The sequence below is a fragment of the Rhodanobacter sp. OR87 genome (assembly GCF_000473345.1).
Classification (GTDB): Bacteria; Pseudomonadota; Gammaproteobacteria; order Xanthomonadales; family Rhodanobacteraceae; genus Rhodanobacter; species Rhodanobacter denitrificans.
The window spans coordinates 57,672-112,904 of the sequence record NZ_AXBJ01000003.1 but is presented as its reverse complement, the minus strand read 5'-3'; the positions used below and the strand labels follow the sequence as shown (position 1 = coordinate 112,904).

Sequence of the window (55,233 nt, the reverse complement as noted above, 5' to 3'; positions counted from 1 at the left end):
CGCGACCTGCGCAACCAGATCTTCCGGATGATGCAGCAAGGCAAGAGCGACGAGCAGATCAAGCAGTACCTGGTCGCGCGCTATTCCGACTTCGTGCTGTACGACCCGCCGCTGAGCGCGCGCACCTGGCTGCTCTGGTTCGGCCCGCTGCTGATCCTGCTCGGCGGGGCCGGCGTGGTACTGGTGGCGATCCGCCGGCGCAACCGCCCCGGCAGCAGTACTGAAGCACCGGCCGACAAGGGGCCGATCGACAACGGGGACGACTGGTGAAGACCGCTTTTCTGATTGCCGCCACCGCGATGGTCGCGGTGGCGCTGGCCGTGCTGTTGCTGCCCCTGCTGCGCCAGGGGCGCCGCGACGGCCGCCCGCGCGGCGTGTTCGCCGTGGCCCTGCTGATCGCGCTGGTGCTGCCGCTGGGCACCGGCGCGCTGTACCTGCTGGTGGGCACGCCGGCCGCGTTGAACGGGGTGACCGCCGCGACCACCGCGCCGATCAGCATGCAGCAGGCGCTGACCGAACTGCGCACGCACCTGAAGCAGCAGCCGGACGACCTGCAGGGCTGGATGCTGCTGGCGCAGACCAGCAGCGCGCTGCGCCAGCCAGCCGAGGCGCGCGATGCGTTCGACCAGGTGCTGCGGCTGGCCCCGAACGACGCCGAGGCGATGGTCGGCTGGGCCGAGAACGATTCGATGATGCGCAGCGACCACCTGATCGAAGGCCGTGCGCTGGAACTGCTGAAGCGTGCCGTGCAGCTGCACCCGGACAGCCAGCGCGGCCTGTGGCTGCTCGGCATCAGCGACTTCCAGCGCGGCGCCTACCGCGAGGCCGCCGCCACCTGGCGCCTGCTGCAGCCACAACTGGCACCGGGTTCGAACGTGGCCAAGGCGGTCGCCGAGCAGATCGCCGTGGCCGATGCCCGCGCCGGCGGCGCCCCCGCCGACGCGTCGAGCGCCGCCGCCGCTGCCGCGCCGCAGGGTGCCGCACTGCAGGTCCAGGTGACGCTGGCGCCCGCGCTGAAGGACAAGCTGGCACCGGGCGACGCCTTGTTCGTCTACGCCCGCGCACCGGACGGCCCGCCGATGCCGCTTGCCGTGGCCCGGCTCGACCCTGCCCAGCTGCCCACCACCGTCACCCTCTCCGACGCGATGGCGATGGCGCCGGCCTACCGGCTGTCCTCGGTCCAGCGCGTCTTCGTCGGCGCGCGGATCAGCCACAGCGGCCAGCCGGTCGCCCAGCCCGGCGACCTGGAAGGCGACGCCGGCGTGGTTGCGGTGGACAGCAAGACGCCGGTCAGGATCAGCATCGACAAGGTGCACTGACGATGGGCGACGCACGCCGCTATTTCGCCCTGCCCTCGCCGTTCCCGATGAAGCGCGGCGGCCAATTGCACGGCGCGCACGTGGCCTACGAGACCTGGGGCACGCTGAACGCGGCGCGCGACAATGCCGTACTGGTGCTGACCGGGCTCTCGCCCAGCGCACACATGACCTCCTGCGAGGAGGACCCCTCGCCGGGTTGGTGGCAGGAGATGGCCGGCCCCGGCAAGGCCATCGACACCACGCGCTGGTTCGTGATCTGCGTGAACTCGCTGGGCAGCGACAAGGGCTCGACCTGTCCCGCCTCGATCGATCCGGCCACCGGCGAAGCGTACCGGCTGAGCTTCCCCGAGCTGGCGCTGGAAGACGTCGCCAGCGCGGCGCATGCCGTGGTCGGCAGTCTGGGCATCACCCGTCTGGCCTGCCTGATCGGCTGCTCGATGGGCGGCATGAGCGCGCTGGCCTACATGCTGCTGCACCCCGGCAGCGTGCGCACGCACATCAGCGTGGATACCGCACCGCAGGCGCAGCCGTTCGCCATCGCGATCCGCTCGCTGCAGCGCGAGGCGATCCGCCTCGACCGGCACTGGAACGAGGGCGTCTACGACGACGACAACTACCCCGACATCGGCATGAGCATCGCGCGCAAGCTCGGCGTGATCACCTACCGTTCCGCCATGGAATGGAACGGCCGCTTCGCGCGAATTCGGCTCGACCCCGAGCAGCGCGAAGACGAGCCGTTCGGCCGCGAGTTCCAGGTGGAGTCCTACCTCGAAGGCCACGCCCGCCGCTTCGTGCGCCACTTCGATCCGAACAGCTACCTGTACCTGTCGCGCGCCAGCGACTGGTTTGACATCGCCGAGTACGGCCACGGCAGCGTGCTGGAAGGTCTCAAGCGCATCCACATCGAGCAGGCGATGGTGATCGGCGTCAGCACCGACATCCTGTTTCCGCTGCAGCAGCAGGAGCAGATCGCCGAAGGCCTCGAAGCGGCCGGCGCCCGGGTGGAATTCGTGGCGCTGGATTCGCCGCAAGGTCACGACGCGTTCCTGGTCGACATCGACAACTACAGCCGCGCCATCGGCGGCTTCCTGAACCGGCTGCCGGCTTCCTGATTCCAGCGCTGCTAAGATCCATCCCGTCACGCACCATCCCGAGATCATCATGCTTACCCTGGATTTCCCCGGCAGCCGCACCCTGATCGACGCGATCGACGCCGCCGTGGTCAAGCCGACCACCCACGAGCTCACCGACAGCCTGCGCCACAGCCTGTGCAAGCTGATCCGCGACAACGCCGTCACCCTGCCCGAGTGCGTGTTCGAGGCCAACCCCGACCATTACGCCCGCCGCGAGCTGTACCGCAGCGAGGAACACGGCTACTGCGTGGTGGCGATGACCTGGGGGCCAGGCCAGGGCACGCCGATCCACGACCACGACGGCATGTGGTGCGTCGAGGGCGTGTGGAACGGCGCACTGGAAATCGTGCAATACGAGCTGCTGGAGCACGACGCGCAGCGCTACTGCTTCCAGCCGGTCGGCTCGATCCAGGCCGGCGCCGGCTCGGCCGGCAGCCTGATCCCGCCGCACGAATACCACAGCATCCGCAACCCCAGCGACAGCGGGGTCACCGTCAGCCTGCACGTCTATTCCGGCCCGATGACCCGCTGCTCGGTGTTCCAGCCGCTGCCGGAAGACCGCTGGTACGGCCGCGACGTGCGCCAGCTGGGTCTCGACCGCGTGCACTGAACCCGGCATAATCGCCTGCTCGCACATGCCGGTGTGGCGGAATGGTAGACGCGGCGGACTCAAAAATAGGCGCTTGTAGCTATGGTTAGTTTGGGTTCATCGTCCGCCAAGCCGCATCAGGCAAGGGGTTGAACGAAGTATCGGCTCTTGATCGAAAAGTACACTTTTCGCATCAGGAACCAAACAGGAGCCAGGGCGATGCAGACTGGTTCCAAGCGAGTAGTAGAAGGTAGTGCTGTAAGATTGCGTCACGCCCGAGTGGTGGAATTGGTAGACGCAGAGGACTCAGACCAAATTTGAGCCCTCTTGGAGAAATCCTTGAGGTGAAGCCCGTCAAACTCGGTGAAGGCCCTGGACGCAAGTCCGAGCTAATGCCGAGCCAAGCCCAGGCCGAAAGGTGTGGGAAGGTGTAGAGAGCAGACGGCGGGCACCTACGGCAAAGCGGTCACACGCAGTGCTATGGTGAAGGCGTGCTCCAGACCACGAACGCCCTGCCCCGTGCAGGACGGCGGCGAAAGCCGAAGTGGGAAGAAAATCCTCCGCCGCAAGGCTTGTCGGTTCGAGTCCGACCTCGGGCACCAATTCAAAAGCCGTCCCTGTTAGACAGGGGCGGCTTTTTCTTCTGTGAAGATATGGCTTCTGCACTGGTCGCACCGCTTCGAAATGGGATTCCATTTGCACCTCTCGACTTCATCTATGGACCACCGCGCTCCTTAGCTTCCGAGGTCCTCTCCCCCGTCATTGCCCTGCTGTCCATCATCTGGCCACCACGCAGGAGGCCACGCCTTCCATGACGGGACCGTGAGGCAGCGCTCCAAGATCTCATCTACAGGACTGCGGCGGGACAATTCCTCGCGCACGACACGCACCCAAACAGCCGCCCGCTCGCCCAAGGGCTCGCGAAGATCCGGCGCCCGCTTCTCCAGTCGATCCAGGAAAGCCTGCAACCGGCTGACGCGGGCATCCGCATCCATCATCAGGAAAGCCTGCTTCAACTGCTCGGCCTTGGCCTCCCTCTGGCATTGTTTGCGTGCCTCTAATGCCGCTGCCTTCTCTGCTTCGATTTCCCTCGCCTTCCGGTCCCGGCGCAGTTGCGGCTGCAGGCATGCCAGCTGGAAAGCCGTACGTACGATCTCGTCGACCTGGCCCTGCAGCTTTTCGCTGGATCCCTTCCACTCCCTGCGTGCCTGGTACTCTGTACCGGAGATACTAAAGATGAAATTCCCCGAGGGCCGCATTTCGTATTCGCTCGCCCAGGACGTCTCCTTCTTCCGTGCAGCAAACTCCTTCGGGGAAAGCCGGATGCGCCTATAGCCCTCGGAAAACCTGATGGTGAGCACCTCTCCCTTGAAGTGCATCTCGACAACAGGAGTTGTAGCGGGTTGGCCAGCGTGTGCGTCAGCCTCGCCCTCACGCCGCACGATCTTCATGGCTCCGGCAGCCAGCCCGCCCAGCACTGTGGCATGGAACCGCAGGATCCAGTCCATGGGTTCCAGAGACGCAGTGATATCAAGGCACCCCTTTCGAACCAGGCTGTATCGTCCGTGCTGCTCCCCTGGAAGCCAGTCGCCAGGATCGTCGGACCGCCATGCGCCGGACCGCCCCTGCTTCCACTTCTCGATCAACCCGGGAAGCCGGTCGCAATATCGCTGCGTGGCCTTCACCAACGGATGTGTCTGCTCGAGGTCCGTGGCAAACGCAAGCGGTGGCAGGTCCCGAGCGAACGGAGCCTGCTCCTGCAGTGCCGCACTGCGACGTTCTTCCGCTGCCTGCTGCCGCGCAATCTCTTCCGGATCGTGGGTCGCGAGCTGCACCGCCACATCCAGTTCCGGGGCCGGCAGAGGAAGCCTCGGTGGATGCTGTCCTGCCTTGAGCTTGGCCCAGTAGCCGCGTGGAGGGACCGGGATGGCGTGCCGGCGACAGGCCTTTGCCAAGCCGACATCCGATATCCCGAGCTCGGCCGCCAGCCGGGTCATCGGCACCGACCACACCTTCTGGTACAGGTCACTACGCTTCATGACTCCCCCAGATACCCGCCCCAGCCGTACATATCTTGATCGCGTGATCCGTCAGGTAATTGGAATCACTATCCAGTGCGCGAAGGAAGCCGCCAAGGGTAATATCGAGAGCTTGGCCGCGCCGGCGTGGCGTCAACATCATCCCCACGCGCTTACCGGAGATGGTACAAACCCGCCTCCGTATCGAGTAGCGATCGACGATACGTTCACTCCCACTGCCCCGTTGCAGGGCCATAAGCTACAGGGATTCGGCGTGCAGATGAACGAATCAACGCTGTTCTTCAGATTCCCAAAGAACGCGAATGCAAGAAATCATGCGCCGGTGAGGACGGGAAGATCGCCGCGCACGTCGCGCAGCGTCGTGACGATATCGTCCAATACGGAGCGAGCGTACGCTTACTATTTATCTATGGAGTGGATGCGGAACGGAGGAAAGAGCGCCATGAAGTTTTCACGACTCAACCGCTATCGAACCGGCGGCACCAGCAGTCATATGCGACTCAGCCTGCCTGTGCCACGTACTCCCGATGGTCGCATCTATCGCTTCTCACCGAATGAAACTGCACATCCCCGCCATTTTGTGCTCGGCCAAGTCGTTGCCGACATACCTTTGACGGATGCGCTGCGTGCAAGGATGAAGCTGGAGCCGCGAATGAAGCAGACGGTGTGCCCTTACAGCGGCACCGTTGCCGACGACGACGCCTTCAGGCATCCCGACGACGTCAAAGCCGCCGTGGAACTGGTCAAGCACGAAGCGGCCCAGGACGTCCAGGATGCTCTCGCCGAAATGCTCAAGGACGTCTTCGGCGGGAGATCAAGCAGAGGCCCGATCCGGATCACCGCAAGCGTCAAACAGAGCACCCCTCAGCCGAAGCCGCGCTTTACTCGCCAGGACCTCATGCGCGAACTGGTTTGTGACCATTGCGGCCGCGACTATGGCGTCTTCGCGATAGGTCTTTTCTGCCCGGACTGCGGCGCCCCGAATTTGAGACTTCATTTCCTGCGCGAAGTCGAACTGGTCGACGGTCAGGTATCGCTCGCCGAAAGCATCGGCACCGAAAACGAGGAGCTCGCCTATCGCCTCTTGGGCAATGCCCATGAAGACGTCCTCACCGCATTCGAGGCGACGCTGAAAACCGTCTATCTCCATGGAAAGGCGAAGGTCGATACTACCGGTCCGGCCCCGAAAGTCGGCAACGATTTCCAGAACGTCGACAAGACACTAAAGCGGTTCTGGGAGCTCGGAATCGACCCGTTCAAAGATCTCACGGAGCCCGAGCTCGCCGCATTGAAGCTCAACATCCAGAAGCGCCATATCATCGGTCACAACCTGGGTGTCGTGGACGACAAGTTCGCGATGCACGCGAGTGACGCCAAGGTCGGTGAGACCGTGCAGCTCGTTGGCGAGGACATCAGGCAATTTGCCGCGATCAGCCAGAAAGTCACCGACAGGCTCGACAGCTGGCTGGGCGGCTCGCCATCGCCGACGATCGATCAGTCGCCGTTGCTCCTCACTATCAAGGAGCCGACCATGAATCCGGATGATCCGAAGAACCTCATGGCACTCGATCTCCAGATCTCATTGCTCGCACGCAAGATCGGCGTCTGGGTCGCTGAGAACTGTTCCGACGGTCAGCACGACTTCGTCGATGTCGAAAAGCTTCAATCCGCCTTCAGCGAAAACACCGAAGGAGAGCTCAAGGAAGCGATCGCCGAACTTGAGATGGACGGCTTCGTAGAAACAAGCCGCATGCTCGGTGGCGGCTTGCCGCATTTCCACCCAACACTTGACCTCTACTTGACGTTCGATGGGCCAGCGTTCGATCGCGATCCGCTCGCAGATGTGGCTCGGGTCGGCGAGTTGGCGTTGTCAGGTCCGGAGAGTGTGAGCGCCGAGACGATCCTTGAGCAAACCGGCTGGGAAGTGCGCCGATTCAATCCGGCGTTCGAACGTGTGGCTTCTGAGGTTCCGGACGGTCGTGTCAGCCGTGAGTTCGGAACGCTATTCACGGTACCTTACTTTCATCTGCTGCCGGAGGATCGGGTACGTGTGAAACGCTTGATCTCGCGCTTGCGCGGCTGAGCTGCGGAGCTTGGCCTCGATCCGATATAACTCATGGTCAAACTTGTAGTGCATTCATGGAGGTGCGACCTCCAACGGATCTCACCGTAGACCAGCGCTCGCTTCTCCCCAAATAAAGGAGCGCAGCGCTATCTCTCCACTCGATCATCAACAGATCGCCTAAACCCGCGTGGTTAAAGGAATTGGCTGTGATCAACATGAGGCTTTACCGTCGGCTTTACCGTCACTTTTACCGTCGGAGGCGCACATCTTTTTCTGGCGCGAGAGATGGAGCGACTTGCGCGGCAACGACTCCAGCAACGCCATCGTCAATCGTGGCAAAGCATACCTCACCGCAGAAGCTGCTGCTTAACCCAACCCATAGAACTTGCTCAATGCCGAAGCCAGCACACCACCGGCCGTCGCCACGCTTATTTCCCATCCACCGGAAGCAGCCAAAGCAACCATCTTGCCGACCCATGCACTCACTTGTGGGCCAAAGCCTTTTCCAGGATGCGGCTCAGCGTCGTTGCGCACGGCCTGCTCCAGTTCCCGGATCTCAGCATCTTCAACGCCTTGGTCAGCCAGGTAACGTGCGAGCGAAGAGAAGTCTGACGCTGTGACGTGTTGCGTATTGGTCTGAGTTACCGAACCACTTTCCACATTACCCAGGATGCCCTGAAAGTTTTCGATACGGATGTTCTGACTGTGCATGGCTGCCTGTTTCTCGCTCGCGGAAAATGAAAGCCCGTCTCCCAAGATGCCCTCCGCTTCCAGCGAGAGCGACCATTCCAAAATGCGTGTGCGAACGGTATGGAGGATGGCCATCAGCTTGTTGGCACCGATCACACGCAATGGTCTCAGTGGGGCAAAGCCATCCTGCATCGACATCAGTACGCGTTCTTGCTCAGGCGAAAAATAGAAAACGAGATGACCCTTTTGCGAGCCCTCAATCAACTGCTGGATGGACGCCACTGACTCCGTCACATGAACTTGCGTGATTGTCTCGTGCAGATCCTGAGGCACCAGAAAAGGTTGCAGCCCATGGAAAGGGTTCTGAACCCGCAAGTCCCCGTGAACAAGGCGGTAGTCAGGCAGTGACTGATGGGTGGCTCCTGCGTAGCCATTCAGTTCAGCGAGAATCCACCTACGGAACTCGGACAGATTTAGTTTTGTCGCAACCATCAGCGCCTTGCGGAGCAAGTCGCTGACATCGTGATCGCTACTCGACGCCAGCTCCTGGAGCTGGATGACAATGGGCTGAGCCATGAAAGCGCGTTATCTCCAAGGTCGATTAGCGGCGTTCACCAGCCAACGTTCCGCCAATCCACAAGAATAACAGCGCCGTACTCCAAACATCGTAGTTACGATACGTAAATCTGCTTCCTTCCTCGCCCCTATGAGATGTTCGTGCGAGAGGAACTCCGGCTGCCCTCTCCCCTGCCCCGCCGAAACCACCTATCCCCCGCCATGAACGTTTCCAGCATGTACGGGATCAACGTCACCGCATCGACCGCCTCGCCGTAGGTCTGCGCATGCAAGGCCGCGTAGCGGTCTAGGTCAGCCTTGAGGCCAACCGGACACACGAAGGTTAGTTTGAGGGTTTCTGTATTCGGTAGCGGCCCAAGCCGTAGCTTCTTCGTGGACGTGCTCATGGCATAGGTCCTCTCTGAATAAAGAGCGGTTGGTACGGCCGTAGCACCAGATCCTTGTTGACCATCACGTCCAGCGGGAAGCCCGGCCGCACCGTCAGCGTCGGCTGAATGCTGAGGTTGCGTCGAGTGATTTCCTGGCCGACTTGATTGGCTGTGTCCTGTGCGCTGTCGCGCAAGGCGACGACCGTGTTGCCGTTGACGTTGCCCTCGTTCGAGACGGCCAGCTCCGAGCTGACGCCGAGCATCGTGGACAGCGCCGCGCCGGCCAGGATGCGGCCCCAATGCCAGTCCACACCATCCTCCAGGCCGGCGTAGCCGGCTGGGTCGATGCCGGGCAGTTTGTCCAGCGCGATCGACGAGGTATCCGGCAGCACCAGCCGCAACCAGACCAGCAGCACGCGCCGCTGGCCGAAGGCTATCTGGCTGTCATAGCGGCCGAGCAAGCGCGAGCCCTGCGGAATGAGCAGATAGCGACCGGTCGCCGTGTCGTACACCGGCTGCGTGACCTCGGCGATGATCTGCCCTGGCAGGTCGGAATTGATGCCCGTCACCAGCGCCGCCGGGATTACGGTGCCGGCCATCACCGTGTACGGCGAAGCCGCTGCCTGCAAGGTGCCCGTGTTACTGGTGGCGGCGTTGCCGCCTTTGGTCAGGAACGCCTCCTTCAGGTCCTGCCGGTTCTGGATCGCCGTCGGGTCGTTGGGCTGCGCCGCGGTGGATGCCGGCCCGGTGCCCATCGGATTGAACGGCCCGGCCGACGCATTCGGCATGGCCGGCACCTGGGCCACCGTCGTCGCCGCATCCGTTTTGCCCGTGGTGTTGCTGGTACGGAAGAACACCGACGAACGGGCGACTTCCTCGGCCTGGCGCTGCCGGTCGATGCTCTTGGCCGATGATCCCGGATTGGCCCCGCCGTTCGGCAGCGGTGACATGGCCGACGCCGCGCCCCAATCACCCGGTAGCGGCGGTCCGAGCTGTGGCACGCTGGCCGCCGGCACTGGGGCGGGCTTGGCAGGTAGCTTCGAGTAGTCTGCCGGCAACCGGTCCAGGTCGTCTGTCTTCGTCACGCGATCGACGTTGTACAACTCGGTTCGATCGGTGGAACCGCGCCGGCCCTTCGATTGCAGTGCCCACATCGATGCTCCGGCGACAGCGACCGCCAACACCGTGGTGGCGACCACCAGCGTGCGACGGTTCAACCGTGTCACCGGACGCGGTGCCGCCCGCAGTGCGACGCCCTCGGGCGTCACCTTCGGCGCGGACTGCGACTCGCGGTCAGTGGTGTCCATGCCCAGCTCCCACGGCCACGCCATCAGTACGTTCGATGCGCACCACGGTCGCTTTGTCTCCGCCCAGCCGCAGCTCGGCCGCGCCGAACAGGCGATCCACGATGTCGTAGGGTGCATGGAAGCGGTAGTTCACCAGCTCGCCCTTGCCGTCCGGCCCGACGACGAACAGCGGGGGCAGTTCACCTTGCGCAATGCCGGCCGGGAATTGGATATAGACGTGCTGCCCATCGTCGAACGCACGTACCGGCTTCCACGGCGGATTGTCCCCCGTGATCGCGTAGCGGAAGTGCAACTGATCCAGCGACAGGCCCGAGGCGGCCGGCGCCTGCGCATCGGTCGCTTGCGCCTGGGCCTGCAGCGCCAACATCTGGTCCTTCGGGTACTCCCACGACACCGAGGCCATCCACGCTTTCGGCGTGGAGGTGAGTTCCAGTAAATAAGTGCGTCGGCTTGTCGTGATGACGAGGTTGGTCTTGATCCCCACACGCACCGGCTTGACCATTACGGCCACGCGCCGGCTCACGCCGCTGCCGCTGGCCGTATCGCCCACGATCCATTGCACCGTATCGCCGGCGGCGACTGTGACCAACTCCTCACCCGGCTGCAACGAAACGACCGTCACCCGGTCCGGACTCGTATAGACCTGATAGAGCGCCCCGTCGGAGAACGGCCAGACCTGGATCGCGTTGATGTAACCCTCGCGCGTGGGTGCCACACTCGCCTCGGCGTTGGCCTGTTCGACGCGGGCCTTCGCGTCGGCCGGCTCGGGTGCCGGCGTGGCGTCGGCGGCCGTCGGCAGCGGCTTCATCTGGTCCGGCAGCGGCAAGGGCTTGGGCACCGTCACCACGGCGACCGGCTTGGGTGGTTCGGGCAGCGGCAGCGCCTTCACGGATTCATCCAGCGAGATCGTGGGCGGCGGTTTGCCTTGGGTGGCGCAACCAGCAAGTCCACCCAGCAGGGCGAGGTAGGCAATGACGGTGATGGCGTGTTTCATGGCTTCTTTGCTCCTTCCGGCACGTCCAGATCGCGGCTCCAGGACAGGCCGTTGATATAGATACCGAGGGGGTTGCGGCGCACCTGCTGCTCGGTGCGCGGCGTCTGCATGACGAGGGTGAGCATCGCGGTCCAGTGCTCGATGCCCGTGAGTGTGCCCTGGTGGTAGTGCTGCTCGGTCCAGCGCAACTGGAACGAGGTATCGCTGACCCTCACCACGCTGGTCACGTCCACGGATACGGAATCCTGGCCAACGTGGGCGAACGGATCGTGGGCACGCGCGTAGTCGTTCAAAGGCGTCGCACCGCGGTCGGTGGTGTAGCCGTAGGCTTCGAGCCAGTTCTGCCGCACCACCACCGGGTCGATCGACAGCGAGCGCACGTCGGTGATGAAGTGCGCCAGGTGATAGGCGATCTGCGCGTCGGTCGGCTTGTACGGTGTCACCGCCGCACCGACCGCACGCACCTGTCCTGCATGATCGACCTCGACTACGTAGGGCGTGACGCGCGACTGGCCAGACTGCCAAACCAGCCCAGCCGCCATCAGCACGGCGAGTCCCAAGCAGCCGCAGGCCATCAGCCGCCAGTTCTTCGCCTGCACGCGGGCGCTGCCGAGCCGTTCATCCCAGACCTGAGCGGCGGCCTGGTAAGGTGTGGCAGGCGCGGGTGACTCGCTGTAGCGCACGCCAGATCGTTTGAAACGCATCGTTCGCCTCCCTTACTCGTTCGAGGAATCGCGCAGCTCGGGGGCTGCGCCACCGCCGCCGTGATCGGCCGAGCGCACCACGTGCGCGGCGGTCGAGGCGCCGTGTGCCACGCGCTGGCGGCGTTGCAGCCGCTGCGCCCAGTCAGGCGCTTTGTCGTTGGGTGTGGGTGATGCGGCGGCGCCCGCCGCCGGTGCGCCGGGTGCTTCGCCGGCGGGTGAGCTTGAAGCAGGCGTGACACCGACCGCCGAGGCAACACGGTTCCGCACGGCGCGAGTGCCCGCTGCCATGCGCTGCCCAGCGGCTTGTGCGCCGCTGCGCGCGACGTTGGCCATGCCAGCGCCGAAGGCTCGCGCCCCGGTCGCGCCCGACGCCGCCGTGCCGGCGCGATACGCCGTGGCAGCGCCGCTGGCCGCGCGCACAGTGCCTACTGCCCCGCGCGCGGCCAGGCGTGTGCCGGCGGCGACGGCGGCACCGCCCGTCGCAACGGCTGCGCCGCCGGCGACGGCCAAGCCCGCGGCACCGAGTGCCGTGCCAGCCGCCGCCCCGGCACCGAGCTGCGGCGCACCGGACACCAGCCCCGTAGCAATACCTGGCCCGAAGATACCCAAGCCCAGCATCGTGAGCGAAGCCAGCATGATGGCGAGTACGTGGTTCAGCGACGGATCGGCGCCGGTCGGTGTCTGGAACTGCCCGAAGATCGTCGAGCCGATGCCGACGATCACGGCCAGCACCAACACCTTGACGCCCGCGGACACCACGTTGCCGAGCACCTTCTCGGCGAGGAACGCGGTCTTGTTCCAGAGCGCGAACGGCACCAGCACGAAGCCGGCCAGCGTGGTCAGCTTGAACTCGATCAGCGTCACGAAAAGCTGCACCGCCAGGATGAAGAAGCTGATGACCACGACGATCCACGCGAGGAGCAGCACCACGATCATGTCGAGGTTGCTGAAGACGGCCGTAAACCCGTGGGACATCGTGCCGAGCTGTTGCAGGATCGGCTGGCCGGCCCGGACGCCGATCTGGGCGAGGCGCCCGGGCTGCAGGAAGTCGCCAATGCGGACGGTCGAGCCGGCGGCGAGCAGCCCGAGACCCGCAAACGAACGGAACACGATGCCGGCCAGCGTGTTGAAGTTGCCGATGATGTAGGCGAAGGCGCCGATATAAAGCGTCTTGCGGATGAGCTTGGCCAGCACTTCCTCGCCACCCATCGCCCAGAACAGGCCCGCCAGCGTCATGTCGATGACGATCAGCGTGGCGCTCAGATACGCCACCTCGCCGTGCAGCAGGCCGAAGCCCGAGTCGATGTACTGCGAGAAGACGGCCAGGAACTGGTCGATGACGGAGATGTCGTTCATGGCCGTGTTCCGTCGTCGGACTGGTCGAAGCTCGCCGGAATCGGCGGCAGCGAGGCCAGCGTCTGGTATTCATCGGGGCCGCCGAGACCGAAGAAGAAGCGCTGCGCATAGGCCTCATCCACGAGGTCACACGTGGCATCGCCAACGCGTGCGTGCGCCACGGCACAGCGATGACGCAGGATGTAGAGCCGCTGCGGATTGTGGGCCAGCGCCTCCACTGTCAACACGGGGGTGTACCGGCCGCAGGCGGCCAGCACCACGACGACGGACAAGACGAGTGCGCGCGTCATGGCTTCAGTTGTCATAAAAGTTCACAGGCTGCGGTGTGTACTGCGGGCCGTTGCCGATGAAACGCGAACGCACCTGCTCGGCCTGCGCCTCGTCGGCCACTGCGCGGGCCTGATCCAGCGCCGCCGCGCGATCCTGCGAAACGGTGAGCTGCTGGGCCTGAATTTCTTGGCGCGCGATCAGTGCCAGCAATTGGTTGGTCGCCTGACTGGCCTGCAACCCACCGACCGCACCCTGACTTTGCGTGACCAGCCCGCTCAAAACGTTCTGGTCCGACAGCATGTTTTGCGCCGCCTGCGACTGCATCTGTGTGGCCGTCTGCAACGCCTGCACCGAGGTCTGCCAGCGCGCTTGCGCGTCCCGCACCATCTGGGTATGGCTGGTACCGGCGTCGTAGGACGACGGATACAGCCGGTTAAAGGTCGCCTGCGACTGCGCGACGTTGAAGGTCAATCCCTGCGCCCGCGTGATCAACTGGTTGGTGTTCGCCAATGTGGTGAGCAACTGCGACAGCGAGTTGTAGTTGAGGCTGGTGAGATTGCGACCCTGGTTGACCAGCATCGTCGCCTCGTTCTGCAACTGCTGGATCTGGTTGTCGATCTGTTGCAGTTCGCGCGCGGCGGTCATCAGGTTCTGCGAATAGTTCGCGACGTCGAACACCGCCCACTGCGCGAAGCTCGCGGATGAACACGTGAACAACACGGCCGCGGCGGCGGCCAGCCCGATCTTCTTCATGGCTGCATCTCCGGTAGCGAAGGAAACGAAGGGATGAGATCAGCGGCCCAATCGAGGCCGGCGTGGCGTAGCCAAGCGCCAGTGAACTCCGGCGCACTGGCGTCGAGCAGCACGCGGTCGATAGCGTGCTGGTCCTGGGGCGTCGAGGTGCCGGCGAAGGCCAGTGCGATAGGCCCGAGGTCGAGATCGAACAGGCGATTGCCCAGCCGCGACTGGTAGTAGTAGTCGCGCTTGGGCTGCGCGGTAGCGACGATATCGATCTGCCGGTTGTTCAGGCCGAAGCCCTCGTAAATCGTCCGTATCTGCGGCTCGGTGGCCTGCGGGTTCGGCAGGAAGATGCGGCTCGCGCAGCTCTCGATGATCGCGGGTGCGATGCTCGAATCCTTGATGTCGGCGAGCGACTGCGTGGCGAAGACGACGCTGACGTTCTTCTTGCGCAACGTCTTGAGCCACTGGCGGATGCGTGCCGCGAACACCGGGTCATCCAGGAACAGCCAGGACTCGTCGAGGATCAGCAGCGTCGGCGCGCCGTCGAACCGCTCCTCGAAGCGTGCAAAGAGGTAATGCAGCACGGCCAACACCGCGGCCTTGCTGTGCATCAGCTCCTCCATCTCGAAACCTTGCACGTCGGCGCGGCCCAAGCGGTCGTGATCGGCATCGAGCAACTTGCCGTGGGCGCCACCGAGCACGTAGGGCGCGAGCGCCTGGCGCAGCGCGTTCGATTGCAGCAGCACCGACAAGCCGGTCATCGTGCGTTGTTCCATCGGCGCGCCAGCGAGACTCCCCAGCGCCGACCAGATGGCCGCCTTCTCGTCGGGACCGATGGCCACGCCTTCGTGCGACAGGCGACCTTCGACCCATTCGCTGGCCCAGGTGCGATAACCCTCCTGGTCGATGCGCGCGAGCGGCTGGAACGCGATCGCGCCATCCGTGCCGAGGTCGTAGTGCTCCCCGCCGAGACCCAGGATGGTGGCGCGCATCGAGCGGCCCATGTCGAACGCGAAGATGCGCGCGCCGCGATAGCGCCGGAACTGCATCGCCAACACGGCCAGCAACACCGACTTGCCCATGCCAGTGGGGCCGACCACCAACGTATGACCCACATCACCGATGTGCGTGACCAACCGAAACGGCGTGGCGCCATCGGTGCGCGTGACGATCAGCGGCGGCCCATCGAGATGGGCGTTCTTCTCTTGTCCCGCCCACACCGCCGACACCGGCATCAGGTGCGCGAGGTTCAACGTCGAGATGATCGGCTGACGCACGTTGGCATAGGCATGACCCGGAATCGAGGACAGCCACGCTTCCACCGCATTGAGCGTTTCGGGAATCGTCACGAAGCCGCGGCCCTGGATGGCACGCTCGACCATGCGCAGCTTTTCGTCGGCGGCTGCCGCGTCGGCATCCATCACGGTGACGGTCGTGGTCACGTAACCAAAGGCCACCTGGTCGCTGCCCAATTCCTGCAGGGCGGCGTCGGCGTCGCTCGCCTTGTTGCTGGCGTCGGTATCGACCAGTGGCGATTCCTGCTGGAAGATCGTTTCGCGCAAGAGCGCGACAACGTTCTTGCGCTTGGCGAACCACTGCCGGCGCAACCGGCCCAACTCTCTCTCGGCCTCGGCCTTGTCCAGGCACAGGAAGCGCACGGACCAGCGGTACGCGAAACCAAGGCGATTGAGGTCATCGAGCATCCCCGGCCAGGTCGTCGTCGGGAAGCCTCGCACCGTCACCACACGCACATGCTGCTCGCCCAGCATCGGCGCCAGGCCACCCACGAGTGCGGTGTCGGCCAGCAGCGCGTCCAGGTGGAACGGCACCTCGGGCACGCCGATGGCATAGCGGCGCGTCGAAATGCAGCCGTGCAGGTAGGTCAACGTCTCGCTGTCGTCCAGCCACGCAATCTCCGGCATCATGCCGTCGAGCAGATCGAACACGCGGTCGGTTTCGGCGACAAAAGCGGTCAGCCGTTCGTGCCAGTCCACGCCGCGGGTCGGCGTGTTCTCGTAGAGCAGCTTGCCCGCGCGTGCCCGCGATTCCTCAGGCGGCAGGTACAGCAGTGTCAGGTAATAGGCGCTCTCGAAATGGCTGCCGGTTTCCTCGAACGCGGCGCGGCGTTCCTCGTCCACCAGCCAGGACAGCGGTTCGGGAAAGTCCGAGTGCGGATAGTCCGCGGCCGGCCGGCGTTCGGCCTCGATGAACAGCGCCCAGCCCGAGCCCAGCCGGCGCAGTGCATTGTTCAAGCGCGCGGTCGTGGCGATCAGTTCGCCCGACGTCGCGCTGTCCAGGTCCGGCCCGCGAAAGCGCGCGGTGCGCTGGAACGCGCCATCCTTGTCGAGCACCACGCCCCGCGCGACGAGCCCCGCCCACGGCAGCCAGTCCGCGAGCAGCGCGGGACGTTGGCGGTATTCGGCAAGGTGCAACATCGTATCGACCTCACACGTCCAGCAGCGGCTTGTGCTTGAGGTGCCGCGCGAAGACGGGCATGAACTGAGGATCGACTTTCGCTCCCCACACCGCGAGCGAATGGCCGATCAGCCACAGCGCGATGCCGGGAATCCACAGTTGCAGCCCCAGCCCCACCGCGGCGGCCAGCGTGCCGTTGGCGATGGCCACGGTGCGCGGCGCGCCGCCCATCAGGATCGGTTCGGTCAGCGACCGATGCAGCGGCACCTCGAAGCCGGTGGCGGTGGACTCGTTCATGCCACCACCGCGCCACCGGAGAACGAGAAGAACGACAGGAAAAAGCTCGACGCGGCGAACGCGATCGATAATCCGAACACGATCTGGATCAGACGCCGGAAGCCGCCGCTGCTGTCGCCGAACGCGAGCGTCAGGCCCGTCACGATGATGATGATGACCGCGATGATCTTGGCGACCGGCCCCTGGATCGAATCGAGGATGGATTGCAGCGGTGCTTCCCACGGCATGTTCGAGCCGGCCGCGCGCGCGGCCGTTGCCGCCAGGCATATCAGCAGGAGCAGCAGCCAAGGCAACGCTTTACGGAAAAGCGGATCGTCGTAAAGTCGGGTTCGCGTCATGACGGGACTCCTGGTGTGGCGGGAGAGAAAGGCGGAGAAGAAGGCGACGCACCCAGCACGGTGTCGAGCCGGTAACCGCGCTCGTCGAAACCGACGACGCGAGCGATGTCCTGAATGCGGCGCGCACGGCCGCGCCCGGCGATGAAGACGACGACGTTGACCGCCTCGGCGATCAGCGCGCGCGGCGGGGTCACGGCGACTTCGAGAATCAGTTGCTCCAGGCGCAGCAGCGCGCCGTGCGCCGAGCCGGCATGCACGGTGGCTATGCCGCCCGGATGGCCGGTGCCCCACACCTTGACCAGATCAAGGGCTTCGCCGCCGCGCACCTCGCCGACGATCACGCGGTCGGGACGCAGGCGCATCGTGGCGCGCACAAGTTCCGTCATCGACACGATGCCCGGCAGCGTGCGTAGCGGCACGTGGTCGCGCGCCGCACATTGCAGCTCGATGGTGTCTTCGAGGACCAGCACGCGGTCGCCGGTGGCGGCGATCTCCGCGAGCAAAGCATTGGCGAGCGTGGTCTTGCCGCTACTGGTGCCGCCGGCGATCAGGATGTTCTGGCGTTCGCGCACGGCGCGTACAAGGAAACCGGCTTGCGCGGCCGTCATCATCCCGTCGCTCACGTAGCGTTCGAGCGGGATCACGCCGACCGCACGTTTGCGCAGCGCGAAGGCTGGCCCGGGTGCCGCCGGCGGCAGAATGCCCTCGAAGCGTTCGCCGGTCTCGGGCAATTCCGCCGACAGCAGCGGCTTGCCGGCATGCACCTCGGCGCACACATGGGCAGCGACCAGCCGGATGATGCGCTCACCATCGGCAGCGGACAGCTGCACGTCCGTGGGTGTGCGCCCGCTGGACTGCCGGTCGATCCACAACGAACCGTCCGGGTTGAGCAGGATCTCCACCACGTCCGGATCTTCCAACGCGGCGGCAATCAGCGGCCCCATCGCCGTGCGCAGCATGCGCACACGCCGGTCCAGCGACCGGGCGCCCGACGTTCGCAGATCGTGCGGTTGCGCGCTCATGGCGCCTCTCCCAGTGCCTGCGCGTCCGCATCGGCGGCGCCGGCGCGCCGTACCGTATCGGGCTGGATTTCCTCTACCAGCTCACGTACGAGGCTGTGTCCGCGTAGCAGGTGGCGACCCAGCTGTTCGATGAACTGCGCGAAGCGCGCCTTGCCCTGGGCGCGCGCCGCGTCCTGGTGCGCCTCCGGCACCGGGGTGCTCACGGTCAGGAAGTAGCGGATGAACAGCGCCAGCGTCTCAATCTGGATGGACTGGTCGCGCTCCAGTCGCTCGAACTGGCGCGTGAGCCGGTCGAGCCGTTTGGCGATCGCCGCCTCGCGCTGATCGCCGGCATCGGGCGACAGCCAGGACGCCAGCGCCGCCGCGACGATGGAGGACTTGGAGACGCCTTTCTTGGTGGCCAGTTCGTCGAGCCGACGGGCGTGCTCGGGCGGGATGAAGAGATTGAGGCGGTATTGGCTCATAGCGGTATCCCGTCCGCCGGATCGAGCGTGGCCAGCCGCGCCGTACGTTGCAGGCGTGGATCGAGCCGGGCGGGAACCGGCAATGGCAGGTCATCGTCATCGAGCATTGCCAGGTCGTCGGCCACCCCCTCGGGCGCCGGGACATAGGCCCCCTCGTCGGCCAGCTCGGGTTGGCGCCGCAGGCCGCCGTCGTCGGTCACGCCGTCAGGCGGCGTGATCGTCGCGGCAGACGCACTCGGCATCACGGGGATCGGCAGCGCGCTCCAGTCGTCGGGCCGCCGTGCCGGTGTATCGACGTAAGGGCCGTTCGCCAGCACCGGCGGCGCGAGCACGCGGCGATTGAAGTTGGCATCGGCGTAGTAGCGCAGCTTTTTCGCACGGATCGGTGCATGGCCCGAGACCATCACCACAGCATCGTCGGGCGGGAGTTGCATCACTTCGCCGGGCGTCAGCAGCGGACGCGCCGTCTCTTGGCGCGACACCATCAAGTGGCCCAGCCACGGTGCCAAGCGATGGCCAGCATAGTTGCGCTGCGCGCGCAGTTCGGTCGCGGTGCCCAGCGTCTCGGAAATGCGCTTGGCGGTGCGTTCGTCGTTGGTAGCGAACGTCACGCGCACATGGCAGTTGTCCAGGATCGAGTGATTGGCGCCATACGCCTTGTCGATCTGATTCAGGCTCTGCGCGATCAGGAAACTGCGGATGCCGTAGCCCGCCATGAAGGCCAACGCGGACTCGAAGAAGTCGAGCCGGCCGAGTGCCGGGAATTCGTCGAGCATCAGCAGCAGACGATGTTTGCGCGCGATACCGTCAGAGCCATCGAGCGATTCGGTCAGACGCCGGCCAATCTGGTTGAGGATCAGCCGGATCAGCGGTTTGGTGCGGCTGATATCAGACGGTGGCACCACCAGGTACAGCGACACCGGATGTTCGGCCGAAATCAAGTCGGCGATGCGCCAATCGCAACGCGCGGTGACTTCGGCCACCGTGGGATCGCGGTAGAGACCCAGGAACGACATGGCAGTGGACAGTACGCCCGAGCGTTCGTTGTCGCTCTTGTTGAGCACTTCACGCGCGGCGGAGGCGACGACCGGATGCGGCGCCTCGCCCCGGTGCTTCGTCGTCATCATCCGATGCAGCGTCAGTTCGAACGGACACGCCGGATCGGACAGAAAGTTGGCAACGCCGCGCAGCGTCTTATCGGTGCCCGCATACAGCACGTGCAGGATCGCGCCAACCAGCAGCGCGTGACTGGTCTTCTCCCAATGGTTGCGCCGCTCCAGCGCGCCTTCGGGATCAACGAGGATGTCGGCGATGTTCTGCACGTCGCGCACTTCATGCACGCCGCGCCGTACTTCCAGCAGCGGGTTGTAGGCAGCGGAACGCGCATCGGTGGGGTTGAACAACAGGCAGTGCGAGAAGCGCGCACGCCAGCCGGCGGTGAGCTGCCAGTTCTCGCCCTTGATGTCGTGGACCACGACCGAGGCCGGCCAGGCGAGCAGCGTCGGCACGACGAGACCCACGCCCTTGCCCGAGCGCGTCGGCGCGAAGGTCAGGACGTGCTCGGAGCCGTCGTGCCGCAGGTAGCGATCCCGATGGAGGCCGAGAAAGACGCCCGCGGTGCCGGTCAATCCGGCCTTGCGGATTTCCTTCGCGTCGGCCCAGCGCGCCGAGCCGTAGGTGGTGACGCGCCGCGACTGCCGCGCGCGCCACACCGACATGCCGATGGCGACGAACGCGGCAGTGAAGCCGCTCGCCGCCGCGATGGCGCCGCCCTTGAGGAACAGGCGCGGCGCATAAGCGTCGTACCAGTACCACCACTCGAATAGCCGCCACGGGTGATAGAAAGGAATGCCAAACAGGTCGAACCAGGGCGCGCCGAGGCGTAGCTGATAACCCAGGTGTGCGGCGGTCCATTGGGTCGCAGCCCATGTTCCCGCGACCACGATGCCAAACACTGCCAGCACCTGGCCGAACAGCACACTGGTTCCGTTCATGCCGGCCTCCGACTTGCTCCATCGTCATTGCGACAGGACGTGCCGCGACCCGGAGCTTCGGTGCCTTAATCAGTGCCGGTCAAAGACCGTTATTGCGATAGCGAAGACCAAAAACGCAAAATTTACAGCGGGGAAAAGGCGCGGCGTGTTGTAGGGTTTTCGCGCGTATGACGGCGTAGCAAGCAACCCATCGACATCATGTACTGCTTTGCCAACGATTCAGAACTTCGGCGCTTCCTTGGGTGGGGTGTACTGCGGACCGTTGCCCATGAACAAGCGATGCCGCGCTTCAGAAGCGGCATTGCATTCGGCGGCGCCCATCTTCGCGTAGTCGTTCGCACACTGTTGTTCGACTTCACGCAGTCGGTCGGGATGCGCCACCAACGAGTCCACCGTATCGGTGGGCGCGGCCCTGCTGCACGCCGCGAGCATGGCAGTCATCAACACCACGCTGACCTTGTTCATAGGGCTTTCTCCCGCGACATGAGGCGAAGCCATCGAGGCGCTTTACGGTTTGTCGCCTGGCAAAGGGGCTTGATCGGACCTAACCCGATCGATGAAATGGCGTAATGGCTCGGATGGCTCACCGTCTGGGTGCAACAGATACGTCGTCAACATGACGGCACGGCCGGCCAACGGTCGCACAACGACCTCGGAATGGCGAAAGTCCTCAATGTGGGTCGCGTTGGTGAGACCGATGCCATAGCCTGCAGCAACCAGTGTGATCAGCATGTCGTGCGTGCGGACATGATCGACCACGATGGGCTCGATATCCACGGTGCGCAGCACGCGCTCGATCTGCCGCGCACAACCTTCACAGGCTTCAGGGTGACAGAGCACCAGCGGATAGCGCAGTAGCTCCTCTAGCGGAATCCGCCTGTGCGCCAGCAAGGGATGACGCGCTGGCACGGCTGCCACCAGCGGATCGCGCCACACCGGCTCGACGAGGATGCCGTCGCCTACCTCGCCCGATTGAGCAAAGCCCGCATCGTAAAGATCGTTGCGCAATCCCTTTACCTGCTGTGCGAACGGCGTCTGAAACAAACGGGTCTCCACTTCCGGCTCCTCCACCCGACATTGGGCCAGGAGTGCGGCTAGGCGCGATGGGACGATGCCGTCGGACACGGCGATGCGCAGCGTGCCGTGGTAGCCATTCGCGGCCGCCTTCACATTGACCCTGGCCTGGTCGAGAGCGGCGAAGACGCGGCGCACGTCTTCGAGAAAAACCTGACCGGCCCAAGTCAGGCGGGTGCTGCGCGTGGTGCGCTCGAACAATTGCACGCCCAGGTCGAACTCGAGTTCCTTGATCGCGCGCGATAGTGGTGATTGCTCAATATGAAGTCGATCTGCCGCGCGAGCAAAGTGGAGTTCTTCAGCGACAGCCAGAAAACGGCGCATATGACGAAGTTCCACCGGACGATCTCCTAATTGATAGTACCGAATGGCCGTTTCAGTCCAATGCAAGCATCAGCGACGGAGATAACCCTTTTTGGCAGCAAGCGACCACCACTACCTACGGTAAATGGCGGCCGGTGTCATCAGGTTGACGGATGTAAACGGCGTCCACTGCCTACGGTCAACGCTGCAAGCAACAACATCACCGCCCCGCCGATCCAGGTCGCGGCCAGCGATACGTAACCCAGAGTGGATAGCACCTGCTTGTGCAAGTGCACACATCTCAGTTACTGCTCCACAATGATCGACGTCACCGTATTACCGGCCTGACGGAAGGTAAATTGCACCTTGTCGCCCAACTTCACGCGTGTCAGCAGCTCCGGCGCCGCCACCTTGAACGGCATCGTCATCGCCGGCCAGCCGATGGCGGCAATTGCCTCGTGCTGCAGCGTGATGATGCCCTTGACGGTGTCGACCGCCTTGACTACGCCCACGCCCTGCACATCGGCGGGTGTGGCTTCGTGCATCCCAGCCATGCCCGGCATGTTGGGATCCATCTGCTGCGGGTTGGCAAACACCGGAGCAGTGAACAGCGCAGCGACGATCGTGAGGGTGATGTATTGCTTTTTCATGGGTCAGTTTCCTTGCGGGTTGGGGTGAAGTGCGGTGTTTGTCTTGCTGGCTTTACGCAGCCGATAACGAACCAGCAGGCGGTACGCCGCGGGTATAACGAGCATGGATAGCAAGGGTGCCGTGACCATGCCGCCGATCATCGGGGCGGCGATGCGCTGCATCACTTCCGAGCCGGCGCCATGACCGAGCAGGATCGGAAACAGGCCGGCGAGGATCACCGCGACGGTCATCGCCTTCGGGCGCACGCGCTGCACGGCACCTTCGCGGATCGCTTCGTCCAGCGCTTCTGGGCCGGCGTGGGGATCGAGCGCTAGTTGGTGCTCCCAGGCATGGTGCAGGTAAAGCAGCATCACCACGCCGAATTCGGCGGCAACGCCAGCCAACGAAATGAAGCCAATGATCGTCGCCACCGACACGGCATGCCCAAGCAGCCAGATCAACCACAGGCCACCGACCAGTGCCAGCGGCACGCTGGCCATGATCAGCGCGGCTTCGCTCACGCGTCGGAAAACGGCATAGATCAATAGAAAAATGATCACCAGCGCAATCGGCACCACCACCTTGAGTCTTTCCATGGCACTGGCCAGGTATTCGAACTGACCGGACCAAGCCACGGTCGTACCCGGCGGCAATTTGACTTGCTGCGCCACCGCACGTTGCAGGCTGGCCACCACCGTGCCCAAATCGCTGCCGGCCGTATCGACGTAGACATACGTGGCCAACTGGCCGCCCTCGCTTTTCAGCATGGACGGTCCTGCTTCAACGGCGATGTCAGCCACCTGACTCAGCGTGAGCTGGGCACCGTTGGTAGCGACAATCGGCAGCTGCCGCAAGGCTTCGACCGAGTCACGCTCAGCGCGCGGGTAGCGTACGACGATGGGATAACGTTCGCGTCCCTCGACCGTCTGGTCGATCGGATCACCGCCGACCACGGTCGCGATCAACTGCTGCAACTGCTGTTGGGACAGCCCATAACGTGCTGCCTCATCGCGACGGATATGCACATCGACATAACGGCCGCTGGTCGGGCGTTCGGCAATCGCCGAGCTGACGCCGGGCACGGTCTTCGCCACCGTCTCGATGCGGTCGGCCACGGTTTGCAGCGTCGCCAGATCCGTGCCCAAGACCTTGATGCCGATCGGGCTCTTGATGCCGGTGGAGAGCATGTCGATGCGATTGCGGATCGGCGGCACGAACAGGTTGGTCAGGCCGGGCACGTGGACGGCCTTGTCCAGTTCGGCCTTGATCTTGCCCATCGTCATGCCGGGCCGCCACTGGTCCTTCGGCTTGAAGGTGATCGCAGTCTCGAACATTTCCAGCGGCGCCGGATCGGTGGCCGTGTCGGCACGACCGGCCTTGCCGAACACGTGGTCGACCTCGGGCACGGTCCTGATCATGCGGTCGGTCAACTGCAGCAACTGCGAGGCCTTGCCGGCGGACAATCCCGGCAGTGCGGTAGGCATGTACAACAACGTGCCTTCGTCCATCGCCGGCATGAACTCGCTGCCGAGCCTGCTCAGCGGAACGAGCGCGGTGAGCAGCAGTACACCGGCCAGCACCAAGGTCGCTTTCGGATAGCGCAGGACCGCTTCGAGGAGGGGCCGATAGCCATGGATCAAACCCCGGTTGAGCGGATTGTCGCGCTCGGCACGGATGCGTCCGCGGATCAAATATCCCATCAGCACCGGCACCAGCGTCACCGCCAGCCCGGCCGCTGCCGCCATCGCGTAGGTCTTGGTGAAGGCCAGCGGCTTGAACAGCTTGCCTTCCTGCCCCTGCAACGCAAAGACCGGCACGAATGACAGCGCGATGATCAGCAGACTGACAAACAGCGCCGGCCCCACCTCGGCGGCAGCATCGGCGATCAGCGACCACCGCTGCGCACCTTGTGGTTCACGTCCGTCGTTCGTGTCACGCCAATGTTCCAGATGCTTATGGGTGTTCTCGATCATCACGATCGCCGCATCCACCATCGCACCGATCGCGATCGCGATACCGCCGAGCGACATCAGGTTCGCCGTCACGCCTTGCAGATGCAGGGCAATGAAGGCGACCAGCACACCCAGCGGCAACGTGATCACGGCGACCAGCGCCGAGCGCAGGTGCCACAGAAACAGGACGCACACCAGCGTCACCACCAGGAATTCTTCGAACAACTTGGTCCACAGATTGCCCACCGCGGCGTCGATCAGCCGCGAGCGGTCGTAGGTAGGCACGATCTCGACGCCGGCCGGCAGGCTGCGCTGCAGTTCCGCCAGCCGGGCTTTCACGGCAGCTATGGTGGCTTTCGCGTTCTTGCCCGTGCGCATCACGATGACGCCGCCGACCACTTCACCCTGCCCGTCCAGCTCGGCAATGCCACGGCGAAACGTCGGACCGCGCCGCACCACCGCCACATCGTGCAGCAGCACCGGCACGCCGCCGGCGTTGGCGGTGATCGGCACGTTTTCGAAGTCCGCGCGGCTCTTCAGGTAGCCTTCGCTGCGCACCATCAGCTCCGCTTCGCCCTGTTCGATCACCGAGCCGCCGTTGGCGCCGTTCGCGCTGCGCACTGCATCGACCAGCTGCGCCACGGTGATCCCGCGCGCAGCGAGCGCCTGCGGATCGGGCACGATCTGCCAGGCGCGCTCCATTCCGCCCAACGTCGCCACCTCGGCGACATTCGGTACGGTCTTGAGCTGATAGCGCAGGAACCAGTCCTGCAGCGCGCGCAGCTGGCCAAGATCGTGCTGACCGGTGCGATCGACCAGCGCGTATTCGTAGATCCAGCCGAGCCCCGTGGCATCGGGGCCGAGCGCGGGCGTGACGCCGACCGGCAGGCGATCCCGCGCCTGGCTCAGGTACTCCAGCACCCGCGACCGCGCCCAGTACAAGTCGGTGCTGTCATCGAACAACACATCGACGTAGGAGTCGCCGAAGAACGAAAAGGCCCGCACCGTCGTCGCGCCGGGCACCGACAGCATGGTGGTGGCGAGCGGATAGGTGACCTGATCCTCGACCACCTGCGGCGATTGGCCCGGGTAGCTGGTGCGGATGATCACCTGGGTGTCGGACAGGTCGGGCAGCGCATCGACCGGCGTGCGCGTCACCGAGAACATGCCCATCAAGGCCAAGGCCAGTGCAGCCAACAGCACGAACACCCGATGGGCGATGGCCGCGCGTATCAGGGCGGCGATCATGGGTGTACTCCATGCGCTCCATGTGCGCTGGTGTCCGGCTTCGCTGCACTGCTGGCCGGCGCCAACTTCGCGGGAGCGTTCAACCGTTCCAGCGCACCGGACAGGCTCGCCTCCGAATCGATCAGGAACTGGCCGGAGACCACCACCTTTTCGCCCCCTGCGAGGCCGTCGAGGATTTCCGTATAGCCGCCGGCCGCACGCCCCGCATGCACCGGCACCGCGCGGAAGCGACCGTCGCCTTCGGCGAGAATGACGCGCGTATTGGAGCCCGTCGCGATCAGCGCATCGTTCGGTACCACCGGCACCGCCTTGCCCTGACTCGGGTTGAGCTGCACGGTGGCGAACATGCCCGGGCTCAGCACGCCGTCGGGATTGTCGATCACGATGCGGGCGCGCTGCGTGCGGGTGGCGTTGTCGATATCCGGCAGCAGCGTTTCCACGGTGCCTTGAAAACTTCGGCCAGCCAGCCCATCGGCCGTGACCTTGACCGGCGTGCCCGCGCGCATGGCACCCGCCACCGCCTGTGGCAGCGCCGCCTCGACCCACACGGTGGACAGCCCGTTCAGCGTCATCAGCGTCTGCCCGGCGGTAATCCGCTGGCCTTCGCGTACATCCAGCGTGGTGACCACACCAGCCTGGGGCGCATGCAGCGTAATCGCTGCATTACTCCCACCGCGCAGGGCGGAGCGGATATCCGCACTCGTCATGCCCAGCACCTGCAGACGTTGCCGCGCGGCGGCTTGCAAGGCTTGCGCATCGTCCGATTGCGCGTGTTGCAAGGCGCTGTACTCGGCGACGGCGCTGCTCCACTGCGGCGCCAGCAGTTCGGCCAGCGGCTGGCCAGCAGTCACCGTGGTGTAGGGCGCGCGCACGTCCAGTTTGCTCACCACCGCATCGACGCGCGCACTGATCGTGGTGGCCTGGCGCAGATTCCAGGTGATCGTGCCGGGCACCTGCACGGCCGACGCCAGCACCCGCCGCTCCACCGTGGCCGTGCGCACCCCCAGGTTCTGCACGGTCTCCGGATTGATCCGCACGATGCCCTTGTCGTCGGCCGAATTCTCGTCGGCATATTTGGGCACCATCTGCATGCCCATCGGCGACAGGCCCGGCTTGTCGAAATGCTGTTGCGGCATCATCGTGTCATACCAGTACAGGATTTTCCTGGTGTCAGTTTCCGGTGCCGACGAAGCTGCGGAGCTGCTGGCCCGTGACGTCGCCGCCGGTGGCTGATGGCGGCCCGCGAAGTAGCCGATCAGGAGCAGCACGACCGCCAGCAACCCGGCGATGAGCGTTACCAAGATGCGCTTCATGGCGTCGTCTCCGAAGTGGGTAACAGATAGGCCAGCGAGGCCCATAGCCGCGCACGGGTGGCGAGCGCATCGGCATAACTCAGACGCAGTTCGATCTCGTCGCGGCGTGCGTCCAACCATGGCTGGAATGGTCCGCCACCGCGGTACCCAGCCAGCGCTGTTTTCGCGCGATCGCGTGCCAGTGGCAGCAACGTGTCCTGATAGCGCTGGACTTGTCGTCCCCAACCCTGCCAATTCACCATCGCACGCGCCACCGCTTCGCGCTGGGCGCGACGCGCATCTTCGTGATCGGCCTGCACCGCATCCCGTTGCGCCTGCTTGGCGCTGATTCCGCGATCCTGCCGGTTGCGGGTGAACAACGGCAGGCTCACGCCCACCTGCAAGCTCACCATGTCCGAGAGATACGGCGCGCGTCGGCCATAGTCCACCGACACGTTCCAATCCGGGTGTTTGGCAGCCCGTGCCTGGGCGAGTGCGGCCTCAGCTACCTGTTCGCGTGCTTGCCACGCCTGCATGGGCGCCTGCTGATCGATGGCTTGCTCGAGCCGGGCAGGCGCTACCGGCAGCACCTGGAAATCAGGTGTGTCGGCCACGGTGGCCGCGTCCTCACCAAGCCAACGCCGCAACCCCGCACGTGCTGCGGCGAGGTCGGCGTCAACGGCCTCCAGTCGGTTGTCCAGTGTGGCCGCATCCGTGCGCGCCGCCAGCGCGTCGGTGGCGCTGCCGTCCCCGCCACGCAGCCGCGCCTGCGCGATCTGCACGGCTAATGCGCTTTCGTCGCGCAAATCGCCCAGCAGCGCACGCTTCTGTTGTGTGGCCCATACCTCGATCCACGCATCGGCAATGCGTTCGCGCACCGTTTGGGCCACGCCAACGTAATCGGCTTCGGCCGCATCAATCTGCGCCGCGGCCAAACCGCGCTCGGCGTCGCGCGCCGCTCGCGATGGAATCGTCTGCATCACGCCCACGGTGCGCATGGTCATGCCGTCCGAGCGCAGGCTGAAAGCCCCCGGACTGGTGACGGGTAAATTGGAAAGCCCGAGTGTGAGGATGGGATCCGGCAATCGCCCGGCGCGCGCGCCTTCCTCGCGGGCTGCCGCCGTATCGGCGGTACGCGCTTCTAGTTGCGGCGCCCGCGCGAGGCCTTGCCGAACGGCCACTTCAAGCGTCAGCGGTGGCTCGATGGCACAGGCCGTCGTAGCCAAGGCTCCCAACAGGAGCGCGACCAGACCCGACGCCATCAGGCGCCGAGCAAAGTGAAAGGACAACATGGGTGAACACTCCGTTGATCTGCAGTTTGCGGCGCGCCACGCAGGCGCGACACCACGTACGTCAATGCCTCGACGTGTCAGATCAGATCAGGAGTGAGCAGAACAACAACATGGGCGGAGGTGGCGGCGCGCGCAGATGCCCGACCCGTTGGAGCGCGCGATTCGATGGCAGCGCAACAACGGCGGGCGTCATCAGCACCGGTGGCATTGCCGGCAACATGCTTAATGGCACCGCCGCCGTATGCGCTTCAACCTGCGTCGCGTAATCGGGCGCGCAATGCTTCTGGCACAGTGGGCTGACGGGGGCATCCTGATTCTGCGCACAGACGCCGTCCATGCCCGGCATGGAAGTCATCAGCGCAGCCGCCGGTGTCGCTTCGGGGACCGTCGTACAAACGTAGGCAGCCAGTGCCGTCTGCTGCCAAAGCATCAGCAGCGTCACCAGCCAGATAAGGCGGCGACGTGTGGTGCGACGCATGCGGAAAGGACGGCCCATAGATGGCAATTTACCCAGAAATATCAAGAATTGTATTGACTTGAATCAACTATAAGTTGTCAGCCGGGTCTCCCTTGCTGTTCTCGCCGGTCAACCCGGAATCCCTCCTTAAGATCACCGTCACGGTGAGCCATGTAGACGACCACTTCTGAGATCGACGGCCAGCACCTGCCGGTTGCTGGTGAACAGTGGCAGGTAACGCCGACCTCCAATATGACCATGCGCCACAGCCGAGCGCTCGCTTGCCGTACTTGGGGCGGCTGCCAGATCAGGTACCAAGCTACGCCGGGCGTGAGAAAGGAAACACATGATGGCGTACTTCCACGCTTGCCGGCGAAGACAACGAGTTGGGGTCGCTTTTGCTCCACTCGCTGGCGTCGGATCCCTTAGTCATGCCGTTTTCGGCCCAGCCGCAACGCGTTGGCAACCACCGACACAGAGCTCAGGCTCATCGCCAGGGCGGCGATCATCGGGCTGAGCAGCAGGCCCGTCAGGGGGTACAGTACCCCGGCCGCGATCGGCACACCCAGTGCGTTGTAAAGGAACGCAAAGCCCAGGTTCTGCTTCATGTTCGCGACGGTGTCGTTGGAGATCGACCGCGCCCGCACGATGCCGCGCAAGTCGCCTTTCACCAGTGTCACCTGCGCGCTCGACATCGCCACGTCGGTGCCGGTACCCATCGCGATGCCGACATCGGCGCCGGCAAGCGCGGGGGCGTCGTTGATTCCGTCGCCGGCCATCGCCACCCGGTGGCCCTTGGCTTGCAGCTGTCGCACGAGGTCGATCTTGTCCTTCGGGCGGACCTCGCCATGGACTTCGTCGATGCCCAAGGTGCGTGCGACCGCATGGGCCGTGGTGACGCCGTCGCCGGTGGCCATCACAATTTTCAGACCCGCATCGTGCAGCGATGTGATGGCTCCTGCGGTGGTGGCCTTGATCGGGTCGGCCACCGCGAGCAGGCCGGCCAGGGCGCCATCGACCGCCAGATACATCACGCTGGCGCCGGCCCGGCGCAGCTCTTCGGCCGGGATGGAAAGAACCGAGGCATCGACCCCGACCTCGTGCATCAGCGCGGTATTGCCGATCGCCAGGATGGCGCCGCCCACCTGGCCGCGTACCCCGATGCCGGTGGACGACTCGAAGCTCTCTGGTGTTTCCAGCGCCAGGTCACGGCGGCGGGCTTCCGCGACGATCGCGTCGGCCAGTGGGTGCTCGCTGCCCTGATCGAGGCTGGCCGCCAAGCGCAGCACCTCCTGTTCGGTGAACCCTTCGGCCGGGAGCGCGGCGTGGAAGGCCGGACGTCCCTCGGTCAAGGTTCCGGTCTTGTCCACGATCAGGGTGTCGATCTTGCGCAGGTTCTCGATCGCCTCGGCATCGCGGAACAATACGCCCTCCCCGGCGGCACGGCCGGTCGCCACCATGATCGACATCGGCGTAGCCAGTCCCAGCGCGCAGGGGCAGGCGATGATCAGGACCGAGATTGCGTTGAGAACAGCGAACGTCCACGACGGTTCCGGACCGAACAGCCCCCATACGAAGAAGGTTGCAACGGCAATCGCCAGGACCGCCAGCACGAACCAGAAAGCCACCTTGTCGGCCATGCGCTGCATCGGTGCGCGCGAGCGTTGCGCCTGCGCGACCAGTTGCACGATCTGCGACAGCACCGTCGCCGAGCCGACTTTCTCCGCCCGGATCACCAGGCTGCCAGTGCCGTTGAGGGTCGCGCCAATCACGCTGGAGCCGATGGCTTTTTCGACCGGGACGGGTTCCCCGGTCAGCATCGACTCGTCGACATGAGAGCGCCCTTCGATCACTTTGCCGTCCACCGGCACCTTTTCACCAGGGCGTACGCGCAGGCGATCACCGACGTGAACGTGGCTGAGTTCGACATCCTCCTCGTCGCCATCGTCGCGCAGGCGGCGTGCGGTCTTTGGCGCCAGCCCCAGCAGGGCTTTCAGGGCAGTCGATGTCTTCGAGCGGGCACGCAGTTCGAGCAGCTGGCCAAGCAGGGTCAGCGAGACGATCACCGCAGCGGCTTCGAAATAGACACCAACGCGGCCGTGCTCGTGGAACGACTCGGGAAACAGATCCGGTGCGATGGTGGCAACGATGCTGTAGCCGAACGCCGCGCCCACGCCGATGCCGATCAGGGTCCACATGTTGGGACTGAGGTTGCGGACCGACTGCACGCAGCGAACGAAAAACGGCCAGCCTGCCCACAACACCACCGGGATGGTCAGTACCAGTTCGATCCAGGTTCGGGTGTCTACCGGTAGCCAAGGAAAGTAGTGGCCAAACATCGCCAGCACGAGCACCACCAGCGTCGCCGGCAAGGTCCACCAGAAGCGGCGGCTGAAATCACGCAGCTCGGGATTTTCCTCGTCGTCCAGCCCCGGCATTTCCGGCTCCAGCGCCATGCCGCAAATCGGGCAGATGCCGGGGCCCTCCTGGCGCACCTGCGGATGCATCGGGCAGATATACATCGTTCCCACCGGTGGCTGCGCGGGGGCGTCATCGGGTCGCCGGGTCAGATATTTGGCCGGATCCGCCACGAAGCGTTCCAGGCAGCGTGCCGAGCAGAAATGGTGCGTGACCCCTTCATGTCCGGCGTGATGGGCGGTCTGATCTGGATCGACCTGCATGCCACAAACCGGATCGATCGCGGTTGTCCCCGCGCCGGGGTGGCCGTGATGTCCGTGGTTGTCGGCGTCCGTGTGGTGATGGTGGGTGTTCATGCATCCTCCCATGACGATGGCAATGGCTTGGCGTCGATCGACGTATCAATACGCATGGTGAGCGAAGACGGAAGTGGTGCCGTCGGGGGCAACAAGCTCAACGACATAGGGCTGAACGCGGCCGTCAGGCAGCTCCATGCCCGGTGATCCGGCCGGCATGCCCGGAACGACGAGCCCCCTGGCTTTGGGCTTCTCGGCCAGGAGCCGCTTGATGTCCAGTGCCGGCACATGACCTTCGATGAAATAGCCGCCCACTTCGGCGGTGTGGCACGAGCCCTTGCCGGCCGGAACGCCGACGCGGGCCTTTACCGCATCGAGGTCGTCGACATCGCGCACATCGACCCTGAAGCCGGCGGCCCGCATATGATCGACCCATGCGCTGCAACAACCACACGTAGCGCTTTTGTGTACCAGCATGACCGGGAGCGTTGCGTCCGGTGGGCTTGGCGTTGCGTCCCCCATTGTCGCGGGGATTCGCTGGCTGGACTGCGCATCGACGGGGCGGGTGCAGGCACCAAGCACGCTGAGGGAAACAACGGCGATTGCCGCGAACAAAACGTTTCTTGCATTCACGGGTGAGATGCTCACTCGCTTCACGGTCACTCTCCCGGTAGCGGTGCGGATTCCCATCGGATGGACACGATCTTCCAGTCCTTGCCGTCCTTCCTGAGGGTAAGCAGCTCGCGGCTGCGCAACTTGGTCAATTTGCCCTTGACCGTGGCCTGGATGTCGCTCTCGCTACCGACCATGGCGGTGTCGCCCATCGACATCGAACCGAGCGAGACTGGAGTGATCTGCGCGGCTTTCAGGAAGGCGATGTCCTCACCCAGATGGCCGCTGGCATACGCTTCGCGCGACTGCACTTGGCCACCCTCGCTGATGCTGACATCGGGCGCCAGCAACGCCAGCACGGCGGCGCGATCACCGCTGTGCAGCGCGGTGTGGAACGCTTGTGCCACCGCCTCGGCCGCCGGTACTGCCTGCGCTTTCATGCCTTCCATCGACAATGGCGCTGCAACCGCAGAAGCCGCCTCGACATGTTCGTGATCATGCCCGTCCGCAGCGGCCGCAGCGTGACTGTGCCCGGATTCGGGCTTGGCAGGCATCTGCATGTCCTGCATGTCGGCAGCACCGTGAGCGTCCTCATCGGCCGCCCCGCCATGGCTGTGGCCACCCTCCCCGTCCATGTCCATGTCGTGATCTGCGGGAGCCCTGGCCACTATGTCTTTGTATTGCGCTGGCGTCATGTCGGGCAGCTTCTGCAGAAACGCGACCATGCTCCACATCGTCGGGTCGTCATGGCTGCCACCCCATGCCGGCATCGCGCTCATCTTGATGCCGTGCTTGATGATCCAGAACGCTTCCTTCGGTTCCACCCGTACCTGCGACAGATTCGGCGGCTGCGGGTACAGCCCGGGGCGGATTTCCGAGTCTTTCATACCGGGCCTGAGATGGCACTGAGTGCACATGGCCGCGTACTGGCCGGCCCCCTTGAGTATCAACTGCGGGTCGTTGAGGTCAGGCACAACGATGTCCTTGGAGCGCGCATGAATGGAGTTTTCACGCAGGGTTTGAAGTACTGCAAAGACCGGCTTGGTGTGGTGGTCGTCGGCTCCGATGTTGTAGATGCCGGAGTACACGAACGCACCTGCGCCGATGGCCAGCACGCCCAGAACGACGACAACCGTGATGCTGTGATGCTTGATGTGCTGCTTCATGATGTTTCTCCTCAAAACCAGATGCGGACGCCGGCCACGATCTGCCGGTCGAGAACGGGTTGATGATCCTGCCGCGCGTAGTCGGCGCTGGTGCCGAGGCGGCGCACCCAGTTCACGCCGATGTACGGCGCGAACTGGCGGCGGATCTCGTAGCGCAGGCGCAGACCGAATTGCACGTCGGAGACACCGCTGCCGATCCGGCGCTGCGGATCATTCCTGCCGTACAGGTTGATCTCGGCTTCTGGCTGCAGGATCAACCGCTGGGTGAACAACAACTCGTACTCGGCCCGCAGGCGCGCAGCCGTGCGGCCTGATGCGCCGACATAGCCGGTGGCTTCCAGTTCAAACCAGTACGGTGCCAGGCCTTGCACGCCGAACGCGGCCCACGTCCGCTTAGGGCCTACGCCCAAGTCTTGGCGGCCACCGAGCTGAGTGCTCCAGAACGTGGCGATGTTGTGGTTCCAGAACGCTTCGAGATCACCATCTTCCAGCTTGCCGCGGCTGCGCTCGCCTTCGGTGCGAATCCACAACTTGTCCTCGTCGTTGCCGTACCAGCCTTGGGCTTCCCAGCTCTGGCCGTTGGCATCGCGACCGTGGAACGCTTCGAGTTGGTCAATCAGCAGCATGCCGAACGGCGCGCTGCCGTGCATGTGCAACCCCTGTACGGGGCTGCCCGCGACGCCGTCGGAATAGTCGTCACTGCGTGCGTCCGCTGGCGCGCTGCCACCTTGCATTGGTCCCATCGTCATGCCCGGCATCGCGCCCATGCCGGCCATGTTGCCCTGTCCCTTTTGGGGCATCGTGCCGTGGTCCATCCCGGCCATCCCACTGTGGTCCATCCCTTGCATTGCTTCTGGGTTCATGCCGGGCATCGACGAGTGATCCATCTCCGACATGTCGCCGGTGGGTGCCGCCGATGCGGGAGGATGGGCGGACATCGGCGTGGCAGGCATCGCACCGTGGTCCATGCCGGGCATGCTGCTATGGTCCATGCCCGGCATGCCTCCCATGTCGTGGGGAGCAGGCGTCGATGAGGTCGGTACGGGTTTCTTCTTGGCTTTCTTGGCGGGCGCTTTCGTCGCCGGTTTCGTATTGCTGCTCGCGGCAGCCGGCATCGTCATGCCGGGCATGCTGCCGTGATCCATCCCTGGCATGGAACTCATGTCCATTGGCGTCGTGCTGCTGGACGCGGGCGCGCTCTGTGCCGTGACCGCCAGTGGCAACGCCAGCAGCAGTGCGGCCAGCAACACCGAACGACACGGAACGGTTGAGGTATTGCGGCGATGCATGTTCATGACACCACCACCTCGCGGAACATGCCCGCCTCCATGTGATACAGCAGATGGCAGTGGTAGGCCCAGCGACCAAGGTTGTCGGCTGACACTGCGTAGGTGACGCGCTGCGCCGGCTGTACGTTGATGGTGTGCTTGCGCACCTGGAATTGGCCGTCCGGACTTTCCAGCTCGCTCCACATGCCATGCAGGTGGATCGGGTGGTTCATCATGGTGTCGTTGACCAGCACGATGCGCAGGCGCTCGCCACTGTTGAAGTGCACCGGCTTGGCGTCGGAGAACTTCACGCCATCGAACGACCAGATGAAGCGTTCCATGTTGCCGGTGAGGTGCAGCTCGATCTCGCGGCCGGGTTCGCGCGCATCGATCGGGCCGCCGATGGTGTGCAGGTCGGCATAGGTCAACACGCGCCGACCGTTGTCGCGCAGGCCGGTGCCCGGATCGTCGAGGTTGGTGCGCGGCATGTCCACGTGCATATCCACGCCGGGGCTATATTCGGTACGCGCGTGGCGCACGACCGGGGCCGCACCTTTGTCCATGCCGGCCATGCCGCCATGATCCATGCCCGGCATCGCGGCGTGTGCACTTCCGCCAGCACCGTGATCCATGTTGCCCATCGACATCGCGCCCATCATGTCCTGCATGTCGAGCCACACGCGCTTGTCCATGGCCGGTACTTCGGCGTGCATGCCTGCACGTGGCGCCAGCGTGCCGCGAGCGTAGCCGGTGCGGTCGATGGATTGGGCAAACAACGTGTATGCGCGTTCGTCCTGCGGCTCGACGATGACGTCATAGGTCTCCGCCACCTAAATGCGGAACTCGTCGACCGCCACCGGTTCGACGTCCTGGCCGTCGGCCGAAATGACCGTCATCTTCAGGCCCGGAATGCGTACATCGAAGATGGTCGATGCCGAGCCGTTGATGATGCGCAGGCGGATCTTTTCGCCGGGACGGAACAGCCCTGTCCAGTTGCCGGCCGGCGCAGTGCCGTTCATCAGGTAGGTATAGGTGTAGCCGGAGACGTCGCCCAGATCGGTCGGATTCATGCGCATCTCATTCCACATCTTGCGCATCGCCAGCGCCTGGCCCAGACCCTTCTCGCGGACATCGCGGAAGAAGTCCGGCACCGTGGGCTGGGCGAAGTTGTAGTAGTCGCTCTGCTTCTTGAGCTTGGCGTAGATGCGATCCGGATCCTCGTCGGTCCAGTCGCTGAGCATCACCACGTAGTCGCGATCGGTCGGATAGCGATCCGGGCCGGCGGGTTCGATCACCAGCGGGCCGTACAGGCCAGTCTGCTCTTGGAAACCCGAGTGCGAGTGGTACCAATAGGTGCCCGACTGGCGCACCTTGAATTGGTAGAGGAAGGTTTCGCCGGGAGCGATGCCATCAAAGCTGATGCCCGGCACGCCGTCTTCCTGAAACGGCAGAATGATGCCGTGCCAGTGGATCGAAGTGGGCACACGCAAGCGGTTGGTCACACGCAGATTGACTGTGGTGCCTTCCTTCCAGCGCAGGATTGGTCCGGGAACACCACCGTTGACGGTGGTGGCCAAGCGCGTGGCGCCAGTGTAGTTGACTGGCGTCTCGGCGATGTCGAGTGCGAAGTCGGTGCCACTCAGCACGGTGGGGTGGCCGGGGCTGGTCAGCGCCCAGACGTTCGAAGGGCGCAGCAGGCCCAGGCCGGCCACTGCACCACCGAGGGCCACGCCTTGCACAAAACGGCGCCGCGACAGATCAGTCGGCGGCGAAGAAAATGGATTCATGGGTCTCTCCCACCTGCCCGAAGGCAACCTCAACAAGCCGGCTCGCAACCACCCACAGCGAAAACAATTTGCATCAGGGCAAAAAGCGTGGGTGTTCGAGCATCCGCTACCGATCACAGCCGGCGCATTGCGCGATCGGCAACGACCGCGCAAACACATCCGGACAACAGCGAGGGGAATTAGACGGCAGGTGGACGCAACGGCGGCGCGGCCGCCAGCGCAGGTGCATCAAGCAAACGCGGTGTGGCGTAAATCGCAGCGAACGCCATTGGGCCAATCGCCACCGCCATGATCGGCGCCAGCGCGGCGGCACACATCGCCGCGCAGGTGCATTGATTGCCGGCCATGCCGCCACAGCAATCGGTCCGGTCAGCACAACCGGCGTCGTTTCCCGTCGCCGTTGGCATCGACGCATCATGGCAGTGCATGTCGATGACAGCCGACGTAGCCCCCATTGCATCGGCACCGGCCGTAGCGTGCATACCCATCGGCGCGGCAGCGGCAGCATTGACGACCAGCATCAACCACGCCAGCACGGCCATCGCGCAAAGGCGACGTGAACGGGCGAGCTGACGTAGTGAGAGCGTCATCCCCGCACCTTAACCGTGTGATCCGGCACTTTCAACCCTGGAGATGGGTCAAGACAATTCACGGCTTGCTGAAGCCCATATGCAGCGTGATCTTGTCACCGGCTTTCAGACTGGCCATGGCGGACGGCGGGAAATGCACCTTCAAAGCCATGCCTTCGGAAGTAACGTCGACCATGCCCGTCTTTGCATCTGCCGCCGTCACGGTCGCCGGCATCATGTGCATGCCCATCATCTTGTTGTGCATACCCTTCATGTCCGAGTGCATGGCACCCATCTTGTCCACGCCGCTTGTGGGCGTGCTGTTCTGGGCCACGGCGACACCATTGAGGACTAAAGCGAGCGCCAGAGAGCCCAACGCCGAAGCTATTGATTTGCGTGAAATAGCCATATAGTTGTCCCAACAACGAGTTGCCAGACGCAACGGTGGGAGTGTGTGCCAATTCGTGTGTACGGGAGTTGAAATTCCTGCCGATTGTCCACCCTGATGCGGCAATTTGACGGCCTTGAACGCATGTCTCATGCCAAAACGATCATCTGGGTAAGTCATGGCATGTCTCCATGGGGCACCAATGACTCGATGCGAGTTTTCGTGGTGCTGGCATGGCGCGCATCTTCTTCCGCATGAATGTAGATCGACGTCGTGCCAATGGAGCTGTGACGCAGGTTTTGCTGGATGTGTTGGATGGGTGCCGGTCACATGCCGCCCATTGGCCACTGGCTGATGTCCCAAGTCGCCAATGATGAGGCTATCCAACCGTAGGGCCTCGCATTCGACCAATCTCCCAACTCACGTTCGAGCCGCGCACCATTACTGCAATCTGCTGCCCCATCCGCTGTTCGATGACCGGCTTCCACGGAACCAGGCTGAATCCCATGCCGTCGTCCAGCATCGCGTAGCGCCCGCTGGCCAGCAGCACGCTGCGTCGGTAGACACCGGCCACGCGCTGTCCGTCGGTCACCGGCCGGTGCTCCAGGCCGGTTTCGGCCGCAATGTCACGCGCGGTCCTCACCAACTCGCGGCTGCGCAGCGTCGCCAGTAGGTTGCGCGCCAGAATCACTCGCTGCCCGCGCCGTTCAGCTAGCCCCTGCTCCACCAGGAAGTCGGTACGTTGGCGCAGCGTGTCCTTCACCTCTCCACCAAAGCCCATGTCGCCCAACCCCTTGCCACCACCAATCAACTGCTGGTCCAACCAGGTGGCACCGATCACGCGGGTCTGTCGCTCAATGGGCAGGTGTGACTTCAGTTCGACCGCGACGCCACCGCCCAGGCGCCGGCTGTCGTATTGGCGGCTCCGTTCGGGCAGATCGTTTGGCACCTTCCATAACCCCTCGGCCACACGCTCCACGATGCCGGCGCGGCGCAGGGCTTCGAGCCGGCGCACGTGCGCGGCCACCACTTCGTGGGGATCGCGGTCGGGCGTGGCCTGACCTTGGGCGACGGCCAGATGCTGGTCGGTGCGGTAAAGACCATCGACGGCCAGTGCGGCGACGGTCTTATCCGAGGCGCGCGTATCGGCGCTCCCCTTGATCTGGACAATGCTGCCGGTCGGGTACCGCTCCAGCTCCGACCGCGGCGGCAGCGTCACGTAGTGCGCTTTACCGTCCGTGCCATCCACCACCAGATAACCCTTGTCGTACAGCTCGTCAGCCAACCCTTTGGCGGCGACCCGTCCAACGATGACGCGGCCGTCCTCCCTCGGCTCGAATACGGCCAGCTCACGTTGCATGCCACTCATCGCCCGCTGCATGGTGCGGATGATGTCGCCGCGTTCGCCCATCGCCCGCAGGGTCGGTTCGGCCTCAATGTGGATCACCCATGCGCCGGTTTGCGGTTGGCTCGCCAGGCCCATGCGCTGCAAGTGTTGCAAGCGGCCGATCAACATCTCGCGCTGACGGTGCAGCCAGGGCTCGCTGAGGCGTTCGACATGCACCTGGCCATTCACGGCTTCGCGCTGCAAGGTGCGGTCCAGGTTGGTCCAGCGTTCCTGTTCGACTTCCCGCGCGAGCGTGCGCTGGATCTCCTGTTCGGTACGCGGCCCCAGCCATTGGGTGGCGAGTTCGGCCGCGCGCTCGCGCAGGCCGCGCGTCAGGTACGCCTGAGAAATGATGAGGTCGCGGCCGGTGCCGTCCTTGCCGCGCAGGACGATGTGGGTATGCGGGTTATCGGTGTTCCAGTGATCGACCGCCACCCAGTCCAGCCGCGTACCCAAGTCGGCTTCCATGCGGGTCATCAGGTGGCGCGTATAGGTGTGCAGGTCGCCCAACTCGGCGCCATCTTCGGGCGACACGATGAAACGGAACTGGTGCCGGTCGCCGCGTCCGCGTTCCTCGAATGCGGTCAGGTCGGCTTCGTCCGTCGCCGTGCCGTATGCCCTGCCCGGCTCACCGTCCCGGCCCACGCCCTCGCGTTCGATGTAGCGCAGGTGCGTGACGGTCGAGCGCGCGCCGGCCTGCTTCAGGTACACCAGCCGCACCTTGACGGTGGCACGCCGTGAGTTTGCGGACAGCGACCGCCCGGTGAAGCGCGCCGCCACATGGCCGCGCCCCAGTCGGGAGCCGGGAGTCTTGCCGCGCCGGCCGCCGGTGGTGTTGGCGGCCTTGCTTGTCTGGCGCAAGACCTGGGCGACGAAGGTATCGCCGCGCTGCTTCGGCGCGCCGGGACGGAGGCGAAAACGGTCGTCGCCGTCCGAGCGGCCGCGTCGGCTCATTGGCAAGCTCCATCCAAGGCCATCGCGTCAGCGGGCATCAGGCACGCGGTATCTCCTGAGCCGGCCTGGTCTTGCGCCAACTCGCGGCACGGTGCCGCGTACCGACGCGTGCCGCGCCACCCCCATGTGCAGACACGCTTGGTGCGCACCGTGGTGCCGCACCCTTCAATCTTGCCCTGCATCTCTCCCCGGCCTGACAGCACGGGGATGCGATGCCCCGGCGGCGCTGCGCGATGCGCGGCCTGCACGCCGGCGAGCGCCTGCCATGCCATCGGCATGGCGCGCTCGGGGCAAGCTGTCTGCACGGGGGAAGATCGCGCCAGAGGTTGCGCGACGTGCGGCGCGAAAGCGGCTGCACGGCAGGCGCGACGACGCAGCGAGGAACACCGAAACGACACGCCGGATGACACGATGATGCGCAGTGAATCGGCGATCATCATCGGCGTGTCTCCAGCCAGACCGGATGCGCTACACCGAGCACAGTATCGGCGCGCACCGGCCCGAAATACCGGCTGTCGAACGACGCCGGATTGGTCGTACTGAGCAGGAACAGTTCGCCAGGGCCAAGACGCCGGCAGGCCGACCAGGCGTGCAGCAGTCGGCCCATCCCATCGGTACGCAACGCGGCGGCCACCGGCACGCCGTCGATGCGCACGCTGCCCTCGGCGATGCACACCTGCTGCGGCGCGACGGCAGCGACCGGCTTGAGCAGCGGGATGCGCGATGGCAGGTAGCCGCGCCGCGCGGCCAGTGCGGCGGCGGTGGCCGGCAACGGAACCAGCACGATGCTGCCGACGTGCATCGCAGGTGACAGCGAGCCGGCATGGCGTACGAGCGGATCGACGCGATACCAGCCGACCGCCACACTGTCGGACGGGTTGTACACCAGACGCGGCACCGGCGACACGAAGGACGCCCAGACCAGCGAAGCGAGGCCGCCGGCGGCCAGTGTCGCCACAATGAGGAGAGTGCGCCGGCGCGAATGAGGACGCGAAACCCTGTCGGTGGTGGGAATGGCCGTCATGACAACGCCCTCCCCGCCAGCCAGGCGGCGTGCCGCTCGGCGGTGTAAACCGGCAACGGCCCATGCGCAACGAGCCGGTTGCTCAGCATGCGCCAGTAAGCGGGCGATACGTCGACCGGCGCGATGCCCAATGCCTCGATGGCGTCGATGAGCGGCAACACGAAGCGAACCATGCGTTCACCTTCGGCGTGCAATAGCAGACACGCGCCCGGCCACACACCGGGGATGCGCTGCGCGGCATCCATCGACGTACATGCCTGCATCACCATGAGCTGCCAACGCACCGTGCCGTAGCCGTTGGCCTCCCAGCGGATGCGGCAGAAGATCGATGCTGGCCAGAACGCCGCCACGCGCCGCCAACGATCACGTTGCACGTGATACGCCGGTTCACCGAAGCGTAGATAGAGGTTGAAACGATGCGCGACGTAAGCGAGCGAGACTCGAGTCAATAGCTCGTGATCGATGAGCGCTGCGAATGGCGGCGGCGCGACCGCTGCCACTTGAAAAGACACATTCATGGCGTGTGCTCCGAGAACTCGCGCTCCAGCAGCGCGCGCAGCAGCTCGGCCACCGTCACGCCCTGCGTGAAGGCCGAGACCTTGATGCGGGCGCGCAGCGCGGGCGTGATGTCGAGCGTCAGGCGTGCGGTGTAGAGGTCGCCTTTCTGAAGGTCGGCGCCGTCGCCCTGACGGATCCACGCCTCGGCGTGCGGGTTCGTTGGCGGACGTGCGCCAATGGCGATGCGCTTGCCACGTGCATGGTTCATGACGACCACCGCAGTAGTTCGTCGGTCAGCGCCGTGATCTCGCGTGCGGCAGCGCTGTCGGGCGCCAGTTCGCGCGCAAGCTGACCAGCCGCCACGCTGTCGGCGAAGGCGATGCGCTGACGGATTTCCGATTGCAGCGATGGCAGCGGCTGTTCTGCAAGCGCACTGCGCGCCTCGCGGCCGATGTCGGTGGTGCTGACGCGCCGATTGATGACGAAGGCCGCATGCAGCGCCGGCCGGAACACCTGCGCCTCGCGGACCAGCGCCACCATCTCGGCGCTCGCCCACAGATCGTAGGGACTTGGTTGCACCGGCACCAACACACGGTCCGCTGCCAGCAGCGCCGAGCGCGCCAGCGCGGCGATACGCGGCGGCCCGTCGATCACGACGTGATCGCTGCGGCGCGCCAGCTCGGGCGCTTCCTGGTGCAGCGTCTCGCGTGCGAGGCCCACGGCGCTGAACAACCGTGGCAGACCCTGCTGGCTGCGTCGCTGGGTCCAGTCCAGCGCCGAGCCCTGCGGATCGGCATCGAGCAGGATGACCTGCTGACCGCGCAGCGCCAGTTCGCCGGCGATGTGCGTGGCGAGCGTGGTCTTGCCGACACCGCCTTTCTGGTTGAGCAAGGCGATGATCATGAGACGGTTCTCCATGATGGAAAACGACTCGTTGATCGACCTGGAAAATGCGGTGATTTGGGTTGTGGGTGTTGCTGTTGTTTTGAGGTGTCAGCAGTTGTCCACTGCAACGGCGTGGCGCTACTACCTGTTAGTGTTTTTAGGTTAGGTAAGTTAGAGACCGCGCAAATCCGCGTGGTGACTGGGCTTGCGGCCGATTTTGTTGCCTGATAGCACGAGGATGTGTTGCCTGATAGCACGAGTCTTTGGTTGCCTGATAGCACGAGGCCATGCACCGCTTGTTCCCGAGTTATCCCCGTGCTGTGTACGGCACGGGCCGAAAGGTCAGCAGCTCCGCTTTGCGGTCGGACATCCACTCGATGCCCAGCACGTAGCCGGGCAAGGATTGTTTCGCCACCAGCGCACGCAGGTCGGCAGCGAAGTCGTAGAAGCGCGCCATGCTGCCGGACTTGCGATACAGGTACGCGAAGTCGAACTGCCAGCCGCCGGCCTGGCGTCCACCGTGTTTGCGCACGAGGCGATACAGCCAGCGTTCGATGCCGCCGGTGAGCCGGAAATATGCCGGGTCGATGGTCAGCACCAGGGCGGCGTCGAGCACGCCGGCGTAGAACCAGTCCGGCAGGATCAGTTCTAGGCCGAGCGCCACGCCCTTGGCGCTCGCGCGCTCCTTCCACTCGTTGATCCACGAGAACCGATGCAGGCGCCGCCCGGTGGTCTCGCGGATCGAGGTCGCCACGGTCGTCGATTGCAGGCGATCCAGCGCGGCCTTGAGGCGCTGGTAGTCGCGCAGCGACGTACCGCGCCCGATGAAGCGCAGGATCTCGTAAGGCGTGGCCTGCATCAGGCGCGAGGTCGGGATGCCGGCGTCGCGTGCTTCGACGATCTGGCTCGCTGCCCAGATCAGGATGTCCGCGTCCCAGATCGTGGCGATGCCGTGCTCCTGAGTACCCTCCACCCGCACGGTCACGCCACCGGAGCGGAAGTCGATCGGCGCCGTGCGCCGCGACTTGGCCAGCGAGAAGAACGGAAACGCCATCAGGTCCTGGCTGTCGCGCGGCGCCATGTCGCCCGGCAACGCGCGGAACAGGGCCAGCTGTTCGCGTGCCGGCCTGGACATGGCGAGGGGCGCCCACGCACCGCCGGTCAGCGCGCACGGCTGTCGGCCGAGTGCCGCTCGGCGTACTCGGGGTCGGACGTGGCCTCGAAGCTGCGCGCATCGGCCCAGGCATCAAGATCGGCGACGGCGTACATGACGCGCCGGCCGAACTTGCGGAAACGTGGCCCGCCACCGATCACGCGCTGTTTTTCCAGCGTGCGCGGCGACAGCCGCAGGTAGTCGGCGGCTTCGTCGTTGGTCAGATAGCGCGCTAATTGGGCGGTCGCGGCGGGTTGTGGAGCCGCGGTGCGGGCGGCATAGGGCGGCACGGGAGCGAGTCGCATGGGGTGAGCCTCCATCGGTTGAGAGCACCGGCCGCCATGGCGCGGCCAGAGGGAGGCAGTCTCGGGAAAGATCGGCAGCTTGCTCAGGGACGTTTTGCAGGGACGTGCAAACGTCCCTGTGCAGCGGGGGCGTGCTGGAGTAGGCGACGGTAGCCTCCGCGCATCAGTACGGTGCCGCGCTGTGCCAGCCGACGCACGCGGGCGCGCAACGCGCTGTCGGCGTGCCAATCGGCCGCGACAGCCGCCAGTCCGTACAGCGCCTCGGCCACTTCGCGCAGCCTGGCACCCGTCAGCGTGCCATCCAACGCCTGCAAGGTGTGCGCCTCCAACAGTGTGGTGCGGCCAGGTCGGGCCACACACCAGGCCCACGGCGCATGCTCGTCCGCAGGAAATGATATTTCGGGATCATTGGAGTGAACGGCACGTACATAGGGCATGCCATGCACCAGAGCCGGCGCGAGTGCAAAGCGCCGCCATCGGCCCGGCACCCAGACGGTCAGTGCCAAGTGCTGACCATCATGGAACAGGTGCTTGTGGCCGACCATGCGCCAGAGATCGAATGGTGTCGCGTCTGACGTCGACGCGAGGTCAGGGTGGAGCTGCACGACACCGGCCGGCTTGGGACACCAGGCTGGATGCGCGTCGCGCGCATCCAGGGCGGGGTTCTCCAGCCCATGCAAGCCCCAGCGCTGTGCTACGGCATCGCCGCGGCGATGATGGCGCCGCCAGTCGCGACGGTAGTCGGGATGGCGCCGCAGGTATTCCCAAGCGAGTGTCGGGCCGTCCAGGTGCAGCACGTACAGGTAGGCAGCGCTGGGATGCCAGGGTTCATGCGAATCGGTCATGGTGCGGCTCCTGTCGATCGGCAGGACATCGCCACGGGCATCCGTAAACCAGCGCGCTATCGCCAAAGCATCATGTCGATAGGCGAGACTCTGAGAAAATCAAGACCGTTTGGCTCCGGCGTGTTACGTGGCTCGTCCGAGTGCGACAGCGGCGCGTGTTGTTTTTCGCGCGCCGCACCGGACACGGTGCACAAGATCGAGCGTGCGATAGCGACTCTTTCGATCTGGTCTACACCGCAACGGCGCAGCAATCGCGATTGATTTCGATTCGATCTGGAGCCAGACCTAAATAGACACAATGCGCCCGGCTTGCCGGGGCCTGGATCACGCGCACCGGGGTCGATCAGTCAAGGATCGACCCGTTGAGGCGGGCCAGCCGTGCGTATGCCGACAGCGTGCGCGTAGGCTGAAAATACCGATCACGCAGGATCGATCGATCCAACGGGCCGATGATGGACGCGAGGTCTGATAGCCGCACTGTGCCCAGCTCGGGCATGCCAATGCCGACATCGCACAGGCCCCAGGCCGTATCGCCATCAACGGGATCGAGCGCGGCCAGCAGCCAGGTCGCGTGCGCGTCCGGCGTGAACAGCTTGACGACCGGCAAAGGATCGAAGTCTCCCGCGGCGGCGCGGGACTGACCGTTGGCCAGCAGTCGCGTGCGCTCGCCGTCAGTGATGAGGGGATTCATGGCTACGGCCCATGCAAGGATACGCTCCATCGGCGTATCGACCCCGCTTGTGTCAATGCCAGTTCGGAACTGCACCAAACCGCGCATGCACGGGGGCAACTTCCCACCGATGGACGCATCCGCCGATCCGGCATCGTGCTTTCGTGCGAAAGCGCAGATGTGCAAGCCCGTTCATCCGTACAGGCACGAAAGCGCAAAAACGGCATCGTGGAATGTAGGAAAGACACGGATGCGGCTCTCCGGCTTTGGCGTCATCCGTAGATGCGCAAATCCGCAAAGACACGGATACGGAAGGCGTCATGATGAAATGAACACTATAGATTGTAGCCCTATAGAGCGCAATCAGTTGTCATCTTGGTTTTTAAGAGGAACCATAGGTGGCAGCGAAACTCGCATTGGCGGCGGCATTGAAGACGGTCAGGAAAGCGCGCGGCTTGAGTCAGGAAGCGTTCTCCGACGTGTCGAGCCGCACCTATCTGAGTACGCTGGAGCGCGACCTGAAAAGCCCGACCCTGAACAAGCTGGCCGAGCTGTGCGAGGTCATGGAGATTCACCCGCTCACACTGCTGACGCTGGCCTATGCCGGCGACAGCACACGCAAGGCCGATCAACTATGGGCTCAGGTGAGGCAAGAGCTGCGGGGAATCACCAAAGAAGACAACGAATGAACCTGTCGGCGCGTCAATCGCTGCGCCCCGTAACTACGAAACGTTGATGCCATGTATAACTTGCTTGTTACGGCTGCGGAAGGCGCATGGGACTTATCTGCATACGAATATGATCGAACGCGATTCCTGGAATACACCACAGACAGCCTGAAGGCGAAGTTTGCCAAGCTCGATGCGAATGCGCTTGAAGAGTTGAAATCTCTGCCGACCCTCTTCACCTACGAGGGCGATGACGAGATTGTGCGAGTTGGATATATCCGGACAATCAGGGAGCGCGGCCGCAGCATTCTCATCGAGTACGAGTTCGATGAAAGCATCCCGGCTTTTTCGTTCTCCCAGCTAAAGCCATTGGCGATCAAGCTGGATATTCAAGGGTGGGAGATGTCGCGCACCCATTGGGCAGTGAAAGACGAGGACCTCTTTGAACTGCTTGCCTCAGTTGGTCTTGTCGATTCGAGCTACGTGGGTGAAGGACGTCCACCCGGTCGGGTCGAAGAGATGCGATTCCGGGTTGCCCTGTCTTTCCCTGGTGAAAAGCGAGAATACGTTGCTGCGGTGGCTGCGGAAGTAAAGAAGAGGCTGGGGCGCGATGCAGTTTTTTACGATAAGGACTTCACCGCCCAGCTTGCCCGTCCCAACCTGGATACTTTGCTACAGCGCATCTATCTCAACAACTCGGACCTGGTCGTCGTTTTTCTCTGCGCAGAGTACGAGAGCAAGGAATGGTGTGGGCTGGAATGGCGTGCGATCCGCAACATCATCAAGAATAAAAACGATCACGCGATCATGTTCATGCGCTTCGATCACGCCGATATAAGTGGCACGTTCTCGATTGATGGCTATGTGGATCTGGAATGCACCCCGCTGGAAGCCGCGCGGATGATTGTCGAACGTGCTCGATTGAACGATTTGCCTCCTGCTGCGGCGTGATGCGCTATTTGATGAACGTGGAAGCGTGAGACAGCGCCCCGCCGCGAGGGGCGGGACGCTGTGGGCGGCCGTCAGGCCGTAGGCTTGCTGCGCGACCAGATCAGGTTGTGCGTGCCGTCGTCTTCCTCGATCAGCCGGGCGTAGATCGTCGCCGGGAACGAAGGGTCGTCGAGGGTCACGGACAGGTACGGTCGCTCGGCTTGGCTGACTTTCTTCCACGCCGCGCCGATGTCGTAGCCGCCGGCCGCCTGGATGCGGAAGTCGGGGGCGTTCTCGCTGCCCTTGTCGTTGGGGACGAACTTGACCTTGACGTTGAGCGTCAGGGTGCGGACCGTGCCGGTGAAGCCGTCGTTCTGAGCGGTGAAGGTGCCGATGTTGGCCATGATGCTTTCTCCTTTCGGGTTAACCAAGGTCGCGCCCATCGCGTCCTTGTTGTGATCCGATCGGCGGGGGTCGGGCGGGCTGCACCGCTTGCGGCCGCAACGCAGTGGAGGACCGGGAGGCGCAAAGAATTTGTTGCGCGAGGAATCCGCATAGCGGAGGGGAAATTGTTTGTGCCGGACGGTTGCGGCCATGAAGCCCGAGGCGCAGCCGCGCCCCCGCCAGGATGCACAACAGCGAAAGGACGCATGGGACGACCTCCCCCGAAAGGAGACGTGGCTGACTCGGCATCGCCGCGGGACGGTTTCACCGGCTCGTTCCCTGACGCGGACAAGGTCAACACCCCAACGACGAGCGAGAACGCCCCTGCCACAGCTTGCGGCAACGTGGTTGAGGCGTGGTTTGGAAGCTCCATGGCAAGGCCGAGCGGCGTGTCGGTGATCCGTCCTTCGTGACGTGCGGACAACGAACCGTCAGCGTCGAAGACGGCACGCTTTCGCACAACCTGCCGCAGCAAGTCGGGGCGTAGCCCCACGTGCCCTGCCCATTGCGGCGGGGCGCGTCATCAAAACCTTGCCGCCTCAGCGGGCAACCGATTACCGTACCACGCACAAGGCATGTGCGTGCCGCCTCCTCCTCGGTGGCCTCTTCCGGCGCATCCGCTTCGTTCGCCGTTCCCTGCGCGCCTTCCTGCGGCTCCGTGTCGTGTCCGGTCTCGAACACGGCCGGCATCCAGCCAGTGCCCTCGGCCAGCCGTTCGGCTTCGCTGGCAATGTCGGCCTTCTTGAGCTTCGCCAGCCGGTTGACGTGTTCCGGCGCGAATTGTGCCAGTTCCGTGCCGGATTGAGTGACGGCGTTCATGGTGGTGACTCCTATCGGCTGGGATGCAGCGGCGAAAGAAGCGGCAGGGGCTGCTGCCCGCCCCTGCCGCATGGGGATTCAGGCTTTCAATTGGCGCAGGCCATCGGCCAGCAGCCACAAGGCGCGATTCAGGCGGATGCCGTTGTCGATGCCCTGCACCGGGCGCGTGGTCTGGCGGCGACCGTTCGCGGCGCGAGCGGACAGGCCGCCTTTGATGAGGTTTTCCTGCGTGCGGTTGAACACGCTCCACAGGTCGCAGCGGCTGTCGTCGTGACGGCACGGCATCAGGATTTGCGATTCCGTGATGGGCGCGGGCTTGTCCTCGTCGTACTTCAACGCCAGCGCGGCGCGGGCGAACACTTCCGATTCCCTGGCGTCCAGCGTGATGGCTTGCATGGCATCGCGGGACTTCTGCGCCCGGTCGAAGCCGTGCAGGACTTCATAAGCGCCTTCGATGACGTGCCCGGCTACGTCGCCCTTGTGGGGTACGCGCACGTCCTCCACCGTGTCGCCACAGACAAGGCCGTTCTGGCACACAAAGCGGAACATGCCGGCGAGCATCTGATAGCTGCTCGTGCCGTCATGGGAGTTCAGCAGGATGATTTCGTTAGCCTCGCAGCCATTGATCTGGCTGGCGTGGCGCAGCCGGATCATGTGCTTGGTGTAGTCGCGGCGGTCGTCCTGCCGCACGCGGGTCTGGCATACCATGAAAGGCTCGAAGCCTTCGCCGCGCAGTTCTTGCAGCACGGTCGCGGTGGGAATGTAGCTGTACCGCTGCGAGCGGCTTTCGTGCGGAGCATCCGCGAAGATGGACAGGGCCACGGCACGAATCTGGTCATCCGACAAGGGACGTTCCGAGCGCAGTACCGGCGAACGAGAAGCGAAACGGGAAGCGAGTTGCATTGTCTTTCTCCTGACAAAGGTTGGCTGTTGAAACCCCACCGGATTCCTAGATTCGGAGCCCGCTTTGGACTTCCGGTGGGGTCGGCGCGGAGACCTGGGCCGGCCTCGTTGCCACCGTCTTTCCTGAGTTCATCGCCCGCGACGGTCAGGAGCGCGCGGACGGGTGCGGTCAAGGAGGAAAGCGCCGGGTGGGTGCGGCCCGCAGGCGCAGCCGAGGACACGGCCCGGCGCGCCTTGATGGCGCACGGCCGCGCGCTACAGTCGCGGACAAGGGGATGAAGTCAGGAAAGGCGGATCGACAGGCAACGGCTGCTGCGTTGGCGCGAACCCTACGCAAGCGAAGCGCGCAGGCCCGGATCGAGGAATCCGGGCCGTAGGTGTCAGCGATGGAAGCCCGAAGGGGCGAGACGCCGCAGGTGGCTCGATGCGAAGCACGACAGCGCAATCCGGCTACGCCAGGGACGCTCAAGATGGGCGCATCTTGACGAGCCCGTTTGTTAGTACGATGGCGAGCGAAGGACGACTCTCCCGCGAACGGTAATCTGTGAAGCACCCTGCTGATCAGCGACGACTACCGGATAAAGGTCGTCATGAAGAGCGAGCCACATTGCGGGCAGGGACTCCGCCCCCCATTGAATCACCCCATCGAAACTCACAATTGACGCACACATACCGCGGAGTTTCTCCCGGTGGTGCTTGAATCGGTGCATACGTTCGTGGCGCAATCACGGCTGGCTCGCCTCGCGAGCTTGTGTTGCGCGGCGGAGCCATGGAGCGCTGAGCGTTCAATCGCACCTTCAGCTGTTCGAGCTCTACCGATCGTTTGCCCGGCATCTCGGGATGGTGGACCCACACTTTGGATGCAAGGTGCCCCCTGAGGAAGGCGGTCAGCCGTTGGCGATCATCCAGGTCAGCGGCTCCGTCCTGTGAGAAGGCATGCTGTCCAAGGCTGATCGCCACGACGCCGGCGCATGGCGTCGCTGGTGCTTTCAGAGCCTCGGGCACAGACCGGCCCGGATACGTGAAATAGATGACGAACGGGCAGCCATCGACAAATGCGAGCACGTCGACGAGTGCGCCCACAAATGGGGCGTCGATGCGAGGTTGATCAATGGCGACCGTTTGCGCTGGTGCCACCAGGTAAGCGTGGTGGATCACCTGCCCCCACTGATCAGCCGTTTCGACGCTGTCAGCGACGGGCGGCAGTTCGAGATGGAGTCCATCACTGACCAGCTGTCGGGCCATGAGCCGCACCGACCGCCCACGAGTAATCGCAATCAGTCTCGGTCTGCTGGCCATCCGCGCGGCTGGCGTGGGCGAAGTGCCAGACCTTGATGGCACCCTTCCGAGCAATCAACCGCGACTTGCACGAGGGACAGATGCAGCCGCAGGCGAGACCGGCGGCCACGTCGCCTACGCCAACGAACCGCTGGTCAGATTCGCGCAGCGCGAAGGGAATGAGGGTGACGTCCACCGCCTATTCCTGCCTGTCATCTATTTGCACGATGCGCTCTTCGCTGGAGCTCAGCCCAAGCAAAATCCTCGACTCATCGTCCAGTCGGTCTCCGAGCTCTACATCCGGCGCCATGGCCGGCCCTTCCAATAAAGCCATGACGGCAAATAGGTCGGCCACCTGGAGTGCATCAACAATCAGGCCATCTGGGTAGCGCGCAATCACGGCATCGCGATGGATGCGATATCGCATGTGTTCAAATCCCCCATGCACGAATCCATCCATTCGCCTGATCAAAGGCTTCATGTCGATGAGCATGGACTGATCAAAGAACCCCGCACGATCCAGCGCACGAATTCGTACTTCCAGCCCAGTGGTCAGCCTGCCCTCCGCCAGTAGCCGCAACTGATCATCGGTCGCGATGCGAAGCGTCCACGCTGACCACACATAAGCTTCGTATACGGGACGAACAAGCGCCAGCAAGGATGCTCTGTAGTTACCTTCAGCTAAAGTCACAAGCGCTGCATGGTGCGCAAGCGCGAGCTGAATCGATGGTGCGACCAATATAGCCCGCGTCTGTTTTGGAATCCCTATGCGACCTACAGATGTGCGTAGCCACGTGACCAGTTGCCTGGAGCGCTCAAGTTGTAAATCAAGAGGAAGGGGGCTGGCACCGACTGATTCTGTGTTTGGTTGTGTCATCCCTCGATATTATGAGGCCGGGCCTTAAAAGGGGTCGCCCCTCCCCGCGAACAAAACGAAACCGGCCCTGCAGGGCCGGTTCGGTGCAGGCGGGTTACTCCGTGGCCTCTTTCGGCTCGTAGTTGCGCAGGACGATCACACCATCGATCGGGAGGCTCGTCAGCACGACGCGGAAACCCTTGCCGTCGCTGTTGGGGAACGCGACACCGATGCGGTTCCAGTCGTGACGGATTTCGCCAGTGGCCTTTTCGGTGAACTCGCGGACGGTGAAGGCGTCCAGACGATCGGCGGTCTTCAGGGCAGTCTTGGGGGCGGTGTTCTTGCTCATGGTGCTTCTCTTGGTTTGGGTAGCGCGGTTGCGCGAGCCCAGGACAGCGGGCCGGAGAAGACCTGCAGCACCGAAGGAACGAACGCCAGTGAGGAACGCAGGGCGAAACACCGTGGAGCACCCCTTGTGGGTTGCGCGGGTCGCGGACTGCTACCGTCGCTCGATTGAGCAACCGCCCCAACGCCAGGAACCTCTGAGCACTTCTTGCCACCCCTGCTTCCGTGCCGATCGCTCCTGACCAGACCGTTTCGCTCACCAAACACTGGCGTACAACGATGGATTCGGCGTCTGTGGCCCCGGCGGCTAGGCCGCTTCGTGCTGCGCATGCTCGATGGGTGATGTTTTCGACTGGCGCCGAGCCGATCGAGGAGTAACCGCTATCGTGCCCGGCCCACGAGTCCCGTTTCGTGAATCAGGTGAACGGGCTTTCGGCAAGCAGCGCGCGCAGACGACTCCAGGTCGACGGAGGCGTCAGGGGGTCAGGCCGGAACGGGCGCAACGCAGTGCGCGTGCGGAGCACCCGGCACCTGGCCCACAGGGGACGCGCGAGCCCTACCCGGTTTCGCGCTAATCTCTCAGGTGCAGATCACTATGAATGAGGATATTTGATGGCTGTCAAACTCGACGGACTCTCGCCGAAAGAACTTCAGACGCTGATCACTCAAGCTCAATCACGAATGAAAACCGCCCGCGCGGAACACATTCAGAACGTCAAAGCGAAAATCGACGGCATCCTGAAAGCCGCGGGACTCCAACTTTCAGACGTCTATTCCGCTCGCGGTGGCAAACGCGGCAAGCGAGCTGGAGCCGGCGTCCCGAAATATCGCAATCCTGCCGATGCATCGCAGACGTGGACGGGCCACGGAAAGTCTCCCGCATGGTTCCAGGCAGCCCTCAAGAAATCGGGTGTCACTGCTGAATCGCTCTTGATCTCGAAGACGTCGGCCAAAAAGTCGACGGCAAAGGCGGCGGCGAAGAAGTCGCCAGCAAAAAAGGCCGCCCGGAAGGCGGCCAAGTGATCTGAGTAGCGGGGCCTCAGATGAGGCCCCGGCTTGCCATGCTCACTGTCTCGGTGGCGCCGACCACGATGTGGTCGAGGATCCGCACGCCGATCAGTTGGAGAACGTCCCGCAACTCGTGGGTGATGGCGCGATCGGCGGCGCTGGGCTCGGGAACTCCGCTCGGATGATTGTGGGCCAGGATGGCTGCGCTGGCGTTGACGTTGAGCGCTGCCCGTACGACTTCCCGCGGGTGGACGCTTGCGCCATCCACGGTGCCGTCAAAGAGCTTCTGGACGTCCAGGATGCGATGCCTGTTGTCGAGCCACATGACGTGGAATTGCTCGGCTTTCAGGGCACCCAGCCTCATCCGCAAGAAGTCTGAGCTATCTTTCGGGTTGCCCACGCTGCCGAGGCGTTCGAGCTTGCGGCGCAGGATGTCCTCTGCAGCCTTAAGGATGTCGTTCTCCGTTTGCGGGCCGGTGATCGTGTAGTGCCCCAGGACGTCGCGCATGATGCTCATGTCTTGTTCTCCCTCGACGCCGGATTGCGCCGTGGGCTTCGGGACGCGAAGCGGGAAAAGGCTGGCAGCACCTGGAAGCGGCCGCCGTGCGGACGCTGGAAGGCGGGAACGCAGTGGACGAGGGTTCATCCCTTGCGCCAGCCGACCGCGAAGCAAACCTTGCCCACATCCAGCGCAACCGAGTCGTCGAGGGTGACGTGAGCGACCAGTCGGTTTGGGGCACGCATCCGTCTCGATGAGCAAACGGTGTCGTGGGGCTGCTGATGCCTGCGTTGCCGTGAAAGTGAGTGGTTCGGGTTGGTGAAACCTTGCTTAGACTGATGCGGCTGTCGAAAAACAGGACTGCAAATACCCCGTGGTTGAGGCTGCCGACTTTGCCGTCAGGTACACCTTCACGTCGACTGGCGAACTAAAGTTCGCACCGCATTGCATCTTCCGGCCAACGAGCTGGCGTGCCGCCAAAAGACTCTGTTCGGCCGTCACCGGCAGATAACGGCCACGTGCACCACGCACCAACAGCGAGGCATCGGAAAGAGAGGAAGCATGCGACACAATCGTGCCCCTGTTGCTCGGGCAGCATTGCCCGAAACCGGGGCCCTCACGGCGCAACACAAGCTGTCTGGGGTCGAAGGTGGGCAGCCGCAAGTGCCATCGGCGCGCAGCCCTTGACGGCGAGCACGCCGTGATACCGTGAAGGGAAATAACAAGACCGTCCACCACTACGCCACAACGCCGGCAAGCGGAGCACGCAGGCCCGCCAAGGGCCGGAGGCGTCAGGGGGATCAAAGCCGGATGGCCGCGACTCGGCACGAGGCGCGGGGCGCAGCTCGCGATCCCGACGGCGGAACGCCGGGACGCTATCGCATTGATGACCTTTGCAGATGGACAAAGCGGTTATGGACACAACGGCCCTCCCCGACATCGCATCCTTCAACATCGACCGCGGCGACATGCCTTTCGTCATGCCGTGGCCTCAACCGGGGAATCCGGCCGCCCTGCTCGCCTTCCACCACTTCCAGGAATGGCGGACGTTCATCGCAGACCGTGGACTGCACCCTGCCATACCGCGCATCGTCGGCGACAAGTTCCGGCGTGCCCAGCGACTCTATGTGTTGGCGTGGCTGGACGCGGACCTAGTGAAAGCTGGCGAACTGGTCGCGCTGACCGCGCTCGAACTGGCGTTGACAGACCGATATGGCGGGTTCTTCCACCAACGACCGGCGCAGGCAAGTAACAAGCGCAGGCGGCCCCCCATGTTGTACGACCTGCTTGAATACCTGGTAGACGGCGATGGCCTCACGGATACCCAGCTTCCCTTCACGCAACGCTACGGCGGGTCCATCATCCCTGCGTTGTGCCGTGACCGGGCGACACGTGGCGAATCGGACAGCGGGAACGCCTCGCGACTGACTCTCGCCGAGCTTCGTAACTCGCTCGCGCACGGTGATCCATTCGACGGCCTGCCGTGGAGCGGCTTGCTCGAACTGGTACGCGACCTGATCGAGTACGCCTATCGATCCTATCTGCAAGAAGGTCGAACAGGGTGCAGCGGTTGAAGGCCGACCGTACCTCAGTCAAACCCCTGTCGGGATGCTGTCGGGTTCCTGTCGCGTCGTTCCTGCCTCTCACTCTCCATACTTCGGTCACAGTCGAAAACGATGGAGCCAACGTTGCCGAAAATGCATATCCAAAGCCAACTTGGCTAGTTTGCTACCATTGCTGGCGACTGACAGGCGTTGGGACTTGGTTTGCGGCCGTAGTCACAGGGGAATCGAAGCTAAAGTACGCCATGGCGCAACGAAGGCTGCGCCCTCCCCTGCTATGCCGCCGGACCCGCCCACAAGAAGCGGACATAAGGACTTGGGCATGGCCAAGGCATCCACCGATAAGTTTTCAGCCGGCGAGCAGGGTCTGGGATACATCTATCAGGCGCGTCTCGCACTGCTGCATCTGCTGCAGCTGCCTGAGGACACCGCCGTCTTCCTGGAAAAGGACGACGACCTCGATTTCGTCGACAGTGTCGGCGGCAAGTCCCTGGCCTCGCTTAAGCACAAGGCGGTCGGCGACAGGCTGACCGACTTATCGACCGACTTTTGGAAGTCCGTCAACATATGGCTGGCGCGGTATAAACGAGACGGTCGTGCCGCATCGAATCTGCGGTTTTTCTTGTTCACCACCGGTACGGTATCGGCCGACTCGTTCCTTGCTCGTCTCCTTCCCGACCAACCCGTCGCCTCCGGCGATGCGGCCACACTGACCATGTTGGCCGATGCTGCGCTCGCCAAGTCGAAATCACAGCTCATCAGCCCGA

General features: G+C 64.2%; 56 protein-coding genes and 2 pseudogenes (2 of these 58 running past the window's edge). 11 read left to right on the top strand and 47 right to left on the bottom strand.

The window, feature by feature from the left end:
• The 4 genes in view from RHOOR87_RS0103625 to RHOOR87_RS0103610 are tightly spaced (at most 49 nt apart) and all read left to right on the top strand, a layout consistent with a single transcriptional unit that may run on beyond the window.
• Positions 1–270 carry the 3' portion of a cytochrome c-type biogenesis protein gene (locus RHOOR87_RS0103625; RefSeq protein ID WP_027484274.1) on the top strand. 171 nt of this gene lie to the left of the window's left edge, so 270 of the gene's 441 nt are visible here — the last part of the coding sequence; its start codon lies off the left edge, out of view; the stop codon is at positions 268–270.
• A complete protein-coding gene (locus tag RHOOR87_RS0103620; protein ID WP_027484273.1) occupies positions 267–1,319 on the top strand; it encodes a tetratricopeptide repeat protein in 1,053 nt (350 codons plus the stop codon). The genes RHOOR87_RS0103625 and RHOOR87_RS0103620 overlap by 4 nt, the downstream gene beginning before the upstream one ends.
• Before the next feature lie 2 nt (positions 1,320–1,321).
• Positions 1,322–2,431, top strand: a complete 1,110-nt coding sequence (locus RHOOR87_RS0103615; RefSeq protein ID WP_027484272.1) for a homoserine O-acetyltransferase — start codon at positions 1,322–1,324, stop codon at positions 2,429–2,431.
• A gap of 49 nt (positions 2,432–2,480) precedes the next feature.
• Positions 2,481–3,062 carry a cysteine dioxygenase family protein gene (locus tag RHOOR87_RS0103610; protein ID WP_027484271.1) on the top strand — a complete coding sequence of 194 codons (582 nt, stop codon included), beginning with the start codon at positions 2,481–2,483 and terminating at the stop codon, positions 3,060–3,062.
• Positions 3,063–3,775: 713 nt separating this feature from the next.
• On the opposite strand, the gene RHOOR87_RS0103605 is transcribed toward RHOOR87_RS0103610, so the two are convergent.
• The gene (locus RHOOR87_RS0103605; protein WP_027484270.1) at positions 3,776–5,080 is read right to left on the bottom strand and encodes a hypothetical protein; all 1,305 of its coding nucleotides are present in this window, start codon (positions 5,078–5,080) and stop codon (positions 3,776–3,778) included.
• A gap of 442 nt (positions 5,081–5,522) precedes the next feature.
• Between RHOOR87_RS0103605 and RHOOR87_RS0103600 the strand changes: the two genes are divergently transcribed.
• On the top strand, positions 5,523–7,163 hold the full coding sequence (locus RHOOR87_RS0103600) for a hypothetical protein (RefSeq protein WP_155950911.1): 1,641 nt from the start codon (positions 5,523–5,525) through the stop codon (positions 7,161–7,163).
• Between the two features lie 348 nt (positions 7,164–7,511).
• On the opposite strand, the gene RHOOR87_RS0103595 is transcribed toward RHOOR87_RS0103600, so the two are convergent.
• The 34 genes and pseudogenes from RHOOR87_RS0103595 to parA form a co-directional block, all read right to left on the bottom strand.
• Positions 7,512–8,411, bottom strand: coding sequence for a hypothetical protein (locus RHOOR87_RS0103595; RefSeq protein WP_027484268.1), 900 nt, complete (start codon positions 8,409–8,411; stop codon positions 7,512–7,514).
• A gap of 128 nt (positions 8,412–8,539) precedes the next feature.
• The gene (locus RHOOR87_RS0103590) at positions 8,540–8,797 is read right to left on the bottom strand and encodes a DUF2274 domain-containing protein (RefSeq protein ID WP_027484267.1); all 258 of its coding nucleotides are present in this window, start codon (positions 8,795–8,797) and stop codon (positions 8,540–8,542) included.
• Complete coding sequence (locus RHOOR87_RS0103585; protein WP_027484266.1) at positions 8,794–10,086, bottom strand: TrbI/VirB10 family protein; 1,293 nt, start codon at positions 10,084–10,086, stop codon at positions 8,794–8,796. The genes RHOOR87_RS0103590 and RHOOR87_RS0103585 overlap by 4 nt, the downstream gene beginning before the upstream one ends.
• The gene (gene trbG, locus RHOOR87_RS0103580; protein WP_051357923.1) at positions 10,073–11,080 is read right to left on the bottom strand and encodes a P-type conjugative transfer protein TrbG; all 1,008 of its coding nucleotides are present in this window, start codon (positions 11,078–11,080) and stop codon (positions 10,073–10,075) included. Before trbG ends, RHOOR87_RS0103585 begins: the two co-directional genes overlap by 14 nt.
• Positions 11,077–11,784: a conjugal transfer protein TrbF gene (gene trbF, locus RHOOR87_RS0103575; protein ID WP_027484264.1), complete on the bottom strand. Its 708-nt coding sequence runs from the start codon at positions 11,782–11,784 to the stop codon at positions 11,077–11,079. The genes trbG and trbF overlap by 4 nt, the downstream gene beginning before the upstream one ends.
• 12 nt (positions 11,785–11,796) lie before the next feature.
• The gene (gene trbL, locus RHOOR87_RS0103570; protein ID WP_027484263.1) at positions 11,797–13,140 is read right to left on the bottom strand and encodes a P-type conjugative transfer protein TrbL; all 1,344 of its coding nucleotides are present in this window, start codon (positions 13,138–13,140) and stop codon (positions 11,797–11,799) included.
• Positions 13,137–13,430, bottom strand: a complete 294-nt coding sequence (locus RHOOR87_RS0103565) for a hypothetical protein (RefSeq protein WP_027484262.1) — start codon at positions 13,428–13,430, stop codon at positions 13,137–13,139. Before RHOOR87_RS0103565 ends, trbL begins: the two co-directional genes overlap by 4 nt.
• Before the next feature lie 4 nt (positions 13,431–13,434).
• The gene (trbJ, locus tag RHOOR87_RS0103560) at positions 13,435–14,163 is read right to left on the bottom strand and encodes a P-type conjugative transfer protein TrbJ (RefSeq protein ID WP_027484261.1); all 729 of its coding nucleotides are present in this window, start codon (positions 14,161–14,163) and stop codon (positions 13,435–13,437) included.
• Positions 14,160–16,586, bottom strand: coding sequence for a conjugal transfer protein TrbE (trbE, locus tag RHOOR87_RS0103555; protein WP_027484260.1), 2,427 nt, complete (start codon positions 16,584–16,586; stop codon positions 14,160–14,162). Before trbE ends, trbJ begins: the two co-directional genes overlap by 4 nt.
• A 10-nt stretch (positions 16,587–16,596) precedes the next feature.
• Entirely contained in the window at positions 16,597–16,863 is a 267-nt protein-coding gene (locus RHOOR87_RS0103550; protein WP_027484259.1) for a VirB3 family type IV secretion system protein, read from the bottom strand.
• Complete coding sequence (locus RHOOR87_RS18980) at positions 16,860–17,201, bottom strand: TrbC/VirB2 family protein (RefSeq protein ID WP_043795341.1); 342 nt, start codon at positions 17,199–17,201, stop codon at positions 16,860–16,862. The genes RHOOR87_RS0103550 and RHOOR87_RS18980 overlap by 4 nt, the downstream gene beginning before the upstream one ends.
• Positions 17,198–18,223 (bottom strand): P-type conjugative transfer ATPase TrbB, encoded by a 1,026-nt coding sequence (gene trbB, locus RHOOR87_RS18975; protein ID WP_043795340.1) that lies wholly within the window; start codon positions 18,221–18,223, stop codon positions 17,198–17,200. The genes RHOOR87_RS18980 and trbB overlap by 4 nt, the downstream gene beginning before the upstream one ends.
• Positions 18,220–18,687 (bottom strand): CopG family transcriptional regulator, encoded by a 468-nt coding sequence (locus tag RHOOR87_RS0103535; protein WP_027484258.1) that lies wholly within the window; start codon positions 18,685–18,687, stop codon positions 18,220–18,222. The genes trbB and RHOOR87_RS0103535 overlap by 4 nt, the downstream gene beginning before the upstream one ends.
• Positions 18,684–20,681: a conjugal transfer protein TraG gene (locus RHOOR87_RS0103530; protein WP_027484257.1), complete on the bottom strand. Its 1,998-nt coding sequence runs from the start codon at positions 20,679–20,681 to the stop codon at positions 18,684–18,686. Before RHOOR87_RS0103530 ends, RHOOR87_RS0103535 begins: the two co-directional genes overlap by 4 nt.
• 219 nt (positions 20,682–20,900) lie before the next feature.
• Positions 20,901–21,146 carry an EexN family lipoprotein gene (locus RHOOR87_RS0103525; protein WP_027484256.1) on the bottom strand — a complete coding sequence of 82 codons (246 nt, stop codon included), beginning with the start codon at positions 21,144–21,146 and terminating at the stop codon, positions 20,901–20,903.
• A 42-nt stretch (positions 21,147–21,188) separates the two neighbouring features.
• A complete protein-coding gene (locus tag RHOOR87_RS0103520; RefSeq protein ID WP_027484255.1) occupies positions 21,189–22,094 on the bottom strand; it encodes a LysR substrate-binding domain-containing protein in 906 nt (301 codons plus the stop codon).
• Between the two features lie 269 nt (positions 22,095–22,363).
• Positions 22,364–22,708: a copper-binding protein gene (locus tag RHOOR87_RS0103515; protein ID WP_027484254.1), complete on the bottom strand. Its 345-nt coding sequence runs from the start codon at positions 22,706–22,708 to the stop codon at positions 22,364–22,366.
• A gap of 3 nt (positions 22,709–22,711) precedes the next feature.
• Positions 22,712–25,888 (bottom strand): efflux RND transporter permease subunit, encoded by a 3,177-nt coding sequence (locus RHOOR87_RS0103510; protein ID WP_027484253.1) that lies wholly within the window; start codon positions 25,886–25,888, stop codon positions 22,712–22,714.
• Positions 25,885–27,201, bottom strand: coding sequence for an efflux RND transporter periplasmic adaptor subunit (locus RHOOR87_RS0103505; RefSeq protein ID WP_027484252.1), 1,317 nt, complete (start codon positions 27,199–27,201; stop codon positions 25,885–25,887). Before RHOOR87_RS0103505 ends, RHOOR87_RS0103510 begins: the two co-directional genes overlap by 4 nt.
• On the bottom strand, positions 27,198–28,472 hold the full coding sequence (locus RHOOR87_RS0103500) for a TolC family protein (protein ID WP_027484251.1): 1,275 nt from the start codon (positions 28,470–28,472) through the stop codon (positions 27,198–27,200). The genes RHOOR87_RS0103505 and RHOOR87_RS0103500 overlap by 4 nt, the downstream gene beginning before the upstream one ends.
• Before the next feature lie 82 nt (positions 28,473–28,554).
• Complete coding sequence (locus RHOOR87_RS0103495) at positions 28,555–28,950, bottom strand: hypothetical protein (RefSeq protein WP_231381713.1); 396 nt, start codon at positions 28,948–28,950, stop codon at positions 28,555–28,557.
• Between the two features lie 404 nt (positions 28,951–29,354).
• Positions 29,355–31,703: a heavy metal translocating P-type ATPase gene (locus RHOOR87_RS0103490; RefSeq protein WP_081699984.1), complete on the bottom strand. Its 2,349-nt coding sequence runs from the start codon at positions 31,701–31,703 to the stop codon at positions 29,355–29,357.
• Positions 31,704–31,748: 45 nt separating this feature from the next.
• Entirely contained in the window at positions 31,749–32,165 is a 417-nt protein-coding gene (locus RHOOR87_RS0103485) for a DUF411 domain-containing protein (protein WP_231381723.1), read from the bottom strand.
• A 137-nt stretch (positions 32,166–32,302) separates the two neighbouring features.
• Entirely contained in the window at positions 32,303–33,421 is a 1,119-nt protein-coding gene (locus tag RHOOR87_RS0103480; protein ID WP_027484247.1) for a c-type cytochrome, read from the bottom strand.
• 11 nt (positions 33,422–33,432) lie between these two features.
• Positions 33,433–34,716 (bottom strand): copper resistance protein B, encoded by a 1,284-nt coding sequence (locus RHOOR87_RS20680; protein ID WP_231381712.1) that lies wholly within the window; start codon positions 34,714–34,716, stop codon positions 33,433–33,435.
• Positions 34,713–36,476: pseudogene (locus tag RHOOR87_RS18970) on the bottom strand (copper resistance system multicopper oxidase). The gene RHOOR87_RS20680 and the pseudogene RHOOR87_RS18970 overlap by 4 nt, the downstream one beginning before the upstream one ends.
• Before the next feature lie 179 nt (positions 36,477–36,655).
• Positions 36,656–37,066 (bottom strand): hypothetical protein, encoded by a 411-nt coding sequence (locus RHOOR87_RS0103460; RefSeq protein WP_155950910.1) that lies wholly within the window; start codon positions 37,064–37,066, stop codon positions 36,656–36,658.
• A 58-nt stretch (positions 37,067–37,124) separates the two neighbouring features.
• Entirely contained in the window at positions 37,125–37,613 is a 489-nt protein-coding gene (locus RHOOR87_RS0103455) for a hypothetical protein (protein ID WP_231381711.1), read from the bottom strand.
• A 199-nt stretch (positions 37,614–37,812) separates the two neighbouring features.
• Positions 37,813–39,774, bottom strand: coding sequence for a relaxase/mobilization nuclease and DUF3363 domain-containing protein (locus tag RHOOR87_RS0103450; RefSeq protein WP_027484242.1), 1,962 nt, complete (start codon positions 39,772–39,774; stop codon positions 37,813–37,815).
• Positions 39,771–40,214: a hypothetical protein gene (locus RHOOR87_RS0103445; RefSeq protein WP_027484241.1), complete on the bottom strand. Its 444-nt coding sequence runs from the start codon at positions 40,212–40,214 to the stop codon at positions 39,771–39,773. The genes RHOOR87_RS0103450 and RHOOR87_RS0103445 overlap by 4 nt, the downstream gene beginning before the upstream one ends.
• Positions 40,211–40,798, bottom strand: coding sequence for a S26 family signal peptidase (locus tag RHOOR87_RS0103440; RefSeq protein WP_027484240.1), 588 nt, complete (start codon positions 40,796–40,798; stop codon positions 40,211–40,213). The genes RHOOR87_RS0103445 and RHOOR87_RS0103440 overlap by 4 nt, the downstream gene beginning before the upstream one ends.
• A complete protein-coding gene (locus RHOOR87_RS0103435; protein ID WP_027484239.1) occupies positions 40,795–41,316 on the bottom strand; it encodes a DUF2840 domain-containing protein in 522 nt (173 codons plus the stop codon). The genes RHOOR87_RS0103440 and RHOOR87_RS0103435 overlap by 4 nt, the downstream gene beginning before the upstream one ends.
• Entirely contained in the window at positions 41,313–41,564 is a 252-nt protein-coding gene (locus RHOOR87_RS0103430) for a hypothetical protein (protein WP_027484238.1), read from the bottom strand. Before RHOOR87_RS0103430 ends, RHOOR87_RS0103435 begins: the two co-directional genes overlap by 4 nt.
• Positions 41,561–42,199, bottom strand: a complete 639-nt coding sequence (gene parA, locus RHOOR87_RS0103425; protein WP_027484237.1) for a ParA family partition ATPase — start codon at positions 42,197–42,199, stop codon at positions 41,561–41,563. The genes RHOOR87_RS0103430 and parA overlap by 4 nt, the downstream gene beginning before the upstream one ends.
• Here parA and RHOOR87_RS20235 point away from each other — a divergent pair.
• The gene (locus RHOOR87_RS20235) at positions 42,198–42,347 is read left to right on the top strand and encodes a hypothetical protein (RefSeq protein ID WP_155950909.1); all 150 of its coding nucleotides are present in this window, start codon (positions 42,198–42,200) and stop codon (positions 42,345–42,347) included. The two genes, parA and RHOOR87_RS20235, sit on opposite strands and share 2 nt — an antisense overlap.
• A 141-nt stretch (positions 42,348–42,488) precedes the next feature.
• Here the strand turns inward: RHOOR87_RS20235 and RHOOR87_RS0103415 are convergent, their stop codons facing one another.
• The 4 genes from RHOOR87_RS0103415 to RHOOR87_RS0103400 all read right to left on the bottom strand — a co-directional run bounded on the left by RHOOR87_RS0103415 (position 42,489) and on the right by RHOOR87_RS0103400 (position 45,175).
• A complete protein-coding gene (locus tag RHOOR87_RS0103415; RefSeq protein ID WP_027484236.1) occupies positions 42,489–43,316 on the bottom strand; it encodes a replication initiator protein A in 828 nt (275 codons plus the stop codon).
• A 26-nt stretch (positions 43,317–43,342) separates the two neighbouring features.
• Positions 43,343–43,639 (bottom strand): helix-turn-helix domain-containing protein, encoded by a 297-nt coding sequence (locus RHOOR87_RS0103410; RefSeq protein ID WP_027484235.1) that lies wholly within the window; start codon positions 43,637–43,639, stop codon positions 43,343–43,345.
• 83 nt (positions 43,640–43,722) lie between these two features.
• Positions 43,723–44,484, bottom strand: coding sequence for a DUF2285 domain-containing protein (locus tag RHOOR87_RS0103405; RefSeq protein ID WP_027484234.1), 762 nt, complete (start codon positions 44,482–44,484; stop codon positions 43,723–43,725).
• 343 nt (positions 44,485–44,827) lie between these two features.
• Positions 44,828–45,175 carry a DUF2958 domain-containing protein gene (locus RHOOR87_RS0103400; protein ID WP_027484233.1) on the bottom strand — a complete coding sequence of 116 codons (348 nt, stop codon included), beginning with the start codon at positions 45,173–45,175 and terminating at the stop codon, positions 44,828–44,830.
• A 377-nt stretch (positions 45,176–45,552) separates the two neighbouring features.
• On the opposite strand from RHOOR87_RS0103400, the gene RHOOR87_RS0103395 reads away from it, so the two are divergent.
• Positions 45,553–45,843: a helix-turn-helix transcriptional regulator gene (locus RHOOR87_RS0103395; protein WP_081699983.1), complete on the top strand. Its 291-nt coding sequence runs from the start codon at positions 45,553–45,555 to the stop codon at positions 45,841–45,843.
• Between the two features lie 51 nt (positions 45,844–45,894).
• Complete coding sequence (locus RHOOR87_RS20230) at positions 45,895–46,773, top strand: TIR domain-containing protein (protein WP_155950908.1); 879 nt, start codon at positions 45,895–45,897, stop codon at positions 46,771–46,773.
• A gap of 71 nt (positions 46,774–46,844) precedes the next feature.
• Here the strand turns inward: RHOOR87_RS20230 and RHOOR87_RS0103385 are convergent, their stop codons facing one another.
• The 7 genes and pseudogenes from RHOOR87_RS0103385 to RHOOR87_RS0103365 all read right to left on the bottom strand — a co-directional run bounded on the left by RHOOR87_RS0103385 (position 46,845) and on the right by RHOOR87_RS0103365 (position 51,401).
• Positions 46,845–47,156 carry a DUF736 domain-containing protein gene (locus RHOOR87_RS0103385; protein WP_027484231.1) on the bottom strand — a complete coding sequence of 104 codons (312 nt, stop codon included), beginning with the start codon at positions 47,154–47,156 and terminating at the stop codon, positions 46,845–46,847.
• Between the two features lie 622 nt (positions 47,157–47,778).
• Positions 47,779–47,985, bottom strand: a pseudogene (locus tag RHOOR87_RS19730) (chromosome partitioning protein ParB); the annotation flags it as partial.
• Between the two features lie 108 nt (positions 47,986–48,093).
• Entirely contained in the window at positions 48,094–48,918 is an 825-nt protein-coding gene (locus RHOOR87_RS0103380) for a DUF932 domain-containing protein (RefSeq protein ID WP_027484230.1), read from the bottom strand.
• A 588-nt stretch (positions 48,919–49,506) separates the two neighbouring features.
• The gene (locus tag RHOOR87_RS20225; protein WP_155950907.1) at positions 49,507–50,163 is read right to left on the bottom strand and encodes a hypothetical protein; all 657 of its coding nucleotides are present in this window, start codon (positions 50,161–50,163) and stop codon (positions 49,507–49,509) included.
• Positions 50,141–50,392: a competence protein CoiA family protein gene (locus RHOOR87_RS19565; RefSeq protein WP_027484229.1), complete on the bottom strand. Its 252-nt coding sequence runs from the start codon at positions 50,390–50,392 to the stop codon at positions 50,141–50,143. The genes RHOOR87_RS20225 and RHOOR87_RS19565 overlap by 23 nt, the downstream gene beginning before the upstream one ends.
• Before the next feature lie 3 nt (positions 50,393–50,395).
• On the bottom strand, positions 50,396–51,073 hold the full coding sequence (locus RHOOR87_RS20220) for a hypothetical protein (RefSeq protein ID WP_155950906.1): 678 nt from the start codon (positions 51,071–51,073) through the stop codon (positions 50,396–50,398).
• A gap of 94 nt (positions 51,074–51,167) precedes the next feature.
• Positions 51,168–51,401, bottom strand: a complete 234-nt coding sequence (locus RHOOR87_RS0103365) for a hypothetical protein (protein ID WP_043795337.1) — start codon at positions 51,399–51,401, stop codon at positions 51,168–51,170.
• A gap of 608 nt (positions 51,402–52,009) precedes the next feature.
• Here RHOOR87_RS0103365 and RHOOR87_RS19725 point away from each other — a divergent pair.
• Positions 52,010–52,420 (top strand): H-NS histone family protein, encoded by a 411-nt coding sequence (locus tag RHOOR87_RS19725; RefSeq protein ID WP_081699982.1) that lies wholly within the window; start codon positions 52,010–52,012, stop codon positions 52,418–52,420.
• Positions 52,421–52,436: 16 nt separating this feature from the next.
• On the opposite strand, the gene radC is transcribed toward RHOOR87_RS19725, so the two are convergent.
• Positions 52,437–52,922, bottom strand: coding sequence for a DNA repair protein RadC (gene radC, locus RHOOR87_RS0103360; RefSeq protein WP_027484226.1), 486 nt, complete (start codon positions 52,920–52,922; stop codon positions 52,437–52,439).
• A gap of 881 nt (positions 52,923–53,803) precedes the next feature.
• On the opposite strand from radC, the gene RHOOR87_RS0103355 reads away from it, so the two are divergent.
• Together RHOOR87_RS0103355 and RHOOR87_RS0103350 are read left to right on the top strand one after the other, a co-directional pair.
• Positions 53,804–54,478, top strand: coding sequence for a hypothetical protein (locus RHOOR87_RS0103355; RefSeq protein WP_231381710.1), 675 nt, complete (start codon positions 53,804–53,806; stop codon positions 54,476–54,478).
• A gap of 310 nt (positions 54,479–54,788) precedes the next feature.
• On the top strand, positions 54,789–55,233 hold the beginning of the coding sequence (locus RHOOR87_RS0103350) for an ABC-three component system protein (RefSeq protein ID WP_027484224.1). The gene runs 779 nt beyond the window's last position; the window shows 445 of its 1,224 coding nt (coding positions 1–445); it begins with the start codon at positions 54,789–54,791; its stop codon lies beyond the right edge, outside the window.

Bases quoted from the DNA above. Each gene is read 5' to 3' on its own strand.
- RHOOR87_RS0103615 (WP_027484272.1), top strand. From the start codon at position 1,322: ATGGGCGACGCACGCCGCTATTTCGCCCTGCCCTCGCCGTTCCCGATG.
- RHOOR87_RS0103610 (WP_027484271.1), top strand. From the start codon at position 2,481: ATGCTTACCCTGGATTTCCCCGGCAGCCGCACCCTGATCGACGCGATC.
- RHOOR87_RS0103605 (WP_027484270.1), bottom strand. From the start codon at position 5,080: ATGAAGCGTAGTGACCTGTACCAGAAGGTGTGGTCGGTGCCGATGACC.
- RHOOR87_RS0103600 (WP_155950911.1), top strand. From the start codon at position 5,523: ATGAAGTTTTCACGACTCAACCGCTATCGAACCGGCGGCACCAGCAGT.
- RHOOR87_RS0103595 (WP_027484268.1), bottom strand. From the start codon at position 8,411: ATGGCTCAGCCCATTGTCATCCAGCTCCAGGAGCTGGCGTCGAGTAGC.
- RHOOR87_RS0103590 (WP_027484267.1), bottom strand. From the start codon at position 8,797: ATGAGCACGTCCACGAAGAAGCTACGGCTTGGGCCGCTACCGAATACA.
- RHOOR87_RS0103585 (WP_027484266.1), bottom strand. From the start codon at position 10,086: ATGGACACCACTGACCGCGAGTCGCAGTCCGCGCCGAAGGTGACGCCC.
- trbG (WP_051357923.1), bottom strand. From the start codon at position 11,080: ATGAAACACGCCATCACCGTCATTGCCTACCTCGCCCTGCTGGGTGGA.
- trbF (WP_027484264.1), bottom strand. From the start codon at position 11,784: ATGCGTTTCAAACGATCTGGCGTGCGCTACAGCGAGTCACCCGCGCCT.
- trbL (WP_027484263.1), bottom strand. From the start codon at position 13,140: ATGAACGACATCTCCGTCATCGACCAGTTCCTGGCCGTCTTCTCGCAG.
- RHOOR87_RS0103565 (WP_027484262.1), bottom strand. From the start codon at position 13,430: ATGACGCGCGCACTCGTCTTGTCCGTCGTCGTGGTGCTGGCCGCCTGC.
- trbJ (WP_027484261.1), bottom strand. From the start codon at position 14,163: ATGAAGAAGATCGGGCTGGCCGCCGCCGCGGCCGTGTTGTTCACGTGT.
- trbE (WP_027484260.1), bottom strand. From the start codon at position 16,586: ATGTTGCACCTTGCCGAATACCGCCAACGTCCCGCGCTGCTCGCGGAC.
- RHOOR87_RS0103550 (WP_027484259.1), bottom strand. From the start codon at position 16,863: ATGAACGAGTCCACCGCCACCGGCTTCGAGGTGCCGCTGCATCGGTCG.
- RHOOR87_RS18980 (WP_043795341.1), bottom strand. From the start codon at position 17,201: ATGACGCGAACCCGACTTTACGACGATCCGCTTTTCCGTAAAGCGTTG.
- trbB (WP_043795340.1), bottom strand. From the start codon at position 18,223: ATGAGCGCGCAACCGCACGATCTGCGAACGTCGGGCGCCCGGTCGCTG.
- RHOOR87_RS0103535 (WP_027484258.1), bottom strand. From the start codon at position 18,687: ATGAGCCAATACCGCCTCAATCTCTTCATCCCGCCCGAGCACGCCCGT.
- RHOOR87_RS0103530 (WP_027484257.1), bottom strand. From the start codon at position 20,681: ATGAACGGAACCAGTGTGCTGTTCGGCCAGGTGCTGGCAGTGTTTGGC.
- RHOOR87_RS0103525 (WP_027484256.1), bottom strand. From the start codon at position 21,146: ATGAACAAGGTCAGCGTGGTGTTGATGACTGCCATGCTCGCGGCGTGC.
- RHOOR87_RS0103515 (WP_027484254.1), bottom strand. From the start codon at position 22,708: ATGAAAAAGCAATACATCACCCTCACGATCGTCGCTGCGCTGTTCACT.
- RHOOR87_RS0103510 (WP_027484253.1), bottom strand. From the start codon at position 25,888: ATGATCGCCGCCCTGATACGCGCGGCCATCGCCCATCGGGTGTTCGTG.
- RHOOR87_RS0103505 (WP_027484252.1), bottom strand. From the start codon at position 27,201: ATGAAGCGCATCTTGGTAACGCTCATCGCCGGGTTGCTGGCGGTCGTG.
- RHOOR87_RS0103500 (WP_027484251.1), bottom strand. From the start codon at position 28,472: ATGTTGTCCTTTCACTTTGCTCGGCGCCTGATGGCGTCGGGTCTGGTC.
- RHOOR87_RS0103495 (WP_231381713.1), bottom strand. From the start codon at position 28,950: ATGCGTCGCACCACACGTCGCCGCCTTATCTGGCTGGTGACGCTGCTG.
- RHOOR87_RS0103490 (WP_081699984.1), bottom strand. From the start codon at position 31,703: ATGAACACCCACCATCACCACACGGACGCCGACAACCACGGACATCAC.
- RHOOR87_RS0103485 (WP_231381723.1), bottom strand. From the start codon at position 32,165: ATGGGGGACGCAACGCCAAGCCCACCGGACGCAACGCTCCCGGTCATG.
- RHOOR87_RS0103480 (WP_027484247.1), bottom strand. From the start codon at position 33,421: ATGAAGCAGCACATCAAGCATCACAGCATCACGGTTGTCGTCGTTCTG.
- RHOOR87_RS20680 (WP_231381712.1), bottom strand. From the start codon at position 34,716: ATGAACATGCATCGCCGCAATACCTCAACCGTTCCGTGTCGTTCGGTG.
- RHOOR87_RS0103460 (WP_155950910.1), bottom strand. From the start codon at position 37,066: ATGACGCTCTCACTACGTCAGCTCGCCCGTTCACGTCGCCTTTGCGCG.
- RHOOR87_RS0103455 (WP_231381711.1), bottom strand. From the start codon at position 37,613: ATGACTTACCCAGATGATCGTTTTGGCATGAGACATGCGTTCAAGGCC.
- RHOOR87_RS0103450 (WP_027484242.1), bottom strand. From the start codon at position 39,774: ATGAGCCGACGCGGCCGCTCGGACGGCGACGACCGTTTTCGCCTCCGT.
- RHOOR87_RS0103445 (WP_027484241.1), bottom strand. From the start codon at position 40,214: ATGATGATCGCCGATTCACTGCGCATCATCGTGTCATCCGGCGTGTCG.
- RHOOR87_RS0103440 (WP_027484240.1), bottom strand. From the start codon at position 40,798: ATGACGGCCATTCCCACCACCGACAGGGTTTCGCGTCCTCATTCGCGC.
- RHOOR87_RS0103435 (WP_027484239.1), bottom strand. From the start codon at position 41,316: ATGAATGTGTCTTTTCAAGTGGCAGCGGTCGCGCCGCCGCCATTCGCA.
- RHOOR87_RS0103430 (WP_027484238.1), bottom strand. From the start codon at position 41,564: ATGAACCATGCACGTGGCAAGCGCATCGCCATTGGCGCACGTCCGCCA.
- RHOOR87_RS20235 (WP_155950909.1), top strand. From the start codon at position 42,198: ATGAGACGGTTCTCCATGATGGAAAACGACTCGTTGATCGACCTGGAA.
- parA (WP_027484237.1), bottom strand. From the start codon at position 42,199: ATGATCATCGCCTTGCTCAACCAGAAAGGCGGTGTCGGCAAGACCACG.
- RHOOR87_RS0103415 (WP_027484236.1), bottom strand. From the start codon at position 43,316: ATGTCCAGGCCGGCACGCGAACAGCTGGCCCTGTTCCGCGCGTTGCCG.
- RHOOR87_RS0103410 (WP_027484235.1), bottom strand. From the start codon at position 43,639: ATGCGACTCGCTCCCGTGCCGCCCTATGCCGCCCGCACCGCGGCTCCA.
- RHOOR87_RS0103405 (WP_027484234.1), bottom strand. From the start codon at position 44,484: ATGACCGATTCGCATGAACCCTGGCATCCCAGCGCTGCCTACCTGTAC.
- RHOOR87_RS0103400 (WP_027484233.1), bottom strand. From the start codon at position 45,175: ATGAATCCCCTCATCACTGACGGCGAGCGCACGCGACTGCTGGCCAAC.
- RHOOR87_RS20230 (WP_155950908.1), top strand. From the start codon at position 45,895: ATGTATAACTTGCTTGTTACGGCTGCGGAAGGCGCATGGGACTTATCT.
- RHOOR87_RS0103385 (WP_027484231.1), bottom strand. From the start codon at position 47,156: ATGGCCAACATCGGCACCTTCACCGCTCAGAACGACGGCTTCACCGGC.
- RHOOR87_RS0103380 (WP_027484230.1), bottom strand. From the start codon at position 48,918: ATGCAACTCGCTTCCCGTTTCGCTTCTCGTTCGCCGGTACTGCGCTCG.
- RHOOR87_RS20225 (WP_155950907.1), bottom strand. From the start codon at position 50,163: ATGGCCCGACAGCTGGTCAGTGATGGACTCCATCTCGAACTGCCGCCC.
- RHOOR87_RS20220 (WP_155950906.1), bottom strand. From the start codon at position 51,073: ATGACACAACCAAACACAGAATCAGTCGGTGCCAGCCCCCTTCCTCTT.
- RHOOR87_RS0103365 (WP_043795337.1), bottom strand. From the start codon at position 51,401: ATGAGCAAGAACACCGCCCCCAAGACTGCCCTGAAGACCGCCGATCGT.
- RHOOR87_RS19725 (WP_081699982.1), top strand. From the start codon at position 52,010: ATGGCTGTCAAACTCGACGGACTCTCGCCGAAAGAACTTCAGACGCTG.
- radC (WP_027484226.1), bottom strand. From the start codon at position 52,922: ATGAGCATCATGCGCGACGTCCTGGGGCACTACACGATCACCGGCCCG.
- RHOOR87_RS0103355 (WP_231381710.1), top strand. From the start codon at position 53,804: ATGGACAAAGCGGTTATGGACACAACGGCCCTCCCCGACATCGCATCC.